At 44.8% G+C, this 57,671-nt stretch carries 51 protein-coding genes (1 of these 51 running past the window's edge); 42 read left to right on the top strand and 9 right to left on the bottom strand.

Annotated features, from left to right (window positions below; translation table 11 throughout):
* Positions 1–291: the end of an alpha-mannosidase gene (locus tag BAU14_RS01645; protein ID WP_161898351.1), read on the top strand. 2,391 nt of this gene lie to the left of the window's left edge; only the last 291 of its 2,682 coding nucleotides appear in the window; its start codon lies beyond the left edge, outside the window; the stop codon is at positions 289–291.
* A 140-nt stretch (positions 292–431) separates the two neighbouring features.
* A complete protein-coding gene (locus BAU14_RS01640) occupies positions 432–1,304 on the top strand; it encodes an ROK family protein (protein WP_161898400.1) in 873 nt (290 codons plus the stop codon).
* 560 nt (positions 1,305–1,864) lie between these two features.
* Here the strand turns inward: BAU14_RS01640 and BAU14_RS01635 are convergent.
* Positions 1,865–2,722 (bottom strand): RluA family pseudouridine synthase, encoded by an 858-nt coding sequence (locus BAU14_RS01635; RefSeq protein WP_161898350.1) that lies wholly within the window; start codon positions 2,720–2,722, stop codon positions 1,865–1,867.
* A 365-nt stretch (positions 2,723–3,087) separates the two neighbouring features.
* Between BAU14_RS01635 and BAU14_RS01630 the strand changes: the two genes are divergently transcribed.
* Complete coding sequence (locus tag BAU14_RS01630; protein WP_161898349.1) at positions 3,088–5,253, top strand: PBP1A family penicillin-binding protein; 2,166 nt, start codon at positions 3,088–3,090, stop codon at positions 5,251–5,253.
* A gap of 79 nt (positions 5,254–5,332) precedes the next feature.
* Here the strand turns inward: BAU14_RS01630 and BAU14_RS01625 are convergent, their stop codons facing one another.
* Positions 5,333–6,574, bottom strand: coding sequence for a TMEM175 family protein (locus BAU14_RS01625; protein WP_161898348.1), 1,242 nt, complete (start codon positions 6,572–6,574; stop codon positions 5,333–5,335).
* Between the two features lie 202 nt (positions 6,575–6,776).
* Here BAU14_RS01625 and BAU14_RS01620 point away from each other — a divergent pair, with 202 nt between their 5' ends.
* From BAU14_RS01620 to BAU14_RS01600, 5 genes are all read left to right on the top strand, one after another.
* Positions 6,777–7,124: a YlbF family regulator gene (locus tag BAU14_RS01620; protein ID WP_161898347.1), complete on the top strand. Its 348-nt coding sequence runs from the start codon at positions 6,777–6,779 to the stop codon at positions 7,122–7,124.
* A gap of 274 nt (positions 7,125–7,398) precedes the next feature.
* The gene (locus tag BAU14_RS01615) at positions 7,399–8,604 is read left to right on the top strand and encodes a metallophosphoesterase family protein (RefSeq protein ID WP_161898346.1); all 1,206 of its coding nucleotides are present in this window, start codon (positions 7,399–7,401) and stop codon (positions 8,602–8,604) included.
* A complete protein-coding gene (locus BAU14_RS01610) occupies positions 8,601–11,348 on the top strand; it encodes an ATP-binding protein (protein ID WP_161898345.1) in 2,748 nt (915 codons plus the stop codon). The genes BAU14_RS01615 and BAU14_RS01610 overlap by 4 nt, the downstream gene beginning before the upstream one ends.
* 56 nt (positions 11,349–11,404) lie before the next feature.
* Complete coding sequence (locus tag BAU14_RS01605; protein WP_161898344.1) at positions 11,405–12,349, top strand: 3'-5' exoribonuclease YhaM family protein; 945 nt, start codon at positions 11,405–11,407, stop codon at positions 12,347–12,349.
* Positions 12,330–12,635 carry a MazG nucleotide pyrophosphohydrolase domain-containing protein gene (locus BAU14_RS01600; protein WP_237580392.1) on the top strand — a complete coding sequence of 102 codons (306 nt, stop codon included), beginning with the start codon at positions 12,330–12,332 and terminating at the stop codon, positions 12,633–12,635. Before BAU14_RS01605 ends, BAU14_RS01600 begins: the two co-directional genes overlap by 20 nt.
* Positions 12,636–12,751: 116 nt before the next feature.
* Here BAU14_RS01600 and BAU14_RS01595 read toward each other — a convergent pair whose 3' ends face one another.
* The 3 genes from BAU14_RS01595 to BAU14_RS01585 form a co-directional block, all read right to left on the bottom strand.
* Positions 12,752–13,798, bottom strand: a complete 1,047-nt coding sequence (locus BAU14_RS01595) for a peptidylprolyl isomerase (protein WP_161898343.1) — start codon at positions 13,796–13,798, stop codon at positions 12,752–12,754.
* A 129-nt stretch (positions 13,799–13,927) separates the two neighbouring features.
* Positions 13,928–14,287, bottom strand: a complete 360-nt coding sequence (locus BAU14_RS01590; protein WP_161898342.1) for a YtxH domain-containing protein — start codon at positions 14,285–14,287, stop codon at positions 13,928–13,930.
* A 25-nt stretch (positions 14,288–14,312) separates the two neighbouring features.
* Complete coding sequence (locus BAU14_RS01585) at positions 14,313–14,735, bottom strand: HIT family protein (RefSeq protein ID WP_161898341.1); 423 nt, start codon at positions 14,733–14,735, stop codon at positions 14,313–14,315.
* A 260-nt stretch (positions 14,736–14,995) separates the two neighbouring features.
* Here BAU14_RS01585 and BAU14_RS01580 point away from each other — a divergent pair, with 260 nt between their 5' ends.
* From BAU14_RS01580 to BAU14_RS01475, 22 genes are all read left to right on the top strand, one after another.
* Positions 14,996–15,730 carry a MurR/RpiR family transcriptional regulator gene (locus BAU14_RS01580; protein ID WP_161898340.1) on the top strand — a complete coding sequence of 245 codons (735 nt, stop codon included), beginning with the start codon at positions 14,996–14,998 and terminating at the stop codon, positions 15,728–15,730.
* Between the two features lie 572 nt (positions 15,731–16,302).
* The gene (locus tag BAU14_RS01575) at positions 16,303–17,742 is read left to right on the top strand and encodes a 6-phospho-beta-glucosidase (protein WP_161898339.1); all 1,440 of its coding nucleotides are present in this window, start codon (positions 16,303–16,305) and stop codon (positions 17,740–17,742) included.
* Between the two features lie 2 nt (positions 17,743–17,744).
* A complete protein-coding gene (locus BAU14_RS01570; RefSeq protein ID WP_161898338.1) occupies positions 17,745–19,904 on the top strand; it encodes a glycoside hydrolase family 3 N-terminal domain-containing protein in 2,160 nt (719 codons plus the stop codon).
* 289 nt (positions 19,905–20,193) lie between these two features.
* Entirely contained in the window at positions 20,194–21,216 is a 1,023-nt protein-coding gene (locus tag BAU14_RS01565; RefSeq protein ID WP_237580391.1) for a LacI family DNA-binding transcriptional regulator, read from the top strand.
* Positions 21,217–21,218: 2 nt separating this feature from the next.
* The gene (locus BAU14_RS01560; protein WP_161898337.1) at positions 21,219–22,148 is read left to right on the top strand and encodes an ROK family protein; all 930 of its coding nucleotides are present in this window, start codon (positions 21,219–21,221) and stop codon (positions 22,146–22,148) included.
* A 133-nt stretch (positions 22,149–22,281) separates the two neighbouring features.
* A complete protein-coding gene (locus BAU14_RS01555; protein WP_161898397.1) occupies positions 22,282–23,187 on the top strand; it encodes an ABC transporter permease in 906 nt (301 codons plus the stop codon).
* A gap of 17 nt (positions 23,188–23,204) precedes the next feature.
* Entirely contained in the window at positions 23,205–24,080 is an 876-nt protein-coding gene (locus tag BAU14_RS01550) for a carbohydrate ABC transporter permease (RefSeq protein ID WP_161898336.1), read from the top strand.
* Positions 24,081–24,103: 23 nt separating this feature from the next.
* Positions 24,104–25,765 (top strand): ABC transporter, encoded by a 1,662-nt coding sequence (locus tag BAU14_RS01545; RefSeq protein ID WP_161898335.1) that lies wholly within the window; start codon positions 24,104–24,106, stop codon positions 25,763–25,765.
* Between the two features lie 134 nt (positions 25,766–25,899).
* Positions 25,900–26,481, top strand: coding sequence for a YesL family protein (locus BAU14_RS01540; RefSeq protein WP_161898334.1), 582 nt, complete (start codon positions 25,900–25,902; stop codon positions 26,479–26,481).
* Positions 26,482–26,826: 345 nt separating this feature from the next.
* Entirely contained in the window at positions 26,827–27,564 is a 738-nt protein-coding gene (locus BAU14_RS01535; RefSeq protein ID WP_161898333.1) for an ABC transporter ATP-binding protein, read from the top strand.
* On the top strand, positions 27,564–28,775 hold the full coding sequence (locus tag BAU14_RS01530) for an ABC transporter permease (protein WP_161898332.1): 1,212 nt from the start codon (positions 27,564–27,566) through the stop codon (positions 28,773–28,775). Before BAU14_RS01535 ends, BAU14_RS01530 begins: the two co-directional genes overlap by 1 nt.
* 282 nt (positions 28,776–29,057) lie before the next feature.
* Complete coding sequence (locus BAU14_RS01525) at positions 29,058–29,837, top strand: phosphotransferase family protein (RefSeq protein WP_161898331.1); 780 nt, start codon at positions 29,058–29,060, stop codon at positions 29,835–29,837.
* Between the two features lie 115 nt (positions 29,838–29,952).
* Entirely contained in the window at positions 29,953–30,606 is a 654-nt protein-coding gene (gene trmB, locus BAU14_RS01520) for a tRNA (guanosine(46)-N7)-methyltransferase TrmB (protein WP_161898330.1), read from the top strand.
* A 326-nt stretch (positions 30,607–30,932) separates the two neighbouring features.
* Positions 30,933–31,880: a competence type IV pilus ATPase ComGA gene (gene comGA / locus BAU14_RS01515; protein ID WP_161898329.1), complete on the top strand. Its 948-nt coding sequence runs from the start codon at positions 30,933–30,935 to the stop codon at positions 31,878–31,880.
* Positions 31,801–32,874 carry a competence type IV pilus assembly protein ComGB gene (gene comGB / locus BAU14_RS01510; RefSeq protein ID WP_161898328.1) on the top strand — a complete coding sequence of 358 codons (1,074 nt, stop codon included), beginning with the start codon at positions 31,801–31,803 and terminating at the stop codon, positions 32,872–32,874. Before comGA ends, comGB begins: the two co-directional genes overlap by 80 nt.
* 68 nt (positions 32,875–32,942) lie before the next feature.
* A complete protein-coding gene (comGC, locus tag BAU14_RS01505; protein ID WP_161898327.1) occupies positions 32,943–33,233 on the top strand; it encodes a competence type IV pilus major pilin ComGC in 291 nt (96 codons plus the stop codon).
* Positions 33,214–33,693, top strand: coding sequence for a competence type IV pilus minor pilin ComGD (gene comGD, locus BAU14_RS01500; protein WP_161898326.1), 480 nt, complete (start codon positions 33,214–33,216; stop codon positions 33,691–33,693). Before comGC ends, comGD begins: the two co-directional genes overlap by 20 nt.
* Complete coding sequence (locus BAU14_RS01495) at positions 33,674–34,003, top strand: hypothetical protein (RefSeq protein WP_161898325.1); 330 nt, start codon at positions 33,674–33,676, stop codon at positions 34,001–34,003. Before comGD ends, BAU14_RS01495 begins: the two co-directional genes overlap by 20 nt.
* Positions 33,933–34,403 (top strand): competence type IV pilus minor pilin ComGF, encoded by a 471-nt coding sequence (gene comGF, locus BAU14_RS01490; protein ID WP_161898396.1) that lies wholly within the window; start codon positions 33,933–33,935, stop codon positions 34,401–34,403. Before BAU14_RS01495 ends, comGF begins: the two co-directional genes overlap by 71 nt.
* A gap of 10 nt (positions 34,404–34,413) precedes the next feature.
* The gene (comGG, locus tag BAU14_RS01485; protein WP_161898324.1) at positions 34,414–34,716 is read left to right on the top strand and encodes a competence type IV pilus minor pilin ComGG; all 303 of its coding nucleotides are present in this window, start codon (positions 34,414–34,416) and stop codon (positions 34,714–34,716) included.
* 531 nt (positions 34,717–35,247) lie between these two features.
* On the top strand, positions 35,248–36,252 hold the full coding sequence (locus BAU14_RS01480; RefSeq protein ID WP_161898323.1) for a class I SAM-dependent methyltransferase: 1,005 nt from the start codon (positions 35,248–35,250) through the stop codon (positions 36,250–36,252).
* Between the two features lie 39 nt (positions 36,253–36,291).
* Positions 36,292–37,497 carry an acetate/propionate family kinase gene (locus BAU14_RS01475; RefSeq protein WP_161898322.1) on the top strand — a complete coding sequence of 402 codons (1,206 nt, stop codon included), beginning with the start codon at positions 36,292–36,294 and terminating at the stop codon, positions 37,495–37,497.
* 78 nt (positions 37,498–37,575) lie between these two features.
* Here BAU14_RS01475 and BAU14_RS01470 read toward each other — a convergent pair whose 3' ends face one another.
* Complete coding sequence (locus BAU14_RS01470) at positions 37,576–38,127, bottom strand: DUF1697 domain-containing protein (RefSeq protein WP_161898321.1); 552 nt, start codon at positions 38,125–38,127, stop codon at positions 37,576–37,578.
* A 311-nt stretch (positions 38,128–38,438) separates the two neighbouring features.
* Here BAU14_RS01470 and BAU14_RS01465 point away from each other — a divergent pair, with 311 nt between their 5' ends.
* Complete coding sequence (locus BAU14_RS01465; protein ID WP_161898320.1) at positions 38,439–40,571, top strand: HelD family protein; 2,133 nt, start codon at positions 38,439–38,441, stop codon at positions 40,569–40,571.
* A gap of 144 nt (positions 40,572–40,715) precedes the next feature.
* Here BAU14_RS01465 and BAU14_RS01460 read toward each other — a convergent pair whose 3' ends face one another.
* Positions 40,716–42,071 carry a CapA family protein gene (locus BAU14_RS01460; protein WP_161898319.1) on the bottom strand — a complete coding sequence of 452 codons (1,356 nt, stop codon included), beginning with the start codon at positions 42,069–42,071 and terminating at the stop codon, positions 40,716–40,718.
* Between the two features lie 260 nt (positions 42,072–42,331).
* Here BAU14_RS01460 and BAU14_RS01455 point away from each other — a divergent pair, with 260 nt between their 5' ends.
* Together BAU14_RS01455 and BAU14_RS01450 are read left to right on the top strand one after the other, a co-directional pair.
* Positions 42,332–43,846 carry a helix-turn-helix domain-containing protein gene (locus tag BAU14_RS01455; RefSeq protein ID WP_161898318.1) on the top strand — a complete coding sequence of 505 codons (1,515 nt, stop codon included), beginning with the start codon at positions 42,332–42,334 and terminating at the stop codon, positions 43,844–43,846.
* Between the two features lie 93 nt (positions 43,847–43,939).
* Complete coding sequence (locus tag BAU14_RS01450) at positions 43,940–44,614, top strand: phosphohydrolase (RefSeq protein WP_161898317.1); 675 nt, start codon at positions 43,940–43,942, stop codon at positions 44,612–44,614.
* A gap of 79 nt (positions 44,615–44,693) precedes the next feature.
* On the opposite strand, the gene BAU14_RS01445 is transcribed toward BAU14_RS01450, so the two are convergent.
* Positions 44,694–45,341 carry a FusB/FusC family EF-G-binding protein gene (locus BAU14_RS01445; RefSeq protein WP_161898316.1) on the bottom strand — a complete coding sequence of 216 codons (648 nt, stop codon included), beginning with the start codon at positions 45,339–45,341 and terminating at the stop codon, positions 44,694–44,696.
* 370 nt (positions 45,342–45,711) lie between these two features.
* Between BAU14_RS01445 and cysK the strand changes: the two genes are divergently transcribed.
* The 7 genes from cysK (at position 45,712) to BAU14_RS01410 (ending at position 54,873) form a co-directional block, all read left to right on the top strand.
* The gene (gene cysK / locus BAU14_RS01440) at positions 45,712–46,641 is read left to right on the top strand and encodes a cysteine synthase A (protein WP_161898315.1); all 930 of its coding nucleotides are present in this window, start codon (positions 45,712–45,714) and stop codon (positions 46,639–46,641) included.
* A 556-nt stretch (positions 46,642–47,197) separates the two neighbouring features.
* Positions 47,198–48,673 (top strand): ribosomal protection-like ABC-F family protein, encoded by a 1,476-nt coding sequence (gene abc-f / locus BAU14_RS01435; RefSeq protein ID WP_161898314.1) that lies wholly within the window; start codon positions 47,198–47,200, stop codon positions 48,671–48,673.
* A 99-nt stretch (positions 48,674–48,772) separates the two neighbouring features.
* A complete protein-coding gene (locus BAU14_RS01430; protein WP_161898313.1) occupies positions 48,773–49,531 on the top strand; it encodes a MurR/RpiR family transcriptional regulator in 759 nt (252 codons plus the stop codon).
* 626 nt (positions 49,532–50,157) lie between these two features.
* Positions 50,158–51,012: a transporter substrate-binding domain-containing protein gene (locus BAU14_RS01425; RefSeq protein WP_161898312.1), complete on the top strand. Its 855-nt coding sequence runs from the start codon at positions 50,158–50,160 to the stop codon at positions 51,010–51,012.
* Positions 51,012–51,686 (top strand): amino acid ABC transporter permease, encoded by a 675-nt coding sequence (locus BAU14_RS01420; RefSeq protein WP_161898311.1) that lies wholly within the window; start codon positions 51,012–51,014, stop codon positions 51,684–51,686. Before BAU14_RS01425 ends, BAU14_RS01420 begins: the two co-directional genes overlap by 1 nt.
* A 402-nt stretch (positions 51,687–52,088) precedes the next feature.
* Entirely contained in the window at positions 52,089–53,417 is a 1,329-nt protein-coding gene (locus tag BAU14_RS01415) for a PTS sugar transporter subunit IIC (RefSeq protein WP_161898310.1), read from the top strand.
* Between the two features lie 25 nt (positions 53,418–53,442).
* The gene (locus tag BAU14_RS01410; RefSeq protein WP_161898309.1) at positions 53,443–54,873 is read left to right on the top strand and encodes a 6-phospho-beta-glucosidase; all 1,431 of its coding nucleotides are present in this window, start codon (positions 53,443–53,445) and stop codon (positions 54,871–54,873) included.
* A 124-nt stretch (positions 54,874–54,997) separates the two neighbouring features.
* Here the strand turns inward: BAU14_RS01410 and BAU14_RS01405 are convergent, their stop codons facing one another.
* Complete coding sequence (locus BAU14_RS01405) at positions 54,998–55,774, bottom strand: HNH endonuclease (RefSeq protein WP_161898308.1); 777 nt, start codon at positions 55,772–55,774, stop codon at positions 54,998–55,000.
* Between the two features lie 83 nt (positions 55,775–55,857).
* On the opposite strand from BAU14_RS01405, the gene BAU14_RS01400 reads away from it, so the two are divergent.
* Both BAU14_RS01400 and BAU14_RS01395 read left to right on the top strand, forming a co-directional pair.
* Positions 55,858–56,667: a hypothetical protein gene (locus tag BAU14_RS01400; RefSeq protein WP_161898307.1), complete on the top strand. Its 810-nt coding sequence runs from the start codon at positions 55,858–55,860 to the stop codon at positions 56,665–56,667.
* 14 nt (positions 56,668–56,681) lie between these two features.
* Complete coding sequence (locus tag BAU14_RS01395) at positions 56,682–57,368, top strand: DUF998 domain-containing protein (protein WP_237580390.1); 687 nt, start codon at positions 56,682–56,684, stop codon at positions 57,366–57,368.
* Positions 57,369–57,671: the final 303 nt, after the last annotated feature.

Here is a 57,671-nt window from a genome sequence, read left to right as displayed (position 1 = left end):
CCGCTAACTGCCCGACAAACTGGCCGCCACGAAGGTCAGCTGCCAGCGGTTAAAACCTATGTGGCTGTTGAAGGAGCAACTTTTGCGATTACTGCTTTGAAACGTCGCCGGGAAGATGAGATTGCAGTTTTGCGAGGCTACAATCTGGCGGCTGAAACGACACCGATTTCTGTCAAGAAGGATGGTGCCAAAGAGTTGCATCTGTTAAACTTACTGGAGGAAGAACAAGCAGACACCGTTCTTGATGTTTTGAATCCTTACGAAATCCGGACAGTCGGTATCGTAGAATAAAAAACGGTGCTGTCTGCTGTCTCAGTGGGTTGGAAATTTTTCCAGCGGCGGAGCTTTGCGGGCAGCACGGCTTTGTTTTGTTCGACCGGCAGTACAATCAGGATCTGCCGACTACCAAATGAAAGCGAGCGTGAAACGTGATGACTTATTACGGCGGTATCGAAGCTGGCGGGACGAAATTCGTCTTGGCGGTTAGTGATGAAAACTTCAACATTGTGGAAAGAACGAGTATTCCCACCACGACACCAGAAGAAACACTGGAAAATGTCTTTGCCTTTTTTGATCAATTTGAGATTGCGGCAATGGGGATCGGCTCATTCGGTCCTATCGGCATTGATCCTAAAAAGGACAGCTATGGCTATGTCTTGGCAACACCGAAAAAAGGCTGGGCACAATATGATTTTCTCGGCAATATGAAAGAGCATTATCCGACGATTCCTTTTGCTTGGACTACCGACGTGAATGCAGCGGCATACGGTGAACTGAAAAAAGGTGCGGCGCAAGGAAAGAGCAGCTGTCTGTATCTGACAGTCGGCACGGGGATTGGCGGCGGAGTCGTCATTGACGGCAAAGTATTCTCTGGCATCTCACATCCAGAAACCGGGCATATCCATGTCAAACGCCACCCTGACGATCGCTACGAAGGCACGTGTCCTTTCCACAAAGACTGTCTGGAAGGCTTAGCAGCAGGCCCGTCATTGGAAGCGCGTACGGGAATCAAAGGCCAGGATTTGCCGGAAGACCATCCAATCTGGGATATTCAAGCCTATTATATCGGTCAGGCATTGATGACCTATGCATTAACATTTGGTCCTGAAATCATGATTTTGGGTGGCGGCGTAATGAATCAAGACCACCTGCTGTTGAAGATTCGTCAACAGTTTGTCAATCAGATGAACGGCTACATGGAAACTCCGGAAGCCAGTGAATATATCGTTCGTTGGGCATTGCCTAATGAAAGTGGCATTACCGGCTGTTTATTGCTGGCAGCAGACGCATTGGCAGAACAATAATAAATAAAGAAGACCCACAGAGTTTGCGGCATGTCCAGCACTCTGTGGGTCTTTTGCTATTTTAAGGGATTGTCCTGCAGGCGTTTTTGCGAGGGAAATATTGAGGGAAACTTCCAAAAGGCATTTTTTTCAGCGCTATCAGCTACTGAGAAGTTTGCATTATAATAAAGAGAAGACACTTCCATAAAAAAACTGTGGAAGTGCCTTCTCTTTTACTTGTTAAAAATTTCAAATACAGACTTTCCTTGCTTTCATCACGCTTAAGTCAGCGTCATTCACTTCTCTTTGTAAATAGGGCTAGTTTTCTTGCAGAAACTTATATACAACAACTATCGCACGTCTTTTTGGTGGAGCTTCTTTGTTTAATCGATTGAAATGTCCGCCGGTTACCATTTAAAAATGATTTGTGTCACAGCGCTTGTTGTAGCGTTATGGTCGCTCGCTGAAGCCACGGGTTGTCATTGATGGCTAGCTAAAAGTGGCCGCTGGTAGAATTCTTGCCGGCAGAAAGATTCGCAATTTTAGCGATTCAGACACCACCTGTCAAAAAGACCCGGTGCTCACCATAATCCAGGAGCTGCTGTCAATTCAAGCCTTTGCTCGGTGAAAGGATGTTTCAAAATGAGTTGGTACGCATGCAGCTGCAGACGATCACCAGATTGTCGCCGATTATACAGCGGATCCCCGACGATAGGATGGCCGATTGAGGCAAGGTGAACACGAATTTGATGGGTACGACCGGTATCAAGTACACAGAAGATCCGGCTCTCTTTTTGCGTATGGGCAGAGACGTTAATGTGGGTGACTGCCACTTGTCCACCGCGTTCATCAATGACCCGTTTCCGGCGATCATGGCGATCACGGCCGATTTTCTTGGTGATGGTCAAATCTTTTGTAATAGGACCTTCCACTACGGCTTGATAGCGACGGTAAATCTGTTTTTCTTCCAAGAGTCGCCCTAAGATAGGTAAGACTAACGGGTTTTTAGCAAAAAGAATCGCACCGGACGTTTCTTTATCTAGCCGATGGACGACATAGGGTTGTTGATCTTTTTGCTTCAAATAAGCTGCCAGGTCGTTGAAAAGGGTCCCTGTTTCTTTCGGCTGATTGGGATGAGTCTTGATGCCGGCGGGCTTATCCACAACAATCAGGTGATCATCTTCATAAAGTGGGCGAATCGCTGCCGCGTTTCCGGCTACCACCGGCTGATAGTTATAGTCACCTTCTTCTAAACGTAGTGTAATGCGGTCGCCGGGGCCAACTTCCTGATGAAACAGTGCGGCTTCACCGTTGATCTGAACATTTTTTCGGACGCGCAGGAAATGCCGGACTTTCCGGGGAACAAGCCACTGAGATTCCAATAGTTCCCGCAGCGTAAGTACAGGTTGGGTAGTGGGCAAATCGATGGTATATTCCATAAAGGTTCCTTCCTTGTATTTTTCTTTAGCAAAAGTATAGCATTTTTAACAGTTATTTAAGAAAAAAGTGACACTTTTACGGCTTTTCAATGCTAAAATAGCGGCTATGAGTACATTTGGCTCCTATCAAAATCGTCACCAGGAGCACTATCAGACCAAAGTCCTATGTTGGGAACAAAAAATCGTGCTACACTTTGATTTGGCAACATATCAGCCATTATTCTAACGCAATTTCAAGTTGCCGCAAAGCCCTCGTCCGATTTTGTAACTCAGAGACAAGGAATTATTTTGAATCCTCTGAGGAAAACCATTTTTAGCAAAGATCGGTCTAATAAGGGAATATTACCGAGAAAGGAAGCAAATCCATGGATTTTAACCAAATATGGACCAAGATCAAAGGTGCACTGGCGCATTTCTGGCAGTGGCTAAAACCTTATCTGGTTCGTTTTCACCGAGCTCGAAAGCGAGTCTGGAAACAGTACCATGTCAATAAGATCTTACTTTTGTTTATGCTATTGGCATTTTTGATTACCTCCAGCTATCTTTTTTATCTGTCTAAGCAAGTAGACGTGGGTAGTCTGGAAGAAAGTATGAAAACTTCTACGGTAGTGTACGACAATAAAGATGAGGAAGCCGGCAAGTTGCTATCACAAAAAGGGACTTATGTTTCCTTGGACAAGATTTCGCCCCTCATCAGAGACGCTGTAATTTCAACAGAAGACCGTAGTTTTTACGATCATCGAGGCTTTGATATCAAGGGGATTGCCCGTGCAGCTTTGCGTGTCCTGAAAAATGGGGATACTTCCGGTGGAGGTGGTTCCACTATTACCCAACAGTTGGCAAAAAATGCCTACCTCAACCTCGATCAGACTTTTAGCCGCAAAGCCAAGGAGCTGTTTTTGGCTATTGAGATCGAAAAAAAATACTCAAAAGACCAGATTTTAGAAATGTATCTAAACAATTCCTACATGGGTAACGGGGTGTGGGGGATGCAAGATGCGGCATTGAAATATTTCGGTGTCAACGCTTCTGATGTGAATCTCACACAGGCAGCGACACTGGCGGGAATGCTGAAAGGACCGAACATCTATAACCCGATTGACAGTGTCGAGTGGGCGAATAAACGTCGAAATACAGTGCTTTCGGTGATGGCGGATAATGGGAAAATCACCAGCGAACAGGAAAAACAAGCAGCTGCTGCCAATATTGGCGACTATGTTTCTGATGGGTACTCTCAGTCGGATAAAGGCTATAAATACCCATTTTACTATGATGCTTTAATTGACGAGGCGGTCAATGACTATGGTCTGGAAGAAGCTGATATTTTGAATAAGGGGTATAAAATTTATACCTCGCTGGACCAAAATATGCAGTCGGCCATGGAAAACACCTATGCACAAGATTACGTCTTTCCAGATCCCGAAACGGCTGATGGGGAACGGCCACAGTCAGCGACGATTGCTATCGATCCTAATAGCGGCGGCGTTCAGGCATTAGTCGGTCGTCGGGGGGAACATGTTTATCGCGGGTTTAACTTTGCGACACAAATGCGCCGCTCACCAGGGTCTACTATTAAGCCATTGGGTGTTTATACGCCAGCTTTAGAAGCCGGCTATGAGCCTGCTGATCTGCTCAAAGACCAGAAGCTGGACTTTTACGATGTGAAAAACTACAGCGGCACCTATTCTGAATCCGGTGAGGTTCCGATGTATCAAGCTGTTGCTAACAGTCTGAATGTACCGGCAGTTTGGCTGCTCCACGAAATTGGTCTGGACAAAGGGTTCAAAAAGACCAAAGAATTCGGTCTTTCATTGAGTGAAAAAGACAAGTATTGGGGGGGCGTTGGTCTAGGCGGTCTGGAAAAAGGGGAATCACCGATGACCATGGCCGCGGCCTATGCTGTATTTGCCAATGGGGGCACTTACTACAAGCCCCATCTAATCCGTAAAATTGTGGATTCAAAAGGCGCTGTAATCGTAGACAACACGACTAACGGCAAGCGAATCATCTCTCAAGAAACCTCTAATCAGATGACCAGCATGTTGCTGGGTACCTTCTCCAACGGGAGTGCCGCCGCGGCCAATCCCGGCTACACAATGGCTGGTAAGACCGGTACTACCGAAACCAATTTCGATGCACAATTGGTCAACGATCAATGGATTATTGGTTACACGCCAAATGTGGTAATTGCCAGCTGGTACGGATTTGAAAAAACCAGCAAGGATCATTACCTTACCAGTGCTGCAGGTCAAGGGGTGGGACAAGTCTTCCGGAATGTTGCAGCCAATGTGCTCCCTTATGTGAAGGAAGGCGCCTTTCCAGTTGTTGATGCCTATCAGACTGAAGGCAAAGTCGTCAAGACAGAGGACTACCAAGAGTACAAAGAAGAACAGGAAAAACCAGATTGGCAAAAACAAGTGGAAGACTTCGGCGAAAAAGCCGTAGATGGCATTTCTGATTTCGGACACAAGCTCAAAGAAGGCACCAAAGAGCTTTTCGGGGGGCTTTGGGACAAAATAAATGGACGCTAGAGTTAAGCAATCACTTAGCTAAAAATAACGAAAAAGGTCGCTCTCATGGAATATTCGAGGGGCGGCTTTTTTTGTTATCTTATGACTTTGAATTCGAATCTGTAGCAGAGGTATCTCCGGAAATATTTTTCCCGGTTGTCTTTTTCGGTCGAGGGCCGTGCTTTTTGGAAATGTTAAGCAAGCGGGCATGGGCCTGCTGAACATTTTGCCGTGTACGGTCTTGACTGGAGGAGAGTTCTTCTTGGTATTTTTTCTTAGCATTCTGGAGCTGACTATTCAACTTTTTAATCGTTTTTGGATCAGTTTCTTGCTGCAGTGCAGTTTCCAGTTCCGTCATCTCAGTTTGAATCGGCTGCAGATGACGCCAGAGCCGTTGTTGTTCCTGATCCTGTCGCTTTTTGAAGCGCTCTTGCGTTGCTGACAGTTTGTGGTCGATGGCCTCTTGTTCGTCATCCAGACGTTGAAGTTGCGTTTTTAGTGCGGCAATCTCATTTTCGTCGGTAGCTGATTTCAAACGCTGAGTCAGATGTTCTTGCTCGCTAGTCAAGCGTTGTTGCCATTTGCGGTCAAAACTTTGCCACCAATCCGGTCGTTCACCCTGTTGTTGCGACGGATCATCTTCAGCACCATCACCGCGACCGGCTAAAGCTGTCCGCAACAAGGTTCCGTATTTCTGCCAGTTGTTTTGCCAAACTTGGTGAGGGTCCTCTTGATAAAACTCCCGTTGATCGGTGCCCATTTGCTGCAAAAATTCGGTTTCTTCGTGATCCACAGCATTCTGAAGGAAATCCAGTACCGGCAAAATCATATAGACGATGAGACTGAATCGAGGAAAGAATAGTCCAACAATCAGCAGCAAGATTCGCGAGGCGATTAAGGCGATTCCTCGCCGGCGGACGTTGTCAATTTCCTCTTTTGGTGTTTGTTTCTCCTGGACAGCTTGTTTAGTCAATGTATTCAGCAATAATTCAGTCAAGAAGACCACAAACAGTGTTAAGACCCCGTACATCATCAGTGTAGATTGTGAAGTTTCTTCAATCAAAACGTCAGTCGCTTTGGGAACCAACGACAAGAGGAACAACGACATCAAATAAATTACCAAGTCTTTGTTGGTAACCTCGGTTACTTTGTTAAAACGCTGCGCTGTCTGGAACCAGATATTAGCTACAAAACAAAAGCTGATAAAATAGATTCCAATCGTCATGAACAGTGGGGCTAACTGGATGTGACCATTGACGACTTTGACTGGAAACTCAACCACCATGACGGTTAAAATGATTGCAATCACGGCGTCACTGAATAAAGTCACCCGTTCTTTCACAAAACCACCTGCTTTCTTTTAAAGACTACTGTTTTTCGTCGAAATAGACAACTGAAACGAAACGAAATCAAACCGCGCTTCTGAAAATGAAGAAAGAAGGGTTTGTTTTTTTCTAAAAGGCATCACGGACTGTCCCTTTCCTGTGGTTTTGCACTTGTTTCATGCTACAATAGAAGTATCTTTTAAGAAGCGAGGGACAACCATGGCAAATATCTATGATACAGCGAACAGTTTAGAAAAAGAAATCCGTGAGTCACAACAATTCGGAGATTTGAAAGAATCATTTAACCGTCTGAAAGAAAACGAAGAAGCTTACAACTTGTTCAAAGAATTCCAAGTCCTGCAACAAAGCCTGCACCAAAAAATGATGGCCGGCGAAGAAATTTCCGAAGCTGATGCTGCAGCTGCACAAGAAATGACCAGCAAAATTCAAAACGAAGAACTGATTGGTCAATTGATGCAACGGGAGCAAGCTTTTAGCACCGTGTTGGATGACTTGAACCGCATCATCACCGGTCCAATCCGCGAACTTTACAATCCAGAAGCTTAGAACAATTACCCTGCTAGTTTAAAACTCTTTGCCAGAATTTGGCGGAGAGTTTTTTTGATACATAGAAAGCGACTTTTTAAAGAAAAATGACGATATCCTTGCAAGTGGGTACTGATGCGTCTAACGTATTTTTCGAGGAAAATTGGCCTTAAAAACACAAAAATCAGATGGGAACAAATTTTCGTATTTTACTGACGGCAGAAAAGGAAAATGTTAGAATAAAGGAAGTATTCGGGGCTTCCCGAACAAAAGAAAGCAGAAATGAGGAGAGCTGATGCTGCGCTTTATCCATGCTGCCGATCTGCATTTCGATCGGAGTTTTGAAGGACTCAAAGGACTTTCTGAAGAAGCGGTCCACCTGCTGCCGGAGCGCAATCGGCAGATGTTAGACAATCTTATGGCGACGGCCATCGCTAAAGAGGTGGATTTCGTCTTGCTGGCAGGCGATACCTTTCACCAAGCAAAGCCTTCTTTGAAAGCGCAAGGGGCATTGATGGAGGCCCTCCAAACCTTGGAGACAGCCGCCATTCCCGTATTTTTGAGTTTTGGTAATCATGATTATTATAAAGCAGATCGTTACTGGTTCGCTTTTCCCAGTAATGTCCATTTGTTCACAGAAGCACGCGCCCGTTCTTATAGCGGAGTGACTAATCAAAAGGAGAGCTACCGGATTAGTGGCTTCAGCTACGAGACTGCTCATTTAGAGCGGGGGCTGGTAGCAGATTTTCCAAGCCGAGGAAGCGAAACTTATGCAATCGGCATGTATCACGGAGATCCGACAGCTAGTGTCTATGCCCCTTTCTCGATTGGAGAAATGAAGGCTAAGGGCTATGATTATTGGGCGCTGGGGCATATCCACGTACCGACAGTCTTGAGTGAAGCGCCACCGATTTTATACCCGGGGACACCTCAAGGACACAGCCGCAAAGAAACTGCCGGTGGCTTTGTAGAATATGTCGAACTGACACCTGGAAGCTGTCGTCGAGAAGCACTGCCGGTTGCCGCTGTTTTTTGGCGTGAAATATCCTTTACCGCTAACTATTCTGACAGAAAACAGCTGTTGGCGGATTTGGAGCAACAACTGCGATCGTTGGCGGAAGACCGCGCATTGCTGGTCACTGTCCAACTGACTGATAGTCAGTTGGATCCGCAAACGACAGCGGCAATTGAAAACGGCGAATTGCAGCATTATTTGAATCAGTTATTGTGGCGAGATTCTGAGATTCAGATCGCGTCATTGCAAATTAGTGAAGAAACCGCTGCCAGAGAAGACAAGCCAGTGTTGTCAGCGGCTCGAACCGCTCAGCATTTGGCAGTTTATCAAGACCGGCAGATTTTTGGGGAACTCGTAGAAGAACTCTATCGACACCCCGTGGCTGGTGAACTTTTGCAGAGCTATCCCGATTATCAAAAAGAAGTTTTGGCTGCAGCCGCGAAAAATTTGGCGGCGGATTTTGCATTGGAGGATGACGAAAGATGAAGCTGATCAAATGCGAAATCACCGGCTTTGGCCGATACCGTGGGGAACAGGTTACCTTTTTTACAGGCAATCAGCTACTTTATGGACCCAATGAAATCGGCAAGTCCACCTTGTATCAGTTTATTCAAACGATGCTTTTCGGTTTTCCTGCACGCCGTGGTCGGCAACGGGATTATACCCCAAAGGACGGAACGGCTTTTGGCGGTAAACTGTGGCTAGAGGCAGAGGGTATCGGAGAAGTCTGTATTGAGCGTTACAAACTGGTGGATCGCGGCCGAGCCAAAGTGACAATCGGTGAGACTGTCGGAGATGAAGAGCTTTTGAAGCAGGTGCTGCGAGGGCTGACTCCGCAATTATTCAGTGATGTATTTACCTTTCAGCAAGAGCAGCTTTCACAATTGGAACACCTGCAGGAAAATGAGTTGCAAGAAGCGCTGATTTCTTTGGGAATCACCGGCAGTCGCCAACTGATGGCAGCAGGCCAGCGTTATCAAACAGAAAATCAAAAACGCTATAAGCCACGGGGAACCCGCTTGCCCATCAATGAACAACTGGTTCGTTGGCAACAGCTGAGTCGTCAAATTAGAGAAAAAGAAGCACTGGAGGCAACCGTGCAAGAGCGCTTTGCTCGTCAGTCACAGGCCGCCAAACAGCTGCAGACAGTCCGACGCCAACTGAAAAAGCAACAAGAAGAACAACTGATTTTGAAAGACCGCCAGCTGCACTGGAGTCAATACGAGGAGTGGCAAACCCTTGAGCAGCTGACAAAAGTGCAGGATACGCCTGAACTCAGTGCTTCACAGCAGCGACAATTACAGGAAATTTATCAGGAAAATCAGAGTCTGACCCAGCAATTGGCAAATGTTGATCAGGAGTATCACCGGGCCAAGCAAGCAGAAACAGTGACACCTCAGTATGAATTTTATTTACAACACGAGCAGATTATCAAAGAGCTGCTGAAGCGGCAGGTGGAAGGGGTTCGCTTGACGGACAGCTTTCATCAGGATTTGGCTCGCCAACAACAGTTGTTAGAACAAATCGAGAAGCTGGAAAGTCGCTACGGTTGGCAGTTGGATCTGCCGGAACAATTAGACTTAAAAGCTGCTGACGAGCTGATCAACACGATTCGCAAGCAAGCAGAAGACTTGCGCAATGTGAAGATGCAACAAGAGTGGCTGGCGGCACAACCAGTCACCACCTTAACCTTCGCTTCTGAACGTACAGGAGAAGCTGGAAGCAAAGAAAATCGCCGCAGCAATCAAAAAAGAGTTTCTGACTATTCGCTGGCTTTTTCGATTTTACCGGCACTGGCTTTTTTGTTGGCAGGGATTTTCATTTTTCCCAATCATAAAGCAATTTTTGGCGTGGCTGCTATTGTTTGCGGGGTGGCGGGTAGTTGGTATTTTTATCATCGGAAACAGCAAAAAGCCCTTCACCAGGTTTTGGGCAAGCCGACCACTGCAGCTGAAAATGAAGCTGTTGCGACTGATTTGACCCAAGAGGATCAGCAAGTCCAGCGACAGGAGGAACTAGCCGCTTTGTCACAGCAAATGCAGCAGTTGTCGGAGTCTTTGCAGCAGCTGGCTACGAGGCTGGCAAAACTGTTGGCAACTGCTGCAACGGCACCGATTCTGGCGGACAGCTATAGCTACCAACAAGATTATCTGCGATATCATCAGTACCTTACCGAACTGGAGCAGGTAACATCGCAATTACAAAAACAAGATCAGGCATACGGCGATCTTACAGCAGAATTTGATTTTGCTGCGGCCTGGCTGCCTTTACAGGAGTTGGATTTGGTTCAACGCTTCGAATTTCTACAACAGTTGGATCAAAAGCTAACCCGGCAAAAGCAGTTGCACGGCCAGCAGCAGACCACTCTTTTAGCAGAGCAGCGGCAACAGTTGACCTTACAGCAACAAGCCTTGGAGAAAAAAGCCGAGCCGCTACTACAGGCGACCGCGACAGACAGTCTGTCAGCCATTCCCCAACGATTGCAGGCTGTGCAACAGATGCAAGGACAACAACAGCGTTTGGAAGAGCTGCAAAACGTTTTAGCTCCTCTTTTTCCACAGCCAATCTTACATCAAGAGCTGCGGGACCACTCAGAGACAAATCAGCAAACAGGCCGGCGCTTGCAAGAAGAAGAAACGGCTCTTTTAGAAGAGTTGCAGCGGCAAAACGTTCAGTTGGAGGTTTTGCAAAAAGACGGCACCTTAGACGAGCTGCGGCAGAAACAGGCGGAGTTGGAAACAGAACTTTACGAAGAGCTGGTGCAATGGGGGGGCCGCAAGACAGCACAAGCGGCGCTGACAGATTTAGCGACAGATTTGTCACAACAACAACTGCCGCAATTACTAGAAGCTGCCGGCAATTATTTGGAGATATTGACAGAAGGACGCTATCGCCAGTTGAGCTTTTTTGAAGGACAGCTGGTTCTGCGAGAGAACAGCACTGGACAGGAAGCGACAATTTTTGAACTTTCTACAGGGACTAAAGACCAGCTGATTATGGCTGTTCGTTTCGGCTATCTGCAGTTGCAAAGCAGCCGTAAGCTCTCACCGGTGATTATCGACGACGGCTGGCTCCATTATGACAGTCGTCGCAAAAGACAATTGGCACAATTATTTGCCCGATTCGGAGAAAATTACCAGGTGATCTGTTTGTCTTCTGATAGGGAAATGGTAAGCTATTATCAGGAGCTTTCCCAACCGGTACTCCAGCTGGGGAAAACTGAAAAATAACCACTGTAACATAACAGTTCCTACATTTAAGTACGACTTCCGAGGAGGAGATTTCCATGACTAAAATCCGTGAAATGACCGTCGACCAGGAATTTCAAGGGTATTATCTGATCAAAAATGCCGAGGTGCGCTTGGCAAAAAATGGTAAAAAATTCATTGCTTTCACTTTTCAAGATACCACTGGAACAGTAGACGGCAAGTTTTGGGATGCATCAGAAGAAGAGATTGAACGCTTTGAGCCTGGAAAAGTCGTGGCTCTTCACGGCAAGCGGGAAACCTATAACGGCCAACCGCAAGTCAAGATCATGCAATTGCGCCTGACAAAAGCAGATGAGCCGACTGATCCAACGCTGTATATGGAGCGGGCACCAATTAAAAAAGACGATTTGGAAGAAGAAATCAACCAGACGCTTTTTGAAATCATCAATCCCCACTGGAATCGTATTGTGCGTTTTCTTTTGAACAAGTACCAAAAAGAATTTTTTGAATACCCAGCGGCCAAACGCAATCACCATGCATTTGCCAATGGATTGGCTTACCACACGGTCTCCATGTTGCGATTAGGAAAAGCTATCGTCAAAGAATATCCTGATTTGAATGCATCCTTGTTGTACGCAGGGATTATTATTCACGATTTGGGCAAAGTATTGGAGCTCACCGGACCGATGGCGACAGAATATACTGTTGCCGGCAATCTGATTGGGCACTTGGTTTTGGTGGATGAAGAGATTACTAAAGCGTGTCTGGCGCTAAAATTTGACGACCAGGAAGAAGACATTATCGTCTTACGCCACATGGTTTTATCCCATCACGGACTGTTGGAATACGGTTCGCCGGTACGACCACGAATTATGGAAGCTGAAATTTTGCATCAAATCGATAACCTGGATGCTTCGATGCAAATGATGCTGACCTCTATTCGACAAACAACACCGGGAGAATACACGGACCGGATTTTTGGAATGGATAACCGCAGCTTCTATGTACCAAAAGATGTCTGAGCTGCCGCAATTGGACACCCGGGCTGTTCAGAAAGCCGTTTACCAGAATAAAGTAGCGCATCATTTCAATGTGACGGATGTCGATTTGGAATTTTTGCTGCTTTACGGTGAAGTAGGGGAAGCAGTAGAAGCTTATCACAAAAAAAGTCGAGAAGAGTTGGCAGCTGAATTAGCTGATGTGGCAATCTACTTGTTGGGAATGGCGGAGATCCTTGAAATCGACTTAGGAGCTGCTGTCAATAAAAAAATGGCTTATAATCGGATCCGCAAAGACCATGAAAACTAAAAAATAAAAAGAGAAGTCCCTTCCACTGTTTTTACTGGAAGGAACTTCTCTTTTTATTGTGGCTAACGTTTCAAAGGACGGTGACTAGACAACTGTCACAAATCCGTTTGGTAAGCTTATTTAGAGGATTCAGTTGTAGAAGACTCAGCTGTGGTTGATTCAGCAGTAGAGCTTTCAGCTGTTGAAGAATCAGATTCTTTTGTAGAGCTTTCTTTAGTGTCTGCAGTTGATTCAGCAGTTGAACTTTCCGCAGCATCAATGTAAGTAGACAAGACATCAGCGAATGTAGAGTCTTTGATCTTCACGTTCGCTTTTTTCAGTTCTTCACCGATTATTTTATTACGGAAAGTACTGTCATTGAGGTAGGTATTCGTAGCAATTTCTTTCAGTTCTTTGTCGTATTTTTCCATGTCGTTGCCTTTAGGTGTGTTTTTCACCATTTTAACGATGTAGTAGTTTGTGACAACATTGTAGGAAGAATCGTAACTGCTATCTGTGATGACATCAGAAATTTCGCCGTCTTTCAGCTTGTAAGCCGCTTGTTGAACCGTGCTGGAGATGGTAGTAGATTGGGAATCAAATTTAGTTTTGCCACCGTCTTCTTTGTAAGTCGTGTCGGTATTTTTGTCGTTTTCTTTAGCGATTTTGCCAAAATCAGCGCCGTCTTTTTTAACTTCCTCCAACAGAGCTTTGGCATCATCTTCAGAAGCGGCGGTCATCAATTGAACTTCAACTTCTGGATGGAAACTATCCCAAGCTGTTTTGATGTCGGCATCCGTTAATTTGATGTGGGATTTCAAGCCTTCTTGGAAAGCTAAATTTTGTTTAATCAGCTCTTTGTAGCTTTTTTCTGTCAGACCGCTGGATTTCAATGCAGTGGCAAATTGATCGCCCATGGATTCTTTTGTTTCATTGAACTGTTTGTCGACGTCTTTATCGGAAACTTTGTCGCTGTAAGCATCGTCAAAGACTTTGGAAACGATCATTTCAGAGACGGCTTGTTTGCTTTCATCGGAAGTTTTTACATGGTCGTAAAAGTCTTGGACTGAGATAGTCGCACCTTTCATAGTTGCGATCTTTTCACCGCCAGTATTTGATGAACAGGCTGCCAAGGTCAAAACGCTCAAGGCGCTGATTGCAGCAATTAACATTTTCTTTTTCATTTGTAGGTTGCACTCCTGTAGTCATTATTTTCACATGCACTATCATACCACAATCCGTTTTCAAAAAAAAAGGGCCGCCGTGATCTTTCAAACAAAATTCACAGTTTCCCCTTTTTTTGTCGTTCTTTTTTAAGATTGTTTATCGGACTTTGCGGGTTCCAGTTGCGCCACATGGTCATTTAAGACCTGCACTTGTTTTTTGATGCGGGTGATACGAGGCTCTGCCTGAAATTTGAAGGCTTCGATGTCTTGTTGCAATCCTTTAGTTAACTCAGGTATCATCGTAGCCGTGAGAGATTGTGTTTCTTTGGCGGCGTTTGTGAAACGCTGCAGACTGCGATTGAGGTCTTCTTGGGTGTCGGCGGCTTCTTCTAAATCAATGGCTAACTTGCGCCGAGTTTCATTGCCGCTACGGGGAGCAAAAAGCAACCCAAGACTTCCTCCCAAAAGTGAACCAAAAAGCAGTCCTTTGAAAAAGTTTTTGATCATGGTCATCCTCCTTGGGTAGCACTGGCTATAAAGCTTGTTTGATTGTTTCTGCGATTGTCGTCATCTCTGCGGGGCTATATTGTTCCATATGGTTGCCAAAATGCATGGAGAAATCATCTTCCTTGCTGTAACGAGGTATCAGATGAATATGGCTGTGGAAAACAGATTGGTAAGCCAGTTCTTTGTTATTGTTGATGATGTTCAAACCTTCAGCATCAGGAAAGGCCTTTTCTAAGGCTTTGGCAATCTTGGGAATGCGGGCAAAAACCGCTGCCGCCAGTTCTTCATCGTATTCAAAAATATCGGTGACATGTTTTTTGGGAACCACCAGCGTATGACCTTTTGTCACTTGGGAAAGGTCTAAAAAGGCGTAGACAGCCTCGTCTTCGTAGACTTTGTAGCTGGGGATTTCACCAGCGACGATCTTGCAGAAAATACAGTCCTTCATGTGCAACACTCCTTTATTTAGCTTATGATAAAGCTTTGCCAAACAGTCATAATTAGCCGGCAAGCTTTCTTTTCTCATAAGAATTTCCGCGTTTTCCTGATAGCAGGACACAAGTCTACTTTATCATAATTTTCCTCAATAAGAGAGAGAAATACCCCGCAGCGAATCAATCATGTATAATTGTAGTGATGCCACGTGCATTGAAGGGACCATTTGAAAATGGTCCGCCAAGTTCTTGAATAAAGGAAGGAGCGTCTGGCATGTCTTTTTTCGGCAAACTGGATTTCAATGACCTTTCGGATACCGATCAGGCCATTTATCATTACATGTCTTCAAACAGTGACAAAATTCCTTATATGCGAGTACGGGAAATCGCTAACGAAAGCCATACTTCGGCTTCCTCAGTGATGCGCTTTATTCGCAAGTTGGGGTATGACAGTTTTTCTGAATTTAAAAGCTATTTTCGAGTGGAGCAGACGCCGGCCAATACCGATGAAGTATTTGCGGCAATCAAAGCCTTAAATCCGGACAGCTTTCCTCGGGATCTGGAAGCCACGCTATTAAATATCAGTGAACGAATTTTGGAATCAGAAAATGTCATCTTTTTCGGTATGGGGTCATCTGGTTCCATGTGCGAATATGCGGCTAGACGTCTGGCAGTGCTGGGCTGCAACAGCTTTGCACTAACGGATCCTACTTACCCCTTGATGTCTAAATTGAAAAATACTTCCGACAATATGCTGGTCGTACTTTCTGTTACTGGTAACACAACAGAAATCGTGGAGATCGTCAATGGCTTTCGCCGTAACGATGACACGACAATTGTGGCCATTACCAGCGATGTCAATTCTACCCTTGGAAAAATGGCCGACTATGTTTTGGACTATCGCATCGAGGTGCAGCGGGTAAATAAACACGAAGATCTCACCAGCCAACTGCCTTGCTTGTTTTTGATTGAATCTTTGACTAATTCACTGCAGCGCTTGTTGGGGTAGTCGCCGGCTGCTTCAAAACGGGTTACTTTAAACAAGTCGCTGACACAAGTAGAGCATTTTCCTGAAGTGTAACGCGGTGAGAATAGTTCTATCGTCGTCCTACAAAGAAAATATGAATAAGCGCGAGACATCAGCCAACGGGTATCTTCCATTAATTGAGTGGGAGATGCCCGTTTTTTTCATAATCAAAAATATTAAGAAAAGTCAGTATCAGTCAGTCTTTACCTGAATCAGACTGTTAGCTTTTTTCTACTTGAAAGACAGTCCAGATTACTTGCGAGGACTCAAAAAATGAGCAAGTGCCAGCGTAGCGGAAGTTCCCTTTTTAATTTCGCCGGTAAATCAGTCGCTATCTTCGGTACGGCCGGTACCAATATGGTGTATATCCCAAAAGTCAGGTACATTTACCGGAAGCTGCGGATCACCTTGTACCTGAAAACGTTTTTACTTATACTTTGGGCAGTCAAGTCCTACTAGGTTGCCAGCAAAAGCGTGCTGAGCCGGTAGCAGACTTTCCGGCTGCAAAACAAAAGCAGGGTGTTTTGCAGACCATTAGAAAAAAGGTGAATAAAATGAATAAAACATTTCCAGAAGAATTCTTGTGGGGCGGTGCAGTAGCGGCTCACCAGGTGGAAGGCGGTTGGAATGAAGCGGGTAAAGGCTTGAGTATCGCAGATGTGATGACAGCCGGAGGAAATGGCATTCCCCGAAAAATCACAGAGGGTGTGTTGGCGGATGAATATTATCCCAACCATGAAGCCATCGATTTTTATCATCGTTACAAAGAAGATATCCAGCTGTTTAAAGAATTGGGATTAAAAGCTTTCCGGACCTCCATCAACTGGACGCGGATCTTTCCTAAAGGGGATGAGACAGAGCCGAATGAAGCTGGGCTGCAATTTTATGATGAGTTGTTCGATGAGCTGTTGGCAAACGGAATTGAGCCGGTAATCACCCTTTCTCACTTTGAAATTCCCTATCATTTATATGAAACATACGGCGGATTTCGCAACAAAAAATTGATTGATTTCTTCCTTCATTATGCCAAGACGGTCATGACTCGTTACCGCAACAAAGTAAAATACTGGATGACTTTCAATGAAATCAATAATCAAGCTGACGGGCAACATGAATTGCATACCTGGACGAATTCAGCAGTCAAGATTGCTGCTGGTGAAGACAAAGAAGCAATTATTTTCCAAGCGGCGATCAATGAATTGATTGCCAGTGCAAAAGTTGTCAAAGCAGGACATGAAATCAACCCTGACTTTATGATTGGCTGCATGATGGCTTATGTTCCGGTTTATCCGTATTCTTGCAACCCGGAAGATTTGATGGCTTCAGTAAAAGTCATGGATCGCCGTTTCTTTTACAGTGACATTCATGCTCGCGGCGTGATTCCAAGTTATGCGAAAACTTATTGGGAAAGTCGCGGCTTTACTATCGATGTCACGCCAGCTGAAGAAGCGGCATTGGCTGAAGGTTGTGTGGATTACATCGGCTTTAGTTATTATATGTCCGGGGCGGTTACTACCCTTCCAGACATTAAAGGAGAATCAATCGTAGAATTTCCTAACGCAAAAATGGTAGGAAACCCATATGTCAAAGCAAGTGATTGGGGTTGGCAGATTGATCCGGTAGGACTGCGCTATACCCTGAATATTGTCTATGAGCGCTATGGGCTGCCTTTATTCATCGTAGAAAATGGTTTTGGGGCTTACGATCAGGTGGCAGCAGACGGCAGCATCCACGATCCTTACCGCAGTGACTACCTGAAAGCACATATCCAACAGATGAAATTAGCAGTTACCGCAGACGGTGTCGACTTGATGGGCTACACTCCTTGGGGCATCATCGATTTGGTGAGCTTTGGTTCTGGTGAAATGGAAAAACGTTACGGTTTCATTCATGTGGATAAAGACAATCAGGGCAACGGCACGTTAGCTCGGAGTAAAAAAGACTCGTTTGGTTGGTATCAACAAGTGATTGCCACCAACGGAGAGGAGCTTTAAACATGGAAACAGCAAAATTGCAGGATCTTTTGCAAGAAATGACAGTCACCGAAAAAGTGGCGCAGCTCGTACAGCTGACGCCGGATTTCTTCAGTGAAGGCGGCGAAATCACTGGGCCGATGCAGGAATGGAATCTGACAGCAGAAAAGCTGTATCAGATTGGTTCCGTTTTGGGAACCCACACAGCAGAGCAAGTCTACCACATCCAAAAAGACTATCTGGCCCACAATCGTTTGCAGATTCCCTTAGTATTTATGGCGGATGTGATTCATGGCTATGAAACGATTTATCCGATTCCTTTGGCGCTGGCAGCCAGCTTTGATCCGGAAACAGTGGCAGAAGCAGCGCGTTTGTCTGCAAAAGAGGCCGCCGCAGCTGGCGTTCAGGTAACCTTTTCTCCCATGGCAGATTACATGAAAGATGCCCGTTGGGGACGGGTACTGGAGGGCAACGGCGAAGACCCGGTGCTTTCTGAAGCGCTGACTCGGGCATACGTGCGCGGCTACCAAGGAGCAGAAGGGGAATTAGCAGAAAACAAGGAACGACTGGCGGCTTGCGTCAAACATTTTATCGGCTATGGTGCTGCAGAAGGCGGTCGTGATTACAACACAGTAGACTTTTCCGACCTGGAAATGTACCGTAATTACTTGCCAGCTTTTCGAGGGGCAGTGGCAGAAGGGGCCAAACTGGTGATGACTTCTTTTAACACCGTGCGTGGCATACCTTCTTCTGCTAATAAAGAACTGATTCAGAAAATATTAAGAGACGAATTGGCTTTTGATGGCGTGTTAATCTCTGATTGGGCCGCAGTTATGGAATTAATCGCCCATCGAGTAGCAGCGGATCGCAAAGAAGCAGCACAGCTGGCATTTGAGGCCGGCGTCGATATGGATATGATGAGTGACTGCTATTTGACCGGATTAGAAGAATGGCTGGTTTCTGAAGAAGACCTCCGTCGATTGGATGAAGCAGTGATGCGTATCTTGCATTTGAAAAACGATTTAGGACTTTTTGAAGATCCTTACCGAGGATTGACTGAAGCAGGAATCACAGAAAAATTCGATGCCCGAGAAGTGGAAAAGTCGGTGCTGGAAACTGCTCATAAGACCCAAGTATTGTTAAAAAACCAAGAGGACTTGTTGCCACTTACCCCCGGACAAAAGGTAGCGTTGATTGGTCCAAAAGCTGATTCGCAAGATATTTTGGGGGCCTGGTCATGGATTGGCCAAACAAAAGCAGCTGTCTCATTAGCAGCCGGTCTGCAAAGCAAGCCGGTTGAAGTGACGCTGGTACCTTTTGTGGACGGACAAGTACTGACAGATGCCGAAATTGCTGCGGCTTGTCAAGCAGCTGAAAACCAAGATGTCGTAATCTTGGCTGTCGGTGAAACTTCTGAAGAAGCAGGTGAAGCCGCCAGCCTTGCAGACATTCGTTTGTCTCGTCGTCAACAAGAACTGATCCAAAAAGTCAGTGAAGTAAATCGGAATATTGTACTCGTCGTGTTCAGCGGTCGACCGCTGGCATTGACTGAGGTAGCAGAACAGGCAAAGGCCATATTACAAGTCTGGTTCCCAGGCAGCCGTGGTGGGCAAGCCATTGCGGATGTCTTGTTAGGAGACAGTGCACCTACTGGTAAATTACCAATGAGTTTCCCTCGCTCTGTCGGTCAACTCCCACTAAGTTATCGGATGCTATCGACAGGTCGACCAATGACATCGGCAAATAGTGATCAGAAATACATTTCCCGCTATATGGATGAAGACAATACGCCGCTGTTTGCTTTCGGTCACGGCTTAACTTATGGTGAGCTGATTGCTGAAAAGACTCAGCTTTCAACTGCCGAATTGTCGGAAACAGGCACACTGACAGTATCAGTAACCTTGCGAAATCCAGGCCATCGTTTTGTAACAGAAACAGTCCAATTATATATAGAAGATTTAGTAGCTGAAATTGCTTTGCCGATGATGGAATTAAAACAATGGCAGCAAGTTACAATCGCTGGTGGAGCGTCGCAGCAGCTCAGCTTTACGTTGACTGAAAAAGATCTGCGCTATGTGCACAGTGATCTGACGATGCGAAGTGACAGTGGTGAATTCAATGTGTTTGTTGGCTTCAGTTCTGCTACTGCCAAAGAAGTAGGCAGCTTCCGATTAATCAAATGATTTTCACAAAGTCAGTGAAACATATCAGATTCGCGGTGGTACGAGTTGTACCATCGCGGATCAGGTATCAAGACCGCGGTACAACAGCCACAACTACCATAAACGGTTGTTTTTGAAAACGTTTTTAATTATGATACAAATGTGATTAAGAAATGAAGATTTTTGTTCATCTCACAAATAAAAACGTTTTTATATAGAGGCTCTACCTTGCAGGCTTTCAAGGTAAAAAAGACTGTATCATAAGTCCAAAAATACCAAATCTTGCAAAAGTAAGAGGCTTAAACCGGGGGTGAAAAAACTGGTAACAAAACATCGAATCACCATCAGGGATGTAGCCAAAGAATCTGGCTATTCCATCGCAACAGTTTCCAAGGCCTTGAACGGCGTCGATGTGGTGAAACCCCACACGAAACAAAAAATTTTAGAAGCAGCTGAACGACTCCACTATGTACCCAATTTAATGGGTAAGCAGCTGAAAAACGCTCAGACGAAGATGATCGGATTTTATACGACCAGTATCAGCGGGCCTTACTTCAGTATTTTAGTGGAAGCAATGGCTAGAGAAGCCGAGAGACGCGGCTACGGCATCAACGTATTCATCTCTTACGACAAGAAAGTGGTATTGAACAGTATTTTAGGCAGTGTTGTGGATGGCATCATCGGCTTTGAAGATCTTTTAACGCCGCAAGATTTAGATGCTGTGAAGCGAGAAGGTATTAAAGCCGTCTTCATTGATCGAGATGTCTGCTCAGAAACTATCGGCAGTGTCGTGTTTGATTCCTATGACAAAGGGCGAGAAGCAACAGAACAACTGTTGGCAATGGGCCACCGCCGGATTGGGTTTATCAAAGGAGTCGACGGAGTATTCGATGCGGACAGTCGGGAGGCCGGCTATCGGGATGCATTGTTAGCCGCAGGAATTCCGGTGGAAGAAGAGCTGATGCTGTCGGGATTGTTTGAAGAACAGGCGGCCTTTGAGAATATGGTAGAATTTCTCAAAAATCCGCCAAAAAAACTGCCCACCGCTTTTCTGGCTGGCAATGACCTGAGCGCAATCGGGAGCGTTAAAGGAATTTTACAGATGGGCTATCGGGTTCCGGAAGATTTCAACGTGATGGGATTTGACGGCATTGATCTTCTGGAATATTTCACCCCGAAGCTGTCTACGGTGCGTAATCCTATCAAGGAACAAGGCATCTTAGCTGTGGATCATCTGCTGGATCTCATCAATGAGCAGGCCACCGGAACCTCCTTTGTTTTGGAAGGGAAATTGTGCATCAGAGAATCAACGAGTATCAGACAGGAGGAGTAATCGTGTATATCGGGATCGACGTTGGGGGAACCCACACGAAATTCGGGTTGATCACTACAGCCGGCGAGGTCATTGAAAAGGCTATGATCGACACGAACCATGACAAGGACCAATTTATTGAAGACCTCATCGCAATTATCACCAATTATCAAGCAGAGCATACAGACATCCTTGGGGTGGGGATCAGCGCACCAGGCATCATCAAAGCAAACGGCTATTTACTGACAGCCGGTGCTATTAAACCGTTATACGGCACTAATTTAAAAGAAGCGATTGCCAAGCGGGTTCAATTGCCGGTAAAAGTCGAAAATGATGCCAATGCCGCTGCCATCGCAGAACGTTGGATTGGTAACGCGCAAGGGATGGAAAATTATCTTTGCATGGTACTGGGCACCGGTATCGGTGGCGGTATCGTAGCAAACGGCCAAGTGTATCGAGGCTTTAACGGCATGGCCGGCGAATTTGGTTGGATGTTGATGGATCGCTTACCGGCTACCGGTGACTTGGAGACAGTTTCTATGAATCAGCGAGCAGCCGTCGTGGGTGGCTTGTGTTATCAGTACCAGCTAGCATTGGCAAGCGCTGCAAGCGAGCTGACTCCGGTAAATGACGCTCGAGAAATTATGGAACGGGCGGCAGCCGGCGAACAAATTGCTGAAAAGGTGTTGGCAGATTTTTATCGAGATTTGGCAGTGGGACTGCTGAACCTTATCAGCTGCTTTGATCCAGAGGCAATCTTGATCGGTGGTGGCATCAGTGCGAATGAAGCTTTCATGAATCGTTTGAAGCAAACGCTAGCGGAATTGATCAGCCGCCATCACAGCTTGGATTACCTGCAAGGAATTGTCGAAAACAAGATCTTGTCTGCCAAATTAGGAAACGATGCCGGCATGATCGGTGCTGTTTATCAATTGCACCAGACATTGATTTAAAAAGACTTGCGAAGGTCGGAAATGTAAGGGCTTCAATACAAGTGAAAATTCAACTGTATATTGACAAAAAAATCAGGAGGTTAGCAAGTTGGAAAACAAGGTTACTAAATCACCCCGTCCCCCCCGCAAAAAAATGGGGTTTTGGGCACGGTTGCGATCACAGAGTTTCTTCCAGGCAATGGTTTGGCCGGGAGTTCTGTTGATGATCGTCTTCAACTTCATTCCACTTTACGGCATCATTATCGCATTTAAAGACTACTCGGTATTAGACACAATCGCCAATGCACCTTGGGTAGGGACACAGTATTTCCAAGAATTTTTCAGTGATTCAATGTTTTGGACAGTAATGAAAAACACGCTGGGAATCAGCTTCTTGAAACTGTTAATCGGTTTTCCAGCAGCCATTTTGTTGGCAGTTTTGATCAACGAGCTCGTCAATGTTCGCTTGAAAAAAGTCGTGCAGACGGTTTCTTATCTGCCCCACTTTCTATCTTGGGTAATTCTCGGGGGCATGTTCATTACTTGGTTGTCTGATACCGGGTTGGTAAACAATATCTTGATGGACTTCGGCATGATCAAAGAACCAATCCGCTTTTTGACCGATCCTGATAAATACTGGGCAATTGCCGTATTATCTGACATCTGGAAGGAAGTCGGTTGGAACACAATCTTATATATCGCCGCTATGACCGGTATTAACCCGGCATTGTACGAAGCAGCTCGAATGGATGGCGCCAGCAAATGGCATCAAATTTGGAATATCACGTTGCCATCAATCCGCCACATTATCGCATTGACTTTCGTCTTATCTGTCGGCGGGCTGTTGGGTTCAAACTTAGATCAGACTTTGGTGTTACAAAATCCTGTGAACTATCAAACCAGTGAAGTTATCAATTCCTTCGTCTATAAGATGGGGATTCGTCAAGGGGACTTCTCTTATGCGACCGCCATTGGTTTGTTCGTATCGGTGATTTCATTGATTCTGGTTGTCGGCAGTCACTTCTTCACCAAGAAGATTAGTGACGAGTCCGTATTCTAAAAAGGAGGGAGAAAACGATGAAACAAAATTTTTCCAAAGATGAAAAAATCTTCAATGTCGTCAATGTAATCTTCATGATTTTCTTTTTGGCCATCATCGCGCTACCTCTGTGGAATATCGTGGCGCTGTCCTTCAATGATGCCACGGATGCTGCGAGAGGCGGAATCTACTTTTGGCCCCGCAAGTTCTCTGTTGAAAGCTATCTGACGGTTTTTGAAGACAAAGCAATCTACAAGGCCTTTCTAATCTCGGTTTCAAAGACGTTGATTGGGGTGGTGCTCCACACGTTGGTAACGTCGATGGTCGCTTATGGGATGAGCCGACGTAATTTAATCGGTCGTAAGCTCTATATGAATTTGGGAATTTTGACCATGTTCGTTTCTGGCGGGATGATTCCAACGTTCCTGTTGTTTAAACAGTTGGGCTTGCTGAATAATTTCTGGGTTTATATTCTGCCGGTTTTATTCTCTTTTTACGACATGGTGATTTTGATGAATTTCTTTCGCAGTATTCCTTACTCACTGGAAGAATCAGCCATGATGGATGGCGCAAATCCTTTCGTCGTCTTCGTGAAAATTATTTTGCCGCTGTCACTGCCGGTATTGGCAACGATTGCTTTGTTCCACGGGGTTTACCAGTGGAATGACTATATGACAGCCAATATTTACGTGGATGACCGCAGCTTGTATCCGCTACAGATGCTCTTGTTCCGTATCGTTTCTGATAACTTGTCACCGGCCGTTGCTACTGGGGCCAACGTAGTTCGTAATACCACATCGCAGTCCATGCAGCTGGCGACGATGGTTGTGACGACTGTACCGGTAGTAATTATTTATCCATTCTTACAGAAGTACTTTATCCAAGGAATGACCCTTGGTTCAGTAAAAGAATAATTAATTAAGGAGAGAAAACACAAATGAAGATGAAAAAGGTATTGATGACAACAGGTATCGCTATGTTGAGTTTGATCACGTTAGCTGCTTGCGGCAGTGGCGGTTCTAGTAAATCTGGCGGCAGTGAATCCAAAGGCGCAGCCGCTGCAGATAAGCTTCCAGAAGCTCGTTTTGAGGCTGATAAAGAAACACCAAGCTGGCAAAAAGACACAGATCATGCTGCAAAATTGAAATGGTATGTCAACTTTGACTGGTATGCACAACCAGGCTGGGCCAAAGACACCGTAACTAAAAAAATTAAAGACGACATGAACATTGATGTTGAGTTTATTTCTGGGAACGATGAAAAACTAAACACCATGTTGGCTGGCGGTGACTTGCCTGATTTGATGACCTTTGACAAAAACTTATCTGCGGCGACTGAAGCGCCAAAATTTGCTTTGCCGTTGAACAAATTGGCAGAAAAATACGATCCATACTTCACGGAACACGCAGCCAAAAAAGAATCTCTGAAATGGTTTACGTTGGAAGATGGCAATATCTATGGTTATCCTTCTTTCTCTACAACTAAAAAAGACTACGATGACGGCAATGTTGTTGGTGACCAAGTCTTCATCGTTCGTAAAGATATCTATGAAAAAATCGGCAGCCCGGATATGTCTACTCCAGAAGGCTTCCTGGATGCTTTGAAAAAAGCCAAAGAAGCTTTTCCAAAAGCAGATGACGGTTCTGATCTAGTCGCATTTGGTTCAACGGCATTGGATATTGCAAACGGTGGTGACGGAGCATACGGCGGGATTTTGCAAGACTTCTTGAATATCGCTCCTTCAAAAGACGGCAAATTCAATGACCGCGACAGCGATCCTGAATACTTGAAGTGGTTGGAAACCTTCCGTAAAGCTTACAACGAAGGTTTTATCACCAACGACCAATTTTCTGACAATGACAACACGATGAAAGAAAAATTGGGTCAAGGACGTTACTTTGCTTATCTGCACACCAACACTAAAGGCTTGAACGAATTCATGTCAGATAACAATGCCCGTAACGCTGAAGAAACCTATATCGCTGTTGACGGACCGAAAAACTCTAAAGGTGAAAACCCAACCTTCTCAGGCGGGAACATTGGTGGGTGGACACAAACATTCATCACTACTTCTACTAAAGAACCACAAAAAGCAATGGAACTCTTGACTTACCTGGCTTCTGAATACGGCACAATGGTAACAACATTTGGTGTGGAAGGCGAAACGTATAACTTGGTAGACGGCAAAGTAGAATACTCTAAAGAAACAGAAGATCTGCGAAATGCTGATATTGCCAAATTCGATAAGACAGTGGGCTTGGGCTCTTACTGGTTCGTAGGTAACGACAACTACGCTATCCAAATGGGACAAAAACCAGCAACTTCTATCCGTCAAATGGTAGAATGGGCATCTGACAAATTGGCACCGCGCTTCGAAATTGAAGACATCGATCCGAAAACCGGTAGCGAAGCCCGTAATTTGACTAAGATCAATACCGAACGGGTACAAGCGTTGGTTTCTCTAATCCAAGCTAAGTCTGAAGACGAAGGCAAACAAATCTGGGATAACTACTTGGCAAGCCGCGACAACAATGGCTGGGACAAGATTGTTGATCACCGCAATGAAAAAATCCAAGAAAACATCGAAAAATTGAAATAAACCACTCCTCTTTCTTATCGAAGAAACAACTACTTGTTGGCTTCGAAAAGTGCTCGGAAAAACGGCGGCTCATCTGTCGCTGTTTTTCCATTACATAGTCAAAGTCACAAATGAATGAAAGGCGGTCTTTGCTGATGTTTGGTATCGACAGTAAATTTTATAAAATCGCAACTTGGATCTATCGAATCATGCTTACGAATATCTTATTTTTGGTGGCAGCACTGCCAATCATCACCTTGGCGCCGGCACTTGCGGCATTGGTCAATACCTTAAAGCACACGGAAGACCCGCATATCCTCAAGCCGTTTTTCCGATACTTCAAAAAAAATCTCTGGAGCAGTCTACCATTGGGATTTTTCAATGTATTTTCCGGGGTCTTTATGATGGGGCTGATGCAGTCAAACCTGTCAGGCTCTTTGACTCTCAAATTGTTATTGGTGGTTTTCGGACTGTTTTTGGGCATGTATAACTTGAATTTGTACCTGACCCAGATGTCCTTTAACTACAACGGTTACTTTGATTTGTTCCGTATGACGTTTGTGATTACTTTGATGACGTTGTATAAATTGGTTTGGCCGCTGCTCTTGTTTGCTGGTCTTTGCTATTTCTTAATGCCGGATTTTGCTGTAGGCTTTTATCTCTTTTTGATTAGCGGACCGATGGCACTCTATGTACAGCTGTACCAACGGCAGATTCCGTTATTTGCCACGGCTTAAAATTTTTCCTCGCCACTGTTGTATCGGCGGGGATTTTTTTGTCTGGTGCCAATCGTTTCTTGCCGCTGATAAGTAACGACAAAGCTTTGATTGTAAAGAAAATTTTGGGGCCTGCTTGATAAACGGGGAGTTTCAAGCATAGAGCACAGCTTGGCAGTTATGAAAGAATACTGTTACAGGAGCTGACAGCAGATCGTTATCTTTTGATAAAAGCTGCCACCAGCTGTCGCCGCCTTTTTGCCGTGGTATAATAATCTGGTAGTTTTCAGTAAGGCTTTAATGGATCAACAAAGCGTAGCAGCTTAGAGCTTTACCGGAAGTTAAGCAAATACGGAGGCTTAGAACATGACATTAACTATCGAACATCTTTCCGGCGGCTATGGTCAGCTACCGGTGTTAAAAGATTTGAATTTTGAAATTAAAGACGGGGAACTGGTGGGGCTAATCGGTCTCAACGGTGCCGGTAAAAGTACCACGATTAAAGAAATTATCGGCTTGTTGCAACCCCAGTCCGGCAGTATTACTTTAAATGGGATGACGTTGGCCACTGATCCGGAAAATTACCGTAAACAGATTGGCTACATTCCCGAGACGCCGGCACTCTATGAAGAGCTGACGTTGAAAGAGCATATTGAAATCACGGCCATGGCCTATGATATTCCCATGGAAGAAGCGATGCAGCGAGCGGACAGTCTGCTAAAAACATTTCGTTTAGATAATAAGCTGGAGTGGTTTCCCGCGAACTTTTCTAAAGGAATGAAGCAAAAGGTAATGGTGTTGTGCGCCTTTTTGATCGAGCCGGCACTGTACATCATTGATGAGCCTTTCTTAGGTCTGGATCCATTGGCAATCAATTCACTGTTGGAGCTGATGGGTCAGATGAAAAATGCTGGAGCGTCAATTTTGATGTCCACCCATATTCTGGCGACGGCAGAAAAATACTGCGACCGCTTTATCCTGCTTCACGAGGGCAAGATTCGGGCACAAGGGACGATTGATGATCTGCGACAAGAGTTTGGACTGCAAGATGCGTCACTGGACGAAATCTATTTGAGCCTGACGAAAGAAGCAGGTGGTGTCTGATGAAAGAGCTGTTTCAGCGGCGTCTACAGCTGCATCAAAAGCAGATGATGCGCTATTTACGCTATGTATTCAATGACCACTTTGTTTTGGCCTGTACTTTCCTGCTGGGGGGAATCGGGTTGTATTACTCCGATTTGGTGAAAAAACTGCCCGAAGGATTTTTACCAGGGCAATTTCTGGTGATCATTGTCTTAGCGGCGGCTGTTCATCTGGGAAGTTTTGTGAGTCTGACTAAATCTGCCGATGTTGTTTTTTTATTGCCAAAAGAAAAGCAGATGCGAGGGTATTTGGAAAAGGGGCTGCGCTATTCGCTGATTCTGCCTTTTGTCACCTTGTTTTTGGTAACAGGCTTTCTGATGCCGTTGTACGTGGTCAGCGGGCAAGGAAGCTTTGCCGACTTTTTACCATTAGTGGTGACTGTCTGGGGATTGAAAACAGCACATTTGCAATTACAGCGTTATCGTTTATTCCAAAATAGTCTGGATCAGAGACGGTGGTATTTACTTTGGCTAGCCGCCGTGCTTTGCTCTTTGTGCTTGGGAATCTTTGTCATGCCTTGGTTGGCTGCGGCAGCAGGGCTGGCAGTAGCAGTAGTTTTTTGGCAGGTACTGTGGGTACGGGTGTCGCGACCGTTAGATTGGGACAAAATGATTCGACTGGAAGCCAATCGGATGCACCGAATCTATCGTTTTATCAACTTGTTTACGGATGTGCCCCAGATTGCTGCTTCTGTCAAACGACGGAAATATCTGGACAAGTTCTTAGCAAAAATTCCCCAGGATAAAGATCATACTTACCTTTATCTCTATGCAAGACGGATGTTGCGCGGCTCAGAGTTCAGCGGTTTGTATCTGCGGTTGGTAGCGATTGGCGGTTTACTGCTGTATTTTGTCGATGAAATTTGGTTTTCTGTGGGCTTAGGTGGCCTCTTTCTTTACCTGATCGGGTTCCAACTGGCGCCTTTATACAATCAGTTTCAGTACATGGTGTTGATTCGCCTGTATCCGATAGCCGCCGATCAGAAAAAACAAGCGTTGCAACAGCTGCTGTTGGTTTTATTGTTAGTGGCGGCGGTGATTTTTGCGGGTATCGGCAGTATTCCTTATGCTTCGTGGCAAGATCGAGGGATTTTGTTGGCAGCTTTCGTTGGGGTAGCCCTCGCATTTAATTATCTTTATCTGCCTCTTCGCCTCAAAAAAATGGCGGATTGAAGCGGGAAAACCGCTTTCTGTCAACGAAAAGGGAACGTATAGTCGCTTGACGAAGAGCAGTTGAGAAGCTAGAATAAGTGTTACTTTGTAAAAAACGATCGGCTGATAGGCTTCGAAGACATTCTTCGAGGCTTCTCAGCGTGTCAATAGGCTGTAAAGCCCAATCTCACAGTGTTTTGACTGGCGGGATGAGGCCCCAGTCAGGTCAGTCACATCAACTGCAAGCTGGCAGCCGGACTGACAAAGTTTTTGATTATCCTGCTTGCGAAAGGAGCGCCGCTGATGGAATTTCAACTAGGACAAGACTGGCAGTTGAGCCCCATCAAAGGGGACACTGGCAAAGCCTATCTAGGCTTAAAAGATGATGCCAAAGTCTTCGTAAAACGAAATACCACGCCCATGTTGGCGGCTCTTTCCAAAGAAGGAATCACTCCCAAATTAATCTGGACCAAACGAACCGGTAACGGCGATACTTTCTCTGCCCAAGAGTGGTTGGAAGGCCAGATGATCTCACCAGAAGAGATCGGCCAACGCAATGATGTCGTGGATGTCTTGTATCAACTCCATCATTCAAAAACTTTGATCCAAATGTTAGAAAAAATCGGTGGGGACATCGTAACACCCCAAATGATGCTGGAGGAGTATCAACTGGCATTGCCTCATCCGGTAGAAACCAACCGTTTTTTGCAGTTGGTGTTCCATTATTTAAAACACAATGTGCCCGCCTTTGATGAAAAGGACAAAGCAGTGGTTCACGGGGATGTCAACTATCGTAACTGGCTAGTGTGCCGTCACTACCTATACCTGGTGGATTGGGATTCAATCATGTTTTCTGATCCTTGCGTAGATGTTGGAACCTTTTTAGGTCACTATCGACCAAAATCTTCTTGGAGTTCTTGGCTGTTAAGCTACGGCATGATGCCTTCTGCTGAAAACTTGGAAAAAGTTTACTGGTATGCTCTGTTTTCACTGCTTCAAGAGATCAAAAAATATTACAATCGCGGTGATTTTGACCGCATGAATGAAGTCATTACTCAGCTGAAGCGGGTCTTCAGCGATTGACAAGTCGGATCCCACCGCCGTGTACAGCCAAAGACACCGGCGGAGGGGACCCGTTTTTTATTGAAAAACGAAGAGACAGCGGGACACTCCGCAATAACGGAAAGGAAACAAGACCATGCGAGTAAGAAAACGTAAAGGTGCCGAAGAAATGTTGGCAGAGCATCCGGAGATTGTCCTAGAAGAAGCGACTGCCTGGAAAGGTCGTTGGCAACAGCTGTTCGGCAATGACCACCCTATCCATATCGAGATTGGTATGGGAAAAGGAAACTTTATCACCGGTATGGCTCAAGCACATCCTGAAATCAATTATGTCGGGGTGGAGATGCAGGTGAGTGTGGTTTCTCATGCACTGGACAAAGTGTTGGAAAAAGACCTCCACAACGTTCGACTGCTGCACATAGACGGCTCAGCGCTAACTGAATATTTTGCAGACAGCGAGGTAGATCAAATCTATCTGAACTTCTCCGATCCTTGGCCTAAAAAACGACATGAAAAACGCCGACTGACCTCACCGGATTTTTTGGCCGTAGATGAAACTGTTTTGAAACCCGCAGGTGAGATTCATTTCAAGACTGACAATCAAGGACTCTTCGAATATTCTTTAGGTAGTTTTTCTCAATACGGTATGACTATTCAAAAAGTTTGGCTGGATCTGCATAACAGTGACTTTGAAGGCAATATTATGACCGAATATGAAGAAAAATTTTCCTCACGAGGGCAACGAATCTACCGTGTGGAAGCGCGCTTTCCCGATAAACGCAAAAAATAAAGCTAAACACAAACTGCTTTTGAGCTGAATGACAGCTTGAAGGCAGTTTTTTTTGTTTCAGGATCAGCTCAACTATTTTTGATGTGCTTTAGCACGGAAAGATGAGGAAAATGGCGAGGTAGAAGCACCTTTTTTTGCGGTATATCAAAGGAGACGCATCTAACAGAGGAATTTCTGCTGTCAGCAACCTAACGCTTACTGGAGAAGGGGTTCTTTTTTATTACGGCGCAAAGTTTGAAACCGGTGAAAATTTTGTCTGGAAAAGTTGGCTGAGTAATGAAATCAAAAGCGAAAGGGTGACGTATCTTTTTTTGAGGAGGTGAACAATGGATATCCAAGGCTTATCAGATGAGCTGATTCATTTCGGCACAGCAGAAGCAGTCCAAGATCTTTATATTCAATACCAACAAGAAAGGTGGGCTGCAGTCTTTCGTAAGGGCCAACAGCTGACTGTCTATCAAGAGTTGGAGGAAAACTGCGCCAAACAGCTGATTACCCGCTTCAAATATCTAGGGGAGATGGATGTGGGCGAAAATCGTAAAGTACAGCTAGGTGCCATTAGTTACCCGCTTTTTGAGGGGGTCCAGCAGCGGTTGCGCTTGTCGGTGGTAGGGGATTATCGGACAAGAGAAAGCCTCGTCATTCGGTTTTTACATCCGCTTAAAGAAGCCGCTGTCCGCTACTTTATTCCGGAGCAACAAGAAGTCTTGGCTCAGGCAGTCTCACGACGGGGATTGTATTTGTTTTCCGGTCCCACCGGTAGCGGGAAGACGACGTTGATGTACCAGCTGGCACGGCAAATGAAAGGGCAAGTAATCGCGATTGAAGATCCAGTAGAGATTGAAGAGCCGGCATTTTTGCAGCTACAGACCAATTCGAAAATCGGTCAGACCTATGATGTCTTGATTCAACTGTCGCTACGGCACCGGCCAGATGTCTTAATTATTGGGGAAATCAGAGATACGGAGACTGCCAAAGCAGCGATGCGAGCGGCATTGACGGGTGTCACCGTTTTTGCCACAGTCCATGCAAAAGGGGTTGCCGGTACTCGTGGGCGAATCCATGAATTGGCTAATGGAGAAAAAGAGCTGGCCGAGTGTCTGGCAGGGATCATTTATCAGCGTTTGTTGCCTTTTGATGCGAAGCACTTAGGAGTTTTATTGGCATATGATTTTGTAGGAAAGGAACTGCCTTATGGAGACTGGCAAAAAAACCTTCAGCAGTTGGCAGCAAAAGGGCAACTGGCGTCAGCTGAGATGGAGAGGGAACTTTAATGCACAAGTGAAGCAACAGCACATTCAGACGCTGACAGACCTATTGAAAAATGGCTTCAGCCTATCAGAGGCGCTATGGGTGATGCGACGTTCTGGGCATTTTGTTTCGGAGCGCTTGGTGGAGTTTCACAATCGCTTAGCAATAGGCGCTGAGTTGGCCGAGTGCTTTGAGTGTTTGTCTTTTACGTCGCAGGAAAAGGCTCAAATCCAGCTTGCTCAGCATCATGGAGATTTGACGGCGACCTTAGCCAATATTGCTCAACAAATGCAGTTGACTGCCAAACAACGCCAGGAATTGTTGAAGACACTGACCTATCCGGTATTGCTGTTGATATTTGTAACGGCACTGCTTCTGGGAATGCGTCAATTTTTGCTCCCACCGCTTTTGGCAACAGGAATGATGGCAAAAGATCATTGGGGAGTACGCTTTTTGACAGAGGTGCCCTATTGGCTGGCTGGGTTAGTCGGGTGTTTGTGTATCGGCTTTTTGTTGCTGCGGATGTGGTTTAGGCGCTGCTCAGTCTTGCAGCGCTGCACCTTTTGGAGTCGTTTGCCACTCGTGGGGGGCTTTTATCGCTTGTTGGTTACCAGCTATTTTGCGCTAGAGTGGGGCAAACTTTTTCAAGAAGGCCTTGAATTGCGACAAATCATCGAAACGATGCAAATCACTTCAAAAAAGTCATTGATGTACCAGCTTTCCCGTGAATTGGATTTGAGTTTGCAAGAAGGTATCCCATTAGCAAGACGTCTCGCCCAGTATCACTTTTTGACACCGGAGTTTTCACTGATTATCTTTCAAGGTGAAACCAAGGGACGTTTAGGAACAGAGTTGGTTTTGTACAGTCGTCTGACCCAAAAACGCTTTTATCAAAGAATGGAAAAACTATTGCATTTAGTCCAACCACTGATTTTTTTACTGGTGGCACTGTTGATTGTCAGCGTATATGCGGCCATTTTTCTACCCTTGTATGGAAACTTAAACGAAGTACTGTAGCTACCAAAAGCGCAGTTCAATGGGGTATTGGAAAAGTTGGTTAGCTGTGTGAAAAAGGAGGAATCGTTATGAAAAGATTGAAAAAATGGTTGCGAAAAGCTCGCGGATTTACGCTTGTTGAAGTCATGGTCGTGATTTTAATTATCGGTGTACTGATCATCATCTTGGTACCAAATGTCGGAAAATCAAAAGAAATCGCCAGTAAGAAGAGTGACGATGCATTGGTGCAGTTAGTGGAAAATCAACAGCTGCTTTATGAAATTGATTTTTCGGTAAAAGATCCCTCTTTGGAAGAGCTCGTTCAAGCCGGTTACTTGAATGAGGAACAAAAAGAAGCTTATGAAAAGATTACACCATAGCGCCTTTACGGTTATGGAGTCGCTGTTGGTTCTTCTTGTGATTGCAAGTTTTAGCCTGCTACCGGTACTTGCATTAAAAAATTGGCAGGAAGAGTTGGCGATTCAACGTTTTTTCAGCCGTTTTGAGAAAATGGTTTTGGTCTGTCAGCAGATTGCAATTGTCGAAAAAAGAGCAACAGGAATCACCGTGGATCCAACAACTGAAACCGTGACATTTGTAACGGAAGCCACGTCTGGCGGATCGGGCGGGGGTTTTTCGGAGGATCGATTTACACCGCTAGCATTTCCTGAAGCGGTTAAGACGCAAGGCACCAGTAGTGTGTCGTTTGGCTTTACTGCTTCAGGGACTGGAAGCCCACAAAAATTGCTGAAATTCACCTTCTATGTAAACGGTGGAAAAAATTCAGTAACTTATGCTATTCAGATGGGGAGTGGACGATTTGCAAAGACGACGACCTAGTGGATACATTTTATTTGAGGCACTGGTTTCGCTGGGAATGCTGAGTATCGGCATTTTGATTTACCACGCCGGGACTTTACAGATGTTGAGCCAAGAGCAGGCGCAGTATCGACGTGTTCGTTGCGCGCGAGTATTGAAGGAAGAATTTCGAGAGTATCTGGCGCAAGGTGGGGAACGGGAGCGTCAGTTAGACTATGATGAGGAAGTCTATCGGGTCTTTTTTTCGGAGGATAAGCGCTATGGAAAAGTGGTCAATGACGATCAAGAATTGGCAATCCGCCTGGAGACTGCCAGCTTTCACATTGATTGAATGTCTGATCGCCCTGGCAGTCTTGGGGCTTTGTATGTTGCTGGTAGGACCTGTGATTCAATCAAGTCAGCGTAACCAGATTTATTTGGCAAGCTACCAGGACCAGGAGTTTGAAGTAGCTATGGTCCAATTGCAAGAAGAGATGAAAGGATTGACCTTTTATAATGCTGCGAGTAGCACATTTTACTATAAGGACGCTAACGGAAAGCAAGCAGAATTTCGCGTGGTTAACAATGTGTTTGCCAAGACACTGAACACTGGTCATCAGCCACTGGTTATGAGTGTGCAAGGAATACGTGTCACCAGGCAAACGCAATCTTTGTTGATTAGATTTACATTTTTGGACGGGAAGGTGCGCTATGGCAAAGTTCTTATCGCTCCACCGAAGAATCAATCATAGAGGCGGAATTATGCTGTCGGCCATCGGGCTGCTATTTTTAGTGAGTGTTATCTTTTACACTGCTATCGAAAATCGACGGTTGACTGCTGACATCGCCCAACGTACGCAGCGAGCCCACATAGCAGAAACCATGGGAGAGCTGTTCTGGCATCACTATCGAAAGCTGCCTGAAGAAGAGCGTCCGGAAAACGGCCGGATGACCTTCAATACCGGTTATGTTGAATTTGGCCGTGACGAAAGCGATCATGGCAAATTGAAGCTGCGAATCTGGATTGCCGGACGCAGTTATGTCAAAGTGCTGCCAGACAACTGAGGGAAATCTGGTTGTAAGCTTCACTGGTTTCATTGAAGACAAAAAACAGGCTCAACATTGGAAACAAGACTTGATGCTACTCTGTGAAAAGCTGAAGTCATGCGTTTGTGCTATTTAGAACTTCACAGCGAAATAGCGCTTGAAAATAGCTATCAGATACCCGGATTGACTCCGGCTCACTTTTTTACTTTGCTGAACAAGGGCTGCAGCTGCAAAGTAATTGGCTGTCTGTTTTTGCCAAAGACAGCAGGTGAGACGGGGCTGATTTGGGTATTTTTGTTGAAGTAACAAGGGCTGAATCATGGTGATTTTCGTTATTGAAACGGCTTAAACTGTTCGCTGTTTCACAAAGAAAAAGGGGGAAATCCGTTGATAAATCAAGGGAAATCGGCTAAAATTGTACAGGTATGTTGGTTGTTATAATCAACCGCTAAAAAATAGTCAGACAGCGAATCAGATTTCAGCAGTCTTTGCTGAGGTGAAATTTTCTGGTTGCCGCTGTAAAAATGACTGATAAGGCGAGGTGGCAATGTGTTCCCTGAAAAGATCGAAAAAAGTTTTGATTTGAACCTGGAGGCAATCCAATTGCTGCAAAATGCATTGGCAACCTCTTTTCTTGATGCATATGTCGAAAATGTTGAAAATCAACTGGATGATTTTCAAGTCCGTGTGATGGAAGGCCGTCCTGATGAACTGACTACCAAGCGAATCGAAAAGCTCTATGGCCAGTTGCAGGAACTGTCGTTGGCGCCAGAAGATATTCGCAAGTTGTCCCAATTGTTGTTGTTGAAAGGCAGCAAGACTGAAAAAATGCAACCGAATCATCAATTGACGCCGGACGGTATCGGATTTTTGTTCGTCTATCTATTGGAACAACTCTATCCTCAGGAAAAACCGCTGACAGTGTTTGATCCGGCAGTAGGGATGGGGAATCTGTTGTTAACGGCTTTGACAAATCTGACATTGGCTAAACGTTCTGTAAGAGGTGTCGGCGTGGACATCGACGAAACCCTGCTGGCTGTGGCTGCCGCTGATGGTGAATGGATAGGCGCTAATTTACAGCTATTCCACCAAGATGGGTTGCAGGATTTGTTGTTGGACCCAGTGGATGCAGTGATCAGTGACTTGCCGGTGGGATATTACCCGCAAGATGAAAAAGCTGCCCGTTTTCTGACCGCAGCTCCAGAAGGACACAGTTACGCTCACCATCTGCTGATGGAACAGGGAATGGCCTACGTGAAGGAAAACAGTTTTGGAATCTTCTTATTACCGGCGAATTTTCTTGAAACACAGCAAGCGCCACAATTGAAAAAACTTTTCACCGAAAGAGTTTATCTGCAGGGGATTATTCAGCTGCCAGACGAACTGTTTTTGAACAAAGAGTCCCGCAAGAGTATTATTTTACTGCAAAATCGTGGCGAACATGCCCGTCAAGCAGAAGAAGTATTGGTAGCAAAACTGGCGACTTTGAAGGATCCAGTGAAGATCACCGAATTCTTTAAACAATTCGAAGACTGGAAAGCCTCGAATTTATAATAAAACCACTACACAGACAATCGAAGGAGACCTAGTAATATGAGCAAAACAATCGCAATCAATGCCGGCAGTTCCAGCTTAAAATGGCAGTTGTACCAAATGCCTACTGAGAAAGTTATCGCAAAAGGAATCGTTGAACGAATCGGTTTGAATGATTCTATCTTTACGATCAAATATGGCGAAGGCCAAAAATTTGAAACAGTGGAAGACATCAAAGATCACGAAGTTGCAGTACAAATGCTGTTGGATCATTTGATTGAATTGGAAATCATCCATTCTTATGAAGAAATCACCGGTGTCGGTCACCGTGTCGTAGCCGGCGGGGAATACTTCAAAGATTCCACCATCATCACTGATGACGTTTTGGAAAAAATCGAAGAACTAGCTGAACTGGCACCACTTCACAATCCGGCTAATGCGATGGGGATTAAAGCATTCCGTCATATTTTGCCAAATATCTTGTCAGTAGCGGTGTTTGATACTTCTTTCCATGCAACAATGCCGGCTGTCAACTACATGTACAGTCTGCCAAAAGAATACTACACCAAATATGCTGCACGTAAATACGGCGCTCATGGGACTAGCCATCGTTTTGTTTCTCAACGGGCGATTGAATTTTTGAATAAGCCGGAAGAAGAAACGAAAATCATTACTTGCCATATCGGTAACGGTGCTTCCATCACTGCTGTAAAAGGCGGTAAATCTGTTGATACTTCTATGGGCTTCACACCATTAGCTGGTGTAACCATGGGGACTCGTTCTGGTGATTTGGATGCCTCATTGATTCCTTACTTGATGCGTAAAGAAGGTATCGAAAACGTCAGCGACTTCATCGATATCCTGAATAAAAAATCTGGTATTCTGGGCTTGTCAGGCATTTCAAGTGACATGCGGGATGTTCAAGCAGCAGCTGCCAGCCACAACGACGATGCTGAATTGGCTTTGGAAATCTATGCTGACCGAATCCGCAAATATATTGCACAATATATTGCAGTTATGAATGGCGTGGATGCGATTGTCTTCACAGCCGGCGTCGGTGAAAATGCGGCCTATATTCGTGAAGCAGTTCTGAAACCAATGACTTGGTTTGGTATCAAATTGAACACGACTGTCAACAACTTGATTCATGGGGAAGAAGCTGAAATCACAGCACCGGATTCCAAAGTGAAAGTCTTTGTTATCCCAACTGATGAAGAATTGGTTATCGCCCGTGACGTTCAACGTTTAGGTGCAAAATTGCGCTAATCTCAATATTAAAAGCCCCCTGTCCGTAACTGATGGACAAGGGGCTTTTTTTCACAATAATCATATATGTTGGTGAAATCAGCAGTTGATGGCAGTGACTAATTTTTCAACCGTATTCCAATTGCGGGCGGTCATAGGCAGCTTTAGCTTGCCTAAAGCTCGGATTGTGGGGGAGGTTCTAACGCTATCATAAGAGAGTACATAGAGCACTTGAAGGTCTTTTTGATAACTGATGCGATCTTTTCCGTTGATGGTAACGGTGGCTAGTTGTTCGGCTGAGAGCTCACTTTCAAAAAAATAAACATAAAGGTGTTTAATGGTGGGCTCATAGGACTGTGCATTTTGGATTTCTGCTTGGGTAAAGGGGAGTTCAGCAGGAATTCGCTGGAAGTTATCCGCGGGAATAACAATGACCAGACTGGAAAACCCAAATTTTTCAGCAAATTCTTTGTTGATAAGCTGGCGCAGTTCGTCAGTTGAAAGAGGAGAATTTGCCAAGACATTGCCGCTTTGTAAAAAAGTCTGGAGGTGGGTCAGGCCCATATCTTCAAGAAAAGCCTTCAAATCAGACATTTTGATGCGATTTTGTTTGCCAACATTGAGACTGCCGAATAAAAGAATATAGTTCACGCTGATCCGCTCCTTTGGGTGGCATTGGTGTAGTAGGATTTGTTAGCTGAAATTTTTCTGGTTATTCATTTTCCAAAAAAACAAAAAAAGAAGGGCCTATCCTCTTCTCACCATTATTATACCGCGAATCGGTGGCAAAAAACAGTCTTGTTTTTGGGCTGCGGCGGGTGTAGACTGCATATCCGGCCAGCGGTGTGACTTGTAGTGTGTCGCAATCCGGTTGCCGGTTTTCTGCCCAGTGCAAGTGCAACTTACTGAAAGGGTCATGTGAAGGTGTCGGTCGTCAGTAACATCAATAAGGAGTGAGTGTTTTGGTCAACACACGAAAAGTCGAAGAACAACAGTTACAGGAAGTCTATCAGTCATTGCTACGGAAGCGACAAGAACTGCAACAACTGATTGCAGTCGAAAATTCAGAAGGCAAGGCAGCTATCCAGGAGATGACCGGCGAAGTGCGGGTCAACTATGATAATTTTGCCGATAATTTGGATACTTATGCCAATATTGAAGCGCTGAATCGACAAATCGACCAGTACAATCAACAACTGGCAACGGCCCGTAAACAGTTGGATAAAGTCGAACGGTTGCTTCCAAGTCCTTATTTTGGCAAAATTACTGCGCATTTTACACCAGATGAGGCGGCTGAAAATTTTTATATTGGGATTAATGGCTTTACTGATGATCGGAAGCAAGAGTTAATCTACGACTGGCGTTCACCAATTGCTGAATTGTTTTACAACAACCAGTTGGGCGTTTCGGCGTATCAAGTCGACACTCGGGAGATTTCGGTTGTCATTGATAATCGGCGGCAGTTGATTACCGATGGTGACTACTTGGTGAATTGGTTTGACAGCGGCACTGCTATCCAAGATGATGTCTTATTAGCAGCCTTGGCTCAAGACAATTCGTCTCAGATGACAGATATCACTACGACTATCCAAGTAGAACAAGATAAGATTATTCGGGATCGCTTGAGTCCGGTGGTCTTGGTAAATGGTGTCGCCGGCAGTGGCAAAACTTCTACTGTCATGCAGCGAATTGCGTATCTATTGTATCGCGATCGGGACAAATACAGTGCAGATGAGATGCTGATTTTATCACCGAATCGTTCTTTTGGAAAATATATCGCCCAGGTACTACCCAGCTTGGGAGAAGAAAACCCGGCTACTTATACACTGTTGCAATTGGTAGCAAGGTTGGGGGGACTTGAAGGAGAGTTGGAGAGTGAAAAAGCTTACTTTCAGAGGATCAGCGTCAAGGAGACTTCCCTGCTGCGTAGTACCTTGCGGGACACAGATTTTTTGGTATCTTTGACAGCAATCACTGGCAATGAGGTCAAACCGCAGTTCAGAGATATTTTACATGGTGAAAAAGCGCTGATCACCAAAGAGCATATCCAATTGCTTTTTAATGAAACACCTGCTGGCCAACTGGCAGATCGTTTGCAGGCAGTCAAGGCCCGTTTGCTTCAGGAATGGGAACGCCATCTGATCCGCCAAGGCCGCAGCAACCGAATCCGCCAACAGCTTTTGGGGCTGACAGAAGCAGAACAGCAACGATTACTGGGTGGGTTGATCGAGTTTGATTCAGAAGCCAAGCTGTCTGAGTATGGTTTGCAATTGCTGCAAAAACGCTATCGAGACATCAGCCGACAAATCAAGGACTTTTCTTGGTTACAAGCGGAACGGCTCTTTGCAGATTGTTATTTCAATTACACTGGAGAAGCTTTGCCGCCACTTCCGAAAAAAACGGATCTCGATCTGGCAGTAGCACAATTGTATATGCATCATATATTGATCGAGCCATTGACAGTTCCTGACTTTAAGGTGATTTTAGTGGATGAAGTCCAAGATTATACACCGGCGCAACTGCAGTTTATTCGAGCACTTTTCCCGAAAGCCCACTTTACCTTGGTGGGAGACGAAAATCAGGCAATCTTTGATTCCCAGACTGACTTTTCAAGAATCGCAGCGATTTTTGGGAAAAAGCAGGTTACCGGGTATTCGCTGGTGAAAAGCTACCGTTCCAGTGGCAACATCACCCGTCTTTTTGGCGCCTTGTTGAAGGATCCGACCAAATTGGAAATCCAGGCGGTTCGACCAGAAGGCGCTCCCATCACCTGGCTCTCGGTGGCTGAAAAAGCGGAAATGGTTCAAACAGTGACCGACTACGTAGTGACAACAGGTCTGACTGCCCTGACCGTTTTGACTAAAACGTTGGCACAGGCAGAAGAGCTCCGACAGCTATTGCCAAAAGACCAAATCAGCGTATATCCGATTGCGTTTGCCAAAGGATTGGAGTTTTCCAATGTATTAATCTATGATGCTTCAAAGACAAATTATCACAGTGGTCGTGACCGTCAGCTGCTGTACACAGGTATCTCTCGCGGGACGGAAACGGTGGCACTGCTGTGGCAAAAAAATAAAAGTCCTCTGTTTGCTTAGGGCTATTTAATGATAAAAAAAAGAAAAGCAACTTCGGTTCTTTCACGGAAGTTGCTTTTCTTTTTATTGTCAAAAATTTCAAAGGCGGACGATCTTCGATTTTATCAAGCTAAGCCCGCGTAAATTCACTTGTGTTAAGGGATTTTAATCGGTAGATGTCGTCGTACTGTCTTTAGTAGTATCTGTCTTAGCTGAAGACGTGGTATCTGTCGTACTTTCTCCAGCTTTGGTGTTGGCATCAGGCCATTTTAAATCCAAGAGATCGATCATTTCATTGTAGGCGGTCTCGATTCGTTGTTGCTGTTCGGCGGGAACTTTGTCGGCATATTTGGCACCTTTCAGATAGTCCTCAGCCAAAAATACTTGATAATCATAGGATTGGTTGACGACGCCGTCTTGGGTGTAGGTTTTACCTGCCATTATTTCTTTTGATACCCAGGTTGGATGGGGCACGATATTGGTAATCGTGGTCTTGTCGCCGGTTTTGGTCAACTCGACTTCCATAATGACTCCTCGTTCCGACCAGTAATTTTGGATGGTTTCATAACGTTGATTGGAAAGCAGATTGCCCATAGAATAGATGATGAATTTCTTTTCTCCATCTTTTTCGATGATTTCGGTAGGTTCGGCTACGTGGGGATGACCACCAAAGATGACATCAGCCCCTAAATCAATCATTTGGCGATATTTTTCTTGTTGCTCTTCGTTGGGCTGTAAGGCATACTCGTCGCCGTCTTGAGGCATGATCACAGTGATGTCAGCAATCTCTTCAGCTTTTTTGATGTCGGCGGCGACTTTGTCCATATTCAGGTCGTGAAGGTATTTGTCGTATTCTTCTTGGGTCAGGGTATTTTCCATGCCGTTGAAGCCGTATGCATAAGCTAAGAGAGCAATTTTGATACCATTGACTTCCTTGATCAGAATGTCACTGTTATCGTCGGTATTGACGCCAATTGTATCCACATCTAAGTCATGGAAAGTTTTGGCAGTAGACAATAGACCATCAATACCGGTATCTAAAATATGGTTATGTCCCAGGTCGATAACATCAAAGCCGGCTTTTTGAATGCTTTGGGCGACAGCCGCAGGGGCATTAAACATCGGATAACCACTCAGAGGGTATTCGGGATTGATAGTTCCTTCGAAGTCTCCCAGACACAGATCGGCTTTGTCCATTAACGGTTTGATCTGTTGGAAGTCGTTATCAAAGTCGTAGTTTTTTCCGTCGTAGGCACTACCGTACAAAATATAGTGATACAGCATGTCTCCACTGGCAGTGATCGTGACTTTTTTAGGAGTACTGTCAGTGTCTTTTTTATTGGCGGCTTTTTTGCTGTCAGAGGTGAGGGTAGTCGCCGGCTCCCCACTAGCAGATTTTGCCGGCGCTTTTTGCATTAGGTACAAGTCAACACAGAAAAATAAGGCGATGGCAGCGAAGATTATCAATGCCGCTTTGGTCTCCCGTTGCCCTTTTTTGATAGTGCATTCTTTGCGATTCATAATCCTCCTCCAAATCTTAACGTTACAGTCTTTGTGTCCATTCTAGTGGAATCCTTTACAAAAAGATAGAGCGTTGAATAAAAAAGCTGGTCTCGATGAGTAAAGAGTGAGTGAAAAGTTCATGCAAGTTATTTTTTCTATCACATTGGCTAAAATTTTTCAGAATAGTAGCTGATTCTTTCTTTGTTGGACGCTTTTAGGTAACATGACAGAAGAAAACGGTTTTGTAGCCGAGTTCAAGTCAACAAGGAGAGACAACGATGGATTTTAGGAATTTACTCGGTACGATTGACAGGCGACGGTTGCGGCTCTTGGAACTGCTGTATGAGCGTCGTAGTGGTTGTTCCACGGAATATTTATTGGATAGTTTGAATTGTTCATTACCTGTTTTATTGAAGGACCAAAAAGCGCTTAACGAGGCACAATCAGATTTTTTTATTGAAAAAAAATGGGGGTTGTATTATCTGAAAAGCGCAGACCAGGCGACTCTAAGTGAACTCTATAGCTTTTTTTTAAATTACACCACTGAGTTTAAAATTTTAGAGGAGTTGTTGTATGAACGCTGTGAAAATATCTCGCAGTTGGCGGCAACGTTATTTGTCAGTCCTTCTCATGCACAGCGCTGTCTTCGAAAATTGGATCGAATTCTGAGGGTGACTCAGATGAAGCTGTATCATCGACCACTACGGATTGGTGGACACGAAGGGGCGGTGCGGCATATGTATTATCGCTATTTTACAGAAAAATACCATGAAATAGAGATTACATTGCCTCAGGGATCAGCGGGTCAAAAGGAGACCTTTGAACACTTTGTCAATGAGTTCATTGAAGTGAACAAGTATCACCCTACTTATATTTTCAAACATCGGCTAGTCTATAATATGTACATCAGTGCTTGGCGTATTAAAAATGGCCACTTTTTTCCTGAAGAGGAATTGATATCCAGTTATCCTAAAGCGCCCAATCAGCAATCTTGTGAAGCATTAGCGAAGGCTTTGTTAAGGGACTATCAAATTGTATGGAGAAAAGAAGTTTTCAAAGAACTGATGTGGTTGCAGTTTAGCGATGCTTTGATTTTCAACGAAGCACATCGAAGTCAAGCGTTGCGGGAAAATAAACGTGTATGTCAGCAGTTCAACCATCATATGGAAACAGTTAGACAGCTTAATCAACTATTTTCCGAACCGGTTTCACAGAAAGTTTTGGAAAAATTAGCTACGACTATGATGAATTCATCTTATTTGTATCCTGAAGATGGCAAGTATATCCAGATTTTACGGCGAAACGAGCGAGATTTAGTGCTGGCCTTTTTGGCAGTGTATGAACAATCCGTCTCTAAGATTTTGGATTTATTACATCGACAAGCCACACGTTATAAATTGTACGATGAGGAAGGGTTTCGCTATATCTTCACCTATTGGACGCTGACGTTGATTCCTGATAGCATGGAGCGCCTGCAAAAGGCTAGTCCCAAAATTAATATATTGGTAGTCTCGAGCTTAACTCCCACTGAAGAGAAATTTATTACCTACTTGATCAATACCGGAGTTTACGGTAATTTTTCAATTGATACGATTTCCGTAACAGCTGAGTCTGTTTATGAAATCAGTGGTAAGTATGATTTGATTATTTCTACGGGTAAGTTGAACCGGATTTCACCAAATGTAGCGTTTATCGCTATTGATCCAGTCTTAGATGGACAAAGCATGACCCGAATTCAAAAGAAAATCAGTGAGCTGGCAATGCAAAAAAAGGCCGATTCTGAGTGCGTATGAATAAAGGGATACGGGGAAATTTTTTAGCGAATGAAAGTATAATTTTTAATGAATACGGAACAAACAAATCAAAAAAATTTTGTAGGTGATACGATGATTTCAGCAAGTTTGAAGAATTATATGGAGTCCGAAATTATTCCCCGCTACGATCAGTTAGATACTAGTCATGCCTCTCCTCATGTCCATCAAGTGATTGCCAACAGTTTTGAAATTCTCGCAGAACTGAACTTGCCGGATGTGGATCCGCAAATGTGTTATGTGGTTGCTGCCTATCATGATTTAGGACTATTGTTTGGTCGTGAAAATCACGAAACTCGCTCAAAGGAGTTGCTGATGGCAGATCAAAAATTAGCTCAGTGGTTTTCTTTAGAACAATTAACCGTGATGGGAGAAGCAGTAGAAGATCATCGGGCATCTTTATCCTTAGCGCCGCGCTCACTTTATGGAAAAGTCATTTCCGAAGCGGATCGAGACATAGATTTTGAGCGGATTTTGTATCGGACATTTGTATACGGCATTGAAAAGAAAGGTCTGCAATTTTTACCCGAGCTGACGGAAGAAGCGGCCACTTACATGACTGAAAAGTATGGGCCAAATAGCAATCTGAAATTTTGGCTGAGTTATTCAAAAAATCAACAACAGCTGGAAAGGCTGCACCGCTTTTTGGCAGATGAAAAGAGCTTTGCAAGAGCGTGTCACCAGACTTATGCAGCAATTTTCAATCCAGGACAAGAGTTGGCTGATGGGTACAGCATAACTATTAGATAATAAAAACGAAGGCAAGCTTGCTGAATTTGAGTCCAGCAGCTTGCCTTCGTTTTTTGCTATTTGTTTATTGGTCATGCAGCTATTTTACTTCTTTGACTTGCTCAATAAAGTGTTCAAGATTTTCACGATCTGTTAGCTGACGATTGCATTGGTCGCTGTCAATGCAGATGTAGTTTCCCTTTTTCGTATAGGTTCCTTCTGCGCCGGTTTTGGTGGTAGCCATGAACAAGGCAACATTGCTTTCTTTATGACAGATAGCGCAGATGTTCTTTTTGACACTGGCAGGAAGCGAGCCGGCGATGCCTTGCAGACGATCGTCAGAATACAGCAGCAGAAATTTCTTCTGGCTACCGGGGTCATTCCAGCCAATATAGGTGTGCTCCCGTAAGTCCAGTTGGTTGAAATCGGGAACTTTCAACTTTTTGACTTTGCGGAAGGCTTTCTCCACTTGTTTGGCAGAAGGTGCTGCAAAAGGGATCACGAAATCTTTGAACTCGTCAAAGTAGCGTGCGGCCCGGGCTTTAGTGAGTCGAGTATCCAAAGCCAGCGTAATTAAATCCGTGATTTCCGGATAGTCCTCAGGAACCGCTTCGCGAATTTTTTCGACTGCCAGTGCTTGGACAGTTTGAATCGTGTGGCGGTCGTTGACAGACTGATAAACGTTGATCAGCTCCTCGACGGTTTGGCGCAGTGCCATGTATTGATATGGTTGAATCGTTGGTCTCATAGTAAATTCCTTTCCTCGGACTGCTGATACGCGGGAAAGGTCCAGGTATCAGCCCAGCAAGCCGACAACCTGTGCTGCAGAAGATACATAACGTATCATCTGATCACCCCCTAATGTTTCACAAGGTGTATCTTACCATGTTTTGCGGTAGATGCAAGGAGCAACACCGGTAAATGTTGGGATGTAACGATTTCTTATCCATAGGTTGGGGTTATGAATGGTGATAAGTATTTATGATTGGGAATCTTACCCCGGTTGGTGATACACTAGATGATAAGGAATAACCGAAACGGTCGTTATGGATTGCCGTTAGGGCTAAATCTCAGACAGCAATCTGGAAAAGGCAAGCAGACTTAGGAGGTCATATCAAATGAGTAAAGCAGATGTATCAATTTTGGATTTGGTGGGTAAAACACCAATCGTCAAGTTGCAGCACAGTGTACCGGAAGGCTCTGCTGATGTTTATGTGAAGTTGGAGTATTTCAATCCCGGCAGTTCTGTAAAGGACCGAATTGCGTTGGCTATGATTGAAAAAGCAGAACAAGAAGGAAAACTGCAACCTGGCGGAACTATCATCGAGCCAACGTCTGGTAATACAGGGATTGGTTTGTCCTTGGTAGGTGCTGCCAAAGGATACAAGGTAGTCATTGTGATGCCCGATACTATGAGTGTCGAACGTCGTAAATTGATGCGAGCATACGGTGCAGAACTGATTTTGACACCGGGGGCAGAAGGAATCACTGGCTCGATCAATAAAGCAAAAGCATTGGCGAAAGAAAATGGCTGGTATTTACCATTGCAATTTGAGAACCCGGAAAACCCTTTGATCCATGAAGAAACTACCGGTAAAGAAATCATTGAGACATTTGAAGGGGACACATTGGATGCCTTCGTAGCCGGAATTGGGACTGGCGGCACGATTACCGGAGCAGGTCGTGCGTTGCGCAAAGCCTATCCGGAAATCAAAATCTACGGTGTAGAGCCGGCAGAATCGGCTGTTTTGGAAGGCGGTAAGCCAGGTCCGCATAAAATTCAAGGAATCGGAACCGGCTTTGTACCGGACACATTGGATACCGGTATTTATGATGAGGCAGTGGCAGTTGCTAGTGAAGATGCGTTGGAAACAGCTCGTCAGATTGGCCAAAAAGAAGGTCTCTTGGTGGGGATTTCTTCTGGAGCGGCCATCAGTGCAGCGTTGAAGGTGGCAGCTAAGCTGGGTGCAGGTAAGAAAGTATTAGCCATCGTTCCTGATAATGGTGAACGGTACTTGTCGACCGTTTTGTACGCCTCTGAAGATTGAGGTTTTCTCTAGTCGTGAAATTTTCCCCAAAATTTAAACGATTGCCCCTGTTCACTTGAGGTGAGCTGCAAGTGTTCCTAGCTGTTTTTGTAAATATTAGGCAGCCGGCAATTGCTGCTTTCCAAAGAATATGGTATGGTTAAAAAAACACTATGATTAAGAAAGGGGCATTACGATGACCGCATCGATGAAATTGCGCAGCACACTTTTAGAATGTAAATAATCCTCTAAAAGTCTTGCAAAGTCGACATTTCATGGGCGGAGTCTGCTCATTTTTCGTAATTGATTAAACGTCGAGGACAGCATAGGACTGTTCTTGACGTTTTTTTGTCCTCGGATAAATTGGGAGCTGATTTGATGAAAGCCGGCTACCTTGTGACAAGCTGGTCTATTGACTAGTTTGAAGGAAGCTAAATAGAATTGACAGTGAATCTCAGAAAACAACTTTGCAAGCAGTCCTAGCATGTTGCAGCGATAACGTTGTACGTGCGCATTGAAAAGATGTCGACTCATTTTTTGTAAAAAAATGAGTCGGCAGCAAAAGGAGAGCTTGTATATGGAAGAATTAGTATTGCGCTTAGAAAATATTGAAATCGCCTTTAATGGAAAAAAGATCTTGGAAATTCCGCAGCTGCAAGTATATGAAAATCAACGCATTGGCATCATCGGCGACAACGGCAGTGGGAAGACGACCCTGGCTAAACTAATTACTGGTGAATTGATGCCGGATATTGGAAAGATTCAACGTGAGGTTTCTTTCGGGTGGTTTCCACAAGGGGGGATGGCTCAAGTGTTGCCAGAGACGGGTGATCAGTTGGCATTAATGAGTCGATTGCAAGTGCCGCAACAAGACAATCTACAGGCATTGAGTGGCGGCGAAGCAACAAAATTTCGTTTAGCTCAAGTGTTGGCGGATTATCAGCCAGCACTGGTGATGGATGAACCTACGACCCACCTAGATCGAGAAGGAATCGAAGTTTTGACCGATGAACTTCGTTACTATTATGGCACCTTGTTTTTTATTAGCCATGATCGGCAGTTCTTAAATGATTTGGCTGAGGTAATCTGGGAGGTGGCTGACGGAAAAGTTACTGTTTATAAAGGCAATTTTGCCGCTTATCAGGAACAAAAAGAGCTTGCTGCCAAGACGGCTCAGCAGACTCGCGAAAATTTTTTGAAGGAGAAGCAGCGAATAGAGAAAACAATTCAAAAAAAACAGGAACAAGCGCAAAAAGCGGCCACCGTATCCCGCCGCAAAAAACAGCAGCAAATAAAGCCGGATCGCTTGTCTGCTTCTAAGCAGAAAGATACTGTGGAAAAAAACCTCCATAAAGGAGCCAAGGCGGCTATGAGTCGACTGGAGCGGCTTGAAGAACCGGAAAAAACCAAAGAAAAGCCGCCTCTACGTTTTCCAAATCCTCCCGCGTTGCAGATGCATAATCCTTTTCCAATCCAAGGAGCAGAAGTTCAATTGTTGGTTGGGGATAAAGTATTGTTGGAGAAAGCTGATTTTCAGTTTGGTTTGGGTAAAAAAATTGCGTTAACTGGGGGCAACGGTACCGGAAAGACAACATTGCTGCAATGGATTGTCGCTGAAAAACCTGGCATTCGCTTGTCTCCAAAAGTCCGCTTCTCCGTCTATCAACAAACGGCTTATGACATGATTACTACTGAACCTCTTTTAAGGTATCTATTGAAGGAAACGCAGCAGCCAGAGCCCTTTATTCGCGCTTTACTGCACAATTTAGATTTTGCACCACAATCACTTTTGACTCCGATAGTTCAATTAAGTGGTGGGCAGCGCACACGACTGGCGATCGCCAGCATTTTCTTGGAGCCTGCTAACGTGTTGGTCTTGGATGAGCCCACGAATTTTATTGATTTAGCAACGACAGCAGCCCTCGAAAAACTGCTAAAGGCGTATCCGGGTACAGTTCTGTTCACCTCTCATGACGCCCATTTTGTTCAAAACGTAGCAGATGAAGTCTGGATTCTGGCTGATCAAAAACTGGTACAGACTGAGAGTCGTTAATGCTTCAGTTCTTAGATTCGTCTGGTCTTTTTTCTTGGAAACAGGTATCCTGATAGTATAGAAAAAATCAGGTGGAAAAAGAAAAGAGGTAGCAGGCAGATGTTCGATACAGAGAAGGTAAAGACACTCAATGAACTAGAGATGGTGGTGTATCGTTATATCATTGAACATTTTGAGGGACTGGGGCGTTTGACGATTCGCGAAATGGCGGAGACAGCCCATGTTTCTACCTCTACGATTTTGCGGACGTTGACAAAACTAGGCTTTGATGGCTTTTCAGAATTCAAATACTTTCTGAAAGAAGAACAACAAAGGCAACAGCGCTCCTTTGATTATTTTTATGATGCTACGGTACAAGTGGATAACTTTTTGAAAAAGGTCAACGACGACAATTATCGAGATGTCTTAGAGCCGGCGGTAAAGTTGATCTTAAATAGCCGCCATATCGCTTTTTCCGGCATTGGGACGAGCGGTACTCTAGGGATGTATGGCAGCCGCTATTTCACAAACATGGAGATCAACGCTTACAGCATTGCCGATCCCTTTGCTCCCATCCCGCCGCGAGGTTTGGAAAATACCTTGGCAATCATCTTATCCGTATCTGGAGAAACAGAGCAGATGATCGACCAGGCAATGGATTTCAAGCGCTATGGTGCGCAGGTTCTCAGTATCACAAATGATGAAAATTCTACCATCGCTCGCATAGCAGATTACAATATTTCCTATTACATGCCGGAAGTTGGCAGTCCGCGAGAAGCGCATCTTAATTTGACGACACAAGTACCGGTAATTGCGCTGATTGAGATTTTAGCCCATCAAGTCGCTAAAGAACTACAAGCTTTTATGCCTGATGCCTGAATTTCCAGACAAGGAGCTGTGAGAATAGTTGAGTCACCGCCCTATGAACCAAACACTACCAAACGTGAGATTCCAAAAACCGACGACCTGCCATTAAAAATATTGGAAGGTCGCCGGCTTTTTATTGCTAAAAAATTTTAAACGTAGACTTTCTTTGATTTCATCAAGGGAAGTCAGCAGCATTCATTTTTTCTTTTTATACGTTTGGTCATGTTCGCTTTTCGGACTAAGACATACAGGTGGTCACAAGTTTTCCTCATCCGTATTTTTTTAATTAATTGTGGTTAAACAGCCGCTGTTTAGCACTTGAAAATTACTTATTTCACATTCATTTGTTATTTTTAATTTTGCGTATTAGACGTTTATAACAGATTGATAAACTGTTAGATGATATTTCTCTCTGGTTCCTGTTTAGTTGTTTGAAATAATGAATATACAAGTGTAATTATCGGATTTTTTATAGTAGTACAGTGCTTATTGTTTGTTATAACTCTGCTGCTGTGTTAAAAATAATCTTGAGGCATACGATGGCTGTTTTTTTGAAATGAATTGAGTGTTTCGTTATGAAATTAGTTGTTCAGGCTGTCGGGTGAATCAACAATTTTTTACAAAATGGAGGAACAAAAATGAAAAAATGGTGGGTGACAGCAGTTTTGGCGGTCAGTGGGCTTTTATTGGCGGCCTGTGGTGGAGAAGCAAGCAGTGAAGGTAAACAAACAGCACAAGACACAAGTTGGGAACAAGTGACCAAAAATCAGACGTTAACAGTAGCAACTTCTGGCACACTGTTTCCTTCTTCTTATTATAATGATAAAAATCAGTTGGTAGGCTATGATGTCGACGTTGCCAAGGAAGTAGGCAAACGTCTAGATCTTAAGGTCGCATTTAAGGAATACAATGTGGACGGCCAAATCGCTTCTGTCAATCGTGGGGAAACAGATTTTGCGGCCAATGATTTTGGTCTTTCCGGCGAACGGGCAAAAAAATTCATGCTGTCTGAACCGATTAAATATTCCTTTGATAGTATGATTGTTCGCAAAAGCGATGATTCCGGGATTAAGTCGCTTGAAGACCTGAAAGGAAAAAAAGCTGCTGGTGAACCGAATACAGGTTATATGAAGATCGCCGAAAAATATGGTGCCCAGCTGGTGACCTATGACAACGCGACGAACGATCAGTATTTGACTGATGTTGCAAATGGTCGCACTGACGTGATTTTAAACGACTACTATCTGCAAAAAATGTCAGTGGGCGCATTGCCGGATATCCCGGTCAAAATTTTGGAAGATGTTTATTTCAACGCCAATTTTACTGGTTTCCTCTTTGTCAAAGGACATGATGCCTTGAAAGAAAAGGTCGACACGGTACTAAAAGAAATGCAAAAAGACGGGACTATGAAGAAGATTTCCGAAACGTATTTTCAAACGGATGTTTCTGTTAAGCCAAAACAAGAAGTCACTGAAACGGTGACGGCAGACTAATGTATATCCCAAAACTAGATTTTTCTTTGATGCTGGAGTCGCTGCCTTTCATTTTGCAGGGCCTGAAATACACACTGGGAATCAGCGTAGTGACCTTTTTACTGGGAAATATTTTGGGAATCTTTTTGACGGTTTTGGCAATGCTGCCAAGCCGAATCTTACGAGGAGTGATCGCTTTTTACCTGTCCTTTTTACGAGGTGTTCCGGCGTTGGTGTTGCTGTTTCTGTTGTATTTTGGACTGCCGTATCAGCTACCAGCGCTGAGTGCGGCAATCATTTGCTTCACTTTGACGAGTAGCGCATTTATTGGTGAAATCTATCGAGGGGCAATCAATGGGGTAGATCGCGGGCAGTGGGATGCGGCATATGCCTTGGGATTGAACTTTCCCCAGACAGTTCGCTTGATCATTTTGCCACAGGCCCTGAGACTATCTGTGCCTGCTCTGGGAAATGTAGCGATGGATTTAGTAAAAGGTACGTCTTTAGCAGCAATGATTACAATTCCCGATATTTTTCAAAAAGCTAAAATTGTCGGTGGGCGTACTTTTGATTATATGAGCATGTATGTTTTGGTCGCCTTGGTTTATTGGGGCTTGTGCATTGCCATTGGCTGGTTGCAAAAGCATTTGGAAATCTATTTGAACCGGCAGATGGGTTTGATTGCGCAAAAATAAATTGAAAAATGGAGTTGTGACAATCGCTGAGTTACCGTCCTTTAGAGCGGACATGACCAAATGTGAATCACAAACAAAAAAGAGGTAACTTCGGGTAAAGAGCCGAAGTTACCTCTTTTTTCATTACTATTCACTTCGCTTTGTGGGGGCTCGGATGGCTAATTGTTTTCAAATTTATCTGTTTTTTCTTCTGTAACATGTTTCTTAAAAGCGGTGAAGACTGGTTTTGAAACCGATTACCCTTTATGATGAATATGTAAGCGATACCGCTGTTGCAACCAGACTTCCGGAAAACGGGTCGCACGCCATTATTATTGTTGCAGGCTTTGGTTTCGGTAGGCCACCGAGAAAAAGCCGCCAAATCTTTTTAAAACGTGAAACAAGAAAAGGAGCGAGACCATCATGAACGAATGGATCAATGAAAAAGTTCTGCCTCCGGTGTTGAAATTTGTCAATACCAAAGCTATTACTGCTTTGCGAAACGGAATGCTGTACACGATGCCTTTTACCATCGTCGGTTCTATTTTTCTCTTGCTAGCCAACTTTCCAGTCAAAGCCGTCAGTGATTGGGTCACCAACAGCGGCTTAGCAGATTATTTCAACGAAGCATACGGTGCTTCCTTTGCAATCATGGCGATTTTCGCGGTTGTCGGGATTGCCTACTCCTATGTAAAAGATGACGGCTTTGAAGGATTGCCAGCCGGGATGATCGCTTTGGTAGTCTTCTTGCTGACTCAACATTCCAGTGTAACGGATGCGGAAGCAAAGGTTACTATTGGTAATGTCATCGACAAAACCTGGACAGGCGGGCAGGGGATGATTGCTGCTATCTTGGTAGGGTTATTTGTCGGTTGGGCCTATGTCTGGTTTTTACGACGGGATATTCGAATCAAATTACCGGAACAAGTGCCAACCAACGTAGCCAACTCATTTACTGCCTTGATTCCGGCAGCCGTGATTATCACTGTCTCATTGATCATTTACGTGATTTTTGACAAGTTCTTCAATACCACTGTTGTAGAATGGATTTATGAAGTTATCCAAAGTCCGATGCAAGGGGTTACTGATTCCTTGGGTGGTGCCTTGATGTTGGGATTCCTAGTACCATTCTTGTGGTTCTTCGGGGTACACGGCTCCACCATCGTCGGCGGGATCATGGGACCAATCTTGCAAGCCAACTCCCTTGAAAATACCGAAATTGTGAAAGCTGGTAAAGCGTTGACTGTTGCCAATGGTGGCCACATCGTTACGCAACAATTCTTGGATCAGTTTATGACTGTGACTGGTGCGGGGATGACTATCGGGATCGTAATTTATATGGTTTGGTTTGCCCGTTCAGCACAATTCAAGCAATTGGGACGTTTGTCGATTGTTCCGGCCTTCTTCAATATCAATGAACCTATTACTTTTGCAACACCAATCGTAATGAATCCAATCATGGCACTGCCGTTTATTTTAACACCAGTGATTTCTGGGCTGATTACTTACTTTGCTCTTTACACAGGGTTAGTACCGCTCTTTACTGCTGTACAGGTTCCGTGGACAACACCGCCTGTAATTTCCGGCTTTTTGGTAGGGGGCTGGCGAGCAGCGTTATTGCAAGTCATCGTATTGGGACTAGGCTTTTTCATCTACTTGCCGTTCATCCGTAAAGTGGATCAATTGAACTACGCGGAGGAATTAGGTGAGACACCGGCAGAAGCTGCGGTAACCGTCGAAAATGAAGCCTAAGTCAGTAGAAAGACGAGGGAACGACATGAGTGTATTGAAAAAAGATTTTTTATGGGGCGGCGCAGTTGCCGCCCATCAGCTGGAAGGTGGCTGGCAAGAAGGTGGCAAAGGGATTAGTGTAGCTGATGTCATGACAAAAGGTGCCCATGGCGTTCCCCGGCAAATTACTGATGGGGTTCAACCAGGTCAAAACTACCCCAATCATGACGCCATCGACTTTTATCATCATTATCCAGAAGATGTGAAGCTGTTTGCAGAACTGGGACTTAACTGTTTTCGGACATCCATTGCCTGGACGCGAATTTTTCCTGATGGTGATGAAACTGAACCTAACGAAGCCGGGTTGAAATTTTACGACGATCTTTTCGCAGAATGTCTGAAATATGGTATCGAGCCGGTGATTACTTTGTCTCACTTTGAAATGCCCTATCATTTGGTGACAAAATATGGCGGCTGGCGTAATCGCAAGCTGATTGATTTGTTTTTACGCTTTGCCGAAGTCTGCTTCACCCGTTACAAAGGGGTCGTCAAATACTGGATGACATTTAATGAAATCAACAACCAAGCCAATTATCACGAAGATTTCGCGCCTTTTACCAACTCCGGTTTGAAATTTTCTGAAGGGGAGAACCGTGAAGCCGTGATGTATCAAGCGGCTCACTATGAATTAGTGGCTTCTGCCGGGGCAGTTCAGTTGTGCCATCAGATTGATCCGGATGCGAAGATTGGCTGTATGATTGCTATGGTGCCCATCTATCCGTATAGTTGTGAACCGCAAGATATGCTGGCGGCGACAGTCGCGATGCAACGGCGCTACTGGTTTACCGATGTGCATTGTAAAGGCCAGTATCCAGGGTATCTGAAAGCCTACCTGACCCGCAAAGGTTATCATTTGGATATGACAGATGAGGATCTGGTCATACTGCGGGAAGGGACCGTGGACTATATCGGTTTTTCTTATTACATGTCATTTGCTGTCAAAGGAGCGGGGAAAGCGCCGGCGTATGATTATGATGAGGCCAAAGATTTAGTTCGCAATCCCTATGTACCTGCTTCTGACTGGGGCTGGCAGATTGATCCGGAGGGTTTACGTTATGCCATGAACTGGTTTGCCGAACGCTATGAACTGCCATTGTTTATCGTGGAAAACGGCCTTGGTGCAATTGATGAAGTTGGACCAGATGGCACTATCGATGACAGCTACCGGATCGACTATTTGCGAGCTCACATTCAGAGCATGAAAGATGCTGTTGCTTATGATGGCATTGATTTGATGGGTTACACACCTTGGGGATTTATCGATCTAGTATCTGCAGGTACTGGTGAAATGAAGAAGCGCTACGGTATGATCCATGTCGATTTGGACGATCAGCTGCAAGGCAGTGGCAAGCGCAGCAAGAAGCGTTCTTTCGATTGGTACCGTGAAGTTATCCGCTCCAACGGTGAAAAACTATAATTTTGGTTTTACCGGCGCAAGCCGTATGAAATACCAACCAACAATCGTATCGCGAGATTTCGGGATACACCAAAACACCGACTGCCAGCTTTCCCTTCAGGCTGAGCAGCCGGTGTTTTTTTGTTTACCGCCAGTACATTTTGTTACCAGTGGGTTCGGCTAAGCGAGCATCTCGGATTTCATCTAGCTTAGCGGTGATTGCAGGATCTCCTTGATGATAAGCCAGGTGGGCACTATAACTGAGGGTTATTAGGTTGGCTTCATAGTCAGTTCCTTGCTGAGAAACGGGAATCAGATGATGGATAGTAAGCTCCCCATTGCTGGCTGGGATTCGTTGATCAAAGCGATTGTGATATGCTAAATCAAGACCGGTTATACGACAATAAAAGCCGTCACGGCAGGCGATACGGTAAGGAACTGTTGGTGTGCTGCGTTTGGTAAACGTCGCTTTGGTGTAATTGCGAGAGCAGCTGTCTTTACAAAAGGAACGCCTTCCAGCAGGCAATTGTTTGCCACACCATTTGCAGCTATCAGGTGACAATCGTAGGTCTGGGGTACCGACTGTCAACGTTTCGCCAAACTGTCGCTCGTATTCCCTCAAGCTTAGCCAGCGGCGCTGAAAAGTGGTATCAGCTGCCAGGCGCAGCTGACTACCGCGACCTTTGTAAGTGGCTGATTCAGGCAACGTCTCTGAGAACCTGTGAAGTAGCTGCTGTTGGTCTGCAGATAACTGTGTGTGGAGCATCTTTTTAACAGCATTCCCGGCCAAAGTAGTCACGGTTTTGCAATGAAAACAGACGGCAAGATTTTCAGCAGCAGTGTTGCCTTTTAGGAGCAATGTAAGCTTGCGATGACAGATAGAACACGTCGCTCCAGGATAATTGCTTTGAACAAAGGACATAACAGAGCCTCATTTCTTTTAAATCGCATGTTGTTAACGATATGATACACTGGAGATGAGAAAAACGAAAGGCAGGCAAGCCGATGTTAGATCTTTCGATGCAAGAACGGCAGATACTTTGGGAACAGTTGAATGAGAAACAAAAGGCAGTACTGACCCAGCATAAGAAGTATCGGCTGCAATCGCTGTTTCTGACAGAACACTTCTTGGAAGAAGATAAGTGGCAGTTGGTAGATTTCAAAGAAGACCCGCATTATCCTAATGGGGATCAAAAACTTTACTGCCGCTGTGGCCGTCAGGTGAAATATCAGTTTATTTTGCTGGCAGTGGCTACCGGAGAGCTGCTTTTGCTGGGCTCTACTCATTTTGCCCAACATCTGGGGGTGTCAGAAACCGTCGCAGCTCAAGTACGTAAAGGTTTACACACTATCGATCGGGGAACAGACCTGATTTTGCAACAGGTAGCGGCGGGCCTTCATTTCCCACAACGCCTCTATCAAAAAATCAGCCCTCACCAACTTAAACAGCAGCTTCCGGAAGCAACTCAGCGTAGATTGTCGGCTTTTTCGCAGGCGAATCTGCCAATCTATGAAGAAGATCAAAAAGCTTTATTGACTCTGGCCGCAGCGATTGCTACTTCCAAGCGTGATGAGCAGCCTTGGCGTCCCCGCAACTCTGCTACTAGTTCTCGAAGCTCACGGGAAAATCCTTTTGCGGCATTGACAGCCAAGATTGGACAACTAGAAGTTGGGGAGCAAGTACCACTGGCAGAGCTGGCGGATTATCTGAATGAAAGGCCAATCGTGATTCGACGTTGGCTAGGACTGTTGGAATCTGAGCGCTTTTTTGTTCAGGTGAAACAGGTGGCGGACGATTTTTTCAGAATTCGTTGAAAGAAGGAAAGACAGTGAAACCAAAAAAGACTGACAAAATTATTTTGCTGGGCAGTGTCTCATTGCTTTTGTTTGTAATAGGGGACTGGGGCTTGCCTTATGTATTAGGGCCGATAGTAACAGGCTATGATCCCTTGCGACAAGTGGTAAGTGATCTGGGAAGTGTTGGCAGTCCGGTGAAGACCATCTTCGAACGAGGATCTATTGTGACCGGCTCTCTATTGCTTTTGTCTTTACCGGGAGTTTGGCAATTAACATCAGGAGACAATCGTCGCAAGCGGCAACTGCTGCTTGTCGGTTTGGCACTCTTTGCTGTGGGGGATTGTATTTTTACCGGTGTTTTCAAAACAAATCACAGCACATCAGGATTAACCTTAGGAACAATCATTCATGGGGGCGCTTCTGGAGCAGGAATCGTGGGGATGCTGGCAGTTCCATTGATTTTGTCTGCGATGGCCAAAGATCGGCAAAATCACCGCGGTCAGCAGATTTATCTGCTGTTGTTTGCCGCTTGTCTGTTGACGTCACTATTTAATGGCATCTCTCAAGGATTGCACTTTACGTACAAAGGATTATGGCAGCGAATTTCGCTGGTATTGCTGTACGCAGCACCACTGCTTTTAGGCAGCAGCGGCCTTTATTTTGTTAGCAAAAAAGATAGTCTTCAAAAAAAAGGAGAGAGCATGACTGAAGAAGACTGAGCTAACCGCCTACATCTAATGAGCGCTTCTTTATTTCAAGGTTACAAGAGAATGTAGAGAGAAAATCTTTTTGGCTTGCGTGTATGTATCGATTCGCTTTCAATGTGGGACAACCGAACTCAAAAAGAACAAAAAAACGGCTCTTCGTCAAATAGTGTTGGTGAGTTCAAATTGAATGAGTGAATGAGCTCAGGCAGGAAAAAATTCTTGCCTGAGCGCTTTTTTATTTTTCGCTCTTTCTTAAACAAAAATCAGCCCTTGGATGATGTAGATTCTTGAGCGAAAATTCAGGAAGTTCCGATA

It is taken from the genome of Candidatus Enterococcus leclercqii (assembly GCF_009933135.1).
GTDB classification, from domain to species: Bacteria; Bacillota; Bacilli; order Lactobacillales; family Enterococcaceae; genus Enterococcus_C; species Enterococcus_C leclercqii.
The sequence above is the reverse complement of the archived record's forward strand: the minus strand, read 5'-3'. Positions and strand labels throughout refer to the sequence as shown.

Bases quoted from the DNA above. Each gene is read 5' to 3' on its own strand.
- cysK (WP_161898315.1), top strand. From the start codon at position 45,712: ATGAGTAAAGCAGATGTATCAATTTTGGATTTGGTGGGTAAAACACCA.
- BAU14_RS01420 (WP_161898311.1), top strand. From the start codon at position 51,012: ATGTATATCCCAAAACTAGATTTTTCTTTGATGCTGGAGTCGCTGCCT.
- BAU14_RS01590 (WP_161898342.1), bottom strand. From the start codon at position 14,287: ATGATCAAAAACTTTTTCAAAGGACTGCTTTTTGGTTCACTTTTGGGA.
- comGF (WP_161898396.1), top strand. From the start codon at position 33,933: ATGGAAAAGTGGTCAATGACGATCAAGAATTGGCAATCCGCCTGGAGA.
- BAU14_RS01535 (WP_161898333.1), top strand. From the start codon at position 26,827: ATGACATTAACTATCGAACATCTTTCCGGCGGCTATGGTCAGCTACCG.
- comGD (WP_161898326.1), top strand. From the start codon at position 33,214: ATGAAAAGATTACACCATAGCGCCTTTACGGTTATGGAGTCGCTGTTG.
- comGB (WP_161898328.1), top strand. From the start codon at position 31,801: ATGGAGACTGGCAAAAAAACCTTCAGCAGTTGGCAGCAAAAGGGCAAC.
- comGA (WP_161898329.1), top strand. From the start codon at position 30,933: ATGGATATCCAAGGCTTATCAGATGAGCTGATTCATTTCGGCACAGCA.
- trmB (WP_161898330.1), top strand. From the start codon at position 29,953: ATGCGAGTAAGAAAACGTAAAGGTGCCGAAGAAATGTTGGCAGAGCAT.
- abc-f (WP_161898314.1), top strand. From the start codon at position 47,198: ATGGAAGAATTAGTATTGCGCTTAGAAAATATTGAAATCGCCTTTAAT.
- comGC (WP_161898327.1), top strand. From the start codon at position 32,943: ATGAAAAGATTGAAAAAATGGTTGCGAAAAGCTCGCGGATTTACGCTT.
- BAU14_RS01450 (WP_161898317.1), top strand. From the start codon at position 43,940: ATGATTTCAGCAAGTTTGAAGAATTATATGGAGTCCGAAATTATTCCC.
- BAU14_RS01635 (WP_161898350.1), bottom strand. From the start codon at position 2,722: ATGGAATATACCATCGATTTGCCCACTACCCAACCTGTACTTACGCTG.
- BAU14_RS01610 (WP_161898345.1), top strand. From the start codon at position 8,601: ATGAAGCTGATCAAATGCGAAATCACCGGCTTTGGCCGATACCGTGGG.
- BAU14_RS01595 (WP_161898343.1), bottom strand. From the start codon at position 13,798: ATGAAAAAGAAAATGTTAATTGCTGCAATCAGCGCCTTGAGCGTTTTG.
- BAU14_RS01425 (WP_161898312.1), top strand. From the start codon at position 50,158: ATGAAAAAATGGTGGGTGACAGCAGTTTTGGCGGTCAGTGGGCTTTTA.
- BAU14_RS01585 (WP_161898341.1), bottom strand. From the start codon at position 14,735: ATGAAGGACTGTATTTTCTGCAAGATCGTCGCTGGTGAAATCCCCAGC.
- BAU14_RS01525 (WP_161898331.1), top strand. From the start codon at position 29,058: ATGGAATTTCAACTAGGACAAGACTGGCAGTTGAGCCCCATCAAAGGG.
- BAU14_RS01460 (WP_161898319.1), bottom strand. From the start codon at position 42,071: ATGAATCGCAAAGAATGCACTATCAAAAAAGGGCAACGGGAGACCAAA.
- BAU14_RS01620 (WP_161898347.1), top strand. From the start codon at position 6,777: ATGGCAAATATCTATGATACAGCGAACAGTTTAGAAAAAGAAATCCGT.
- BAU14_RS01570 (WP_161898338.1), top strand. From the start codon at position 17,745: ATGGAAACAGCAAAATTGCAGGATCTTTTGCAAGAAATGACAGTCACC.
- BAU14_RS01545 (WP_161898335.1), top strand. From the start codon at position 24,104: ATGAAGATGAAAAAGGTATTGATGACAACAGGTATCGCTATGTTGAGT.
- BAU14_RS01445 (WP_161898316.1), bottom strand. From the start codon at position 45,341: ATGAGACCAACGATTCAACCATATCAATACATGGCACTGCGCCAAACC.
- BAU14_RS01475 (WP_161898322.1), top strand. From the start codon at position 36,292: ATGAGCAAAACAATCGCAATCAATGCCGGCAGTTCCAGCTTAAAATGG.
- BAU14_RS01405 (WP_161898308.1), bottom strand. From the start codon at position 55,774: ATGTCCTTTGTTCAAAGCAATTATCCTGGAGCGACGTGTTCTATCTGT.
- BAU14_RS01580 (WP_161898340.1), top strand. From the start codon at position 14,996: ATGTCTTTTTTCGGCAAACTGGATTTCAATGACCTTTCGGATACCGAT.
- BAU14_RS01550 (WP_161898336.1), top strand. From the start codon at position 23,205: ATGAAACAAAATTTTTCCAAAGATGAAAAAATCTTCAATGTCGTCAAT.
- comGG (WP_161898324.1), top strand. From the start codon at position 34,414: ATGCTGTCGGCCATCGGGCTGCTATTTTTAGTGAGTGTTATCTTTTAC.
- BAU14_RS01410 (WP_161898309.1), top strand. From the start codon at position 53,443: ATGAGTGTATTGAAAAAAGATTTTTTATGGGGCGGCGCAGTTGCCGCC.
- BAU14_RS01615 (WP_161898346.1), top strand. From the start codon at position 7,399: ATGCTGCGCTTTATCCATGCTGCCGATCTGCATTTCGATCGGAGTTTT.
- BAU14_RS01430 (WP_161898313.1), top strand. From the start codon at position 48,773: ATGTTCGATACAGAGAAGGTAAAGACACTCAATGAACTAGAGATGGTG.
- BAU14_RS01575 (WP_161898339.1), top strand. From the start codon at position 16,303: ATGAATAAAACATTTCCAGAAGAATTCTTGTGGGGCGGTGCAGTAGCG.
- BAU14_RS01640 (WP_161898400.1), top strand. From the start codon at position 432: ATGACTTATTACGGCGGTATCGAAGCTGGCGGGACGAAATTCGTCTTG.
- BAU14_RS01455 (WP_161898318.1), top strand. From the start codon at position 42,332: ATGGATTTTAGGAATTTACTCGGTACGATTGACAGGCGACGGTTGCGG.
- BAU14_RS01400 (WP_161898307.1), top strand. From the start codon at position 55,858: ATGTTAGATCTTTCGATGCAAGAACGGCAGATACTTTGGGAACAGTTG.
- BAU14_RS01540 (WP_161898334.1), top strand. From the start codon at position 25,900: ATGTTTGGTATCGACAGTAAATTTTATAAAATCGCAACTTGGATCTAT.
- BAU14_RS01600 (WP_237580392.1), top strand. From the start codon at position 12,330: ATGTACCAAAAGATGTCTGAGCTGCCGCAATTGGACACCCGGGCTGTT.
- BAU14_RS01415 (WP_161898310.1), top strand. From the start codon at position 52,089: ATGAACGAATGGATCAATGAAAAAGTTCTGCCTCCGGTGTTGAAATTT.
- BAU14_RS01605 (WP_161898344.1), top strand. From the start codon at position 11,405: ATGACTAAAATCCGTGAAATGACCGTCGACCAGGAATTTCAAGGGTAT.
- BAU14_RS01555 (WP_161898397.1), top strand. From the start codon at position 22,282: ATGGGGTTTTGGGCACGGTTGCGATCACAGAGTTTCTTCCAGGCAATG.
- BAU14_RS01530 (WP_161898332.1), top strand. From the start codon at position 27,564: ATGAAAGAGCTGTTTCAGCGGCGTCTACAGCTGCATCAAAAGCAGATG.
- BAU14_RS01630 (WP_161898349.1), top strand. From the start codon at position 3,088: ATGGATTTTAACCAAATATGGACCAAGATCAAAGGTGCACTGGCGCAT.